Raw genomic sequence first — 44,138 nt, 5'->3', positions numbered from 1 at the left:
CAGGTGACGCTCTGGCAGCAGGGCGAGGTGCGGATCGTCGTCAATACCGAGGAGCAGGGCTTCGCCCATGCTGCCTTCCTGACCCATGGCACCGGCGTCTGCGATATCGGCCTGAAGGTCGATGATGCGAGGAAGGCGCAGAAGCGCGCCGTCGGCCTCGGCGCGGTGAAGTTCTCGCAGCCGGTCGGCGAGGGCGAGCTCGACATCCCGGCGATCCGCGGCGCGGGCGGCTCGGTGATGCATTTCCTCGACGAAAGCGACGATCTTTCAAAGGTCTGGAGCAAGGAGTTCAACCGCTGCGGCGCCGGCGAGTCGCGCGATGCCGGGCTGACCCGGGTCGACCACATCGCCCAGACCACCGATTACGACGAGATGCTCAGCTGGTCGCTGTTCTACAGCTCGATCTTCCGCATGGGCCGCGCCCCGATGGTGGACGTGGTCGATCCCGACGGGCTGGTGCGCTCCCAGGCGCTGCAATCCGCCGACGGGCAGTTCCGCGTCACGCTGAACGGCGCCGAGACCCACCGCACGCTGGCGGGGCATTTCCTCGCCGACAGCTTCGGCTCCTCGGTGCAGCATGTCGCCTTCGCCAGCGCCGACATCTTCGCCACCGCCGAGACGCTGGCGGGGCTCGGCTTCGAGCCGCTGCCGATCTCGCCCAACTACTACGAGGATCTCGCCGCCCGCTTCGGTCTCGACGAGGCGGAGGCCGCGCGGATGAAGCAGTTCAACATCCTCTATGACGAGGACGAGAACGGCGCCTTCTACCAGTTCTACAGCCGCCCCTGGGGCGACGGGCTGTTCTTCGAGATCGTCGAGCGACGCGGCGGCTATGACGGCTACGGCGCGCCGAACGCGCCGTTCCGGATCGCCGCGCAGAAGCGTTTCCTCGGGGCGGAGCCCTCGCTCGAGCCCTGAGCGGGGGATTTGCCTTGGCCCGGGGGAGGGCGTATGACGGGTCAACTGTCCTGACCCTTGCCCCGGAGCCGCCCATGTCCATCGCCGCCGCCCGCGACCGCTTCCTTGCCGATCTGCGCGACCGTCCGCTGGTGATGGGCATCCTGAACGTCACCCCGGACAGCTTCTCCGACGGCGGCCGCCACGATGCGCCGGAGACCGCGATGGCGCATGCCCGGGCGATGATTGCCGACGGGGCCGACGTGATCGACCTGGGCGGCGAGTCGACCCGGCCCGGCTCCGAGCCGGTTGGCACCGAAGACGAGATCGCCCGGGTCGTGCCGGTGCTGGAGCGGCTCTGCGCCGAAACGGAGGTGCCGGTCTCGATCGACACCTACAAGGCGGCGACCGCGCGCGCCGCCGTCGCCGCGGGCGCCTGCATCGTCAACGATGTCTGGGGGCTGCAGCATGATCCCGCGATGGCCGATGCCGTGGCCGGGACCGGCGCCGCCGTCATCATCATGCACAACCGCGCCGCCACCGATCCGGAAATCGACATCCTTGCCGATCTGGAGCGGTTCTTCGGGCACTCGCTCGACCTCGCCCGCAAGGCCGGCATCCCGAAGGAGCACATCCTGCTCGATCCCGGCATCGGCTTCGGCAAGACGCTGGAGCAGAACATCGCCTGCCTGAACGGTCTCGACTGGCTGGGCAGCTACGGCCATCCGGTGCTCCTGGGCCTGTCGCGCAAGCGCATGTTCGGCGACCTGCTGGGCCGCCCGGTGGACCGGCGGCTGGCGGGCACGCTGGCGGCGAACCTCGCGGGGCTGGCCCGCGGCGTGCGGGTGATCCGGGTGCATGACGTCGCCGAACATGCCGATGCGGTGAAGGTCTGGCGCGCGCTCGGCGCCTGAGCCGCGGTTGACAGCCGCGCCGGTCCAGCCAAGTCTGGGGAAAGGCAGGAACGGGAGCAGGCGGATGTGGGCGGAAATCGTCGTTCTATCGGTGATCGCGGTCCATGCTGCGGCGGTTGCCTGCGCCTGGCGGGCGCTGCGGAAATCGCGCACGCCCGAGGGCTCGGTCGGCTGGGCGGTGTTCCTCCTGGCCGCGCCGTTCTGGGGCGTGCCGCTCTACCTGATCTTCGGGCACCACAAATACGGCCGCTATTTCGTCACCCGCCGCCAGAGCGCCGAGGTGATCGCGGCGCTGCATGACTATGCGCAGGCGCACCGGCCCGAGGAGCGCCCGCTGCCCGATCCGGCCCCGTTCGAGCGGCTGGCCGGGCTTCCGGCGGTGCGCGGCAACGACCTGCGCCTGCTGATCGACGGGGCGGCCGGGTTCGAGGCGATCTTCGCCGCCATCGACGCCGCGCAGTCCTATCTGCTGGTGCAGTTCTTCATCGTCCATGACGACGAGCTGGGCCGGGCGTTCCGCGACCGGCTGGTCGCCGCGGCGGCGCGCGGGGTCAAGGTCCGCTTCCTCGCCGATCCGGTCGGCAGCCATGCCCTGCCGAATGCCTATCTTTCCGAGCTGCGCCGGGCAGGGGCCGAGGTCGCCGAACGCCAGGAGGGCTGGCGCCCGCGCACCCGCTTCCGGATCAACTACCGCAACCACCGCAAGACCGTGATCGCCGACGGCACCGTCGCCTTCATCGGCGGGCTGAACGTGGGCGACGAGTACATGGGCCGCTCGGAGCGCTTCGGTCCATGGCGCGACACCCATCTGGAGCTGCACGGCCCGGTCGTCGCCCAGGCGCAGCTGATGTTCGCCGAGGACTGGCTCTGGGCGCGGGGCGAGCTGATCCTCGAACGCCTCGCCTGGGACATTGCCGAGGCGCCGCGCGACATGACGGCGATGCTGCTGCCCGCGGGGCCGGCCGACGATCTGGAAACCGGGGCGCTGTTCTTCTTCTCCGCCATTGCCGCCGCGCAGGAGCGGATCTATTCGAGCGGCCCGGTGAAGCCCAGGAGAACGCCGAGCTTGANCCTCGGCCTGCGCGGCCCCGGCGCAGAGCGCGAGAACGGCGCTGGCGGACAGAAGCGATTTCATGACTGACTCCCTGTTTTCAGCATGGTTGGAGGGAGGCTAGNACGCAAGCCTGNCGCGAAGAAAAGCNGTTTCGNCGTGCCTGCGGTTGCTGNCCGGGGATGCGGCAGAATGGGCAGGCTCATTCGGGCAGGCTGTCGAGGTCGCCGGGGCCCCAGTCCTCGGCGTCGTCGGGGGCCTCGGCGGCGCGGCTGGCGCCATGGGCACCGCGTTCGCGGTAGGGGGTGGCGCCGTATTGCGCGCGGTAGCATTTCGAGAAATGCGACGGCGAGGCGAAGCCCGAGGCCAGCGCCACGTTGATCACGCTCATGTCGGTCTGCAGGAGCAGGTTGCGCGCCTTCTGCAGCCTGAGCTCCATGTAGTAGCGCTTGGGCGAGCGGGCGAGGTAGCGGCGGAACAGCCGCTCGAGCTGCCGGGTCGAGAGCCCGGCATCGCGCGCCAGGATGGTCGGGCTGACCGGCTCCTCGATATTGGCCTCCATCCGCTGGATGACCTCCGACAGCTTCGCGTGGCGCACGCCGATCCGCGACGGCACCGACAGGCGCTGCACGTCCTGGTCGGTCCGGATCGCCGAATAGATCATCTGGTCGGCGACCGCGGCGGCGGTCTCGGGGCCGTGGTCGCGGGCGATCAGGCTCAGCATCATGTCGATCACGGCGGTGCCGCCCGCGCAGGTCAGCCGGTTGCCGTCATGGGCGAAGACCGCCTTCGACAGCAGCACGCCGTCGAATTCCTCGGAGAAGCTCTCGTGGTTCTCCCAGTGGATCGTGGCCCGGCGGTTCTCCAGCAGGCCAGCGCGCGCGAGCACATAGGCGCCGGTGCAGATGCCCGCGATCGAGCCGCCGCGGCGCGCCTCGCGGCGCAGCCAGNTTGAGCAGCGCGGCGCCGGTATGTTCGCGGATGTCGAGCCCGCCGCAGATGACGATCATGTCGCCGTGGCGGGTCTCGGGCAGGGGGCCGTCGACGNCGGAACACCGCGCCCGCCGAGCAGGCCGTGTCCTGGCCGTCGCAGGACACCATGGTCCAGTCATAGAGCGTGGCCCCGGCGACGCGGTTGGCGATGCGCAGGCAGTCGAGCGCCCCGGCATGGCTGATCAGCGTGAATTCCGGCATCAGCACGAAGACGATGCGCTGCGGGGACTCCCTCGACGGGGACGGGCTTGGAGGGGGTATGCGCGCCATGGGATCGGATGCCGGTCGGAAAAAGTTGGAAAACCGAAGCAGGTTTGCCGCCCGAGCGCAAGATGTCCGATCGTTCGGTTGCGGCTGCGCAGGAAACTTGCCTGGCGCGGCGGGCAGCTTTTGGTTGACACTTTCCCCGCAAGCCNGGCAGAGCTTCCGGACCTTGCGTGACCCGCGCAGGGGATGGATGAAGGGAGAACACCATGACCAAGGGTTGGAACAAGTCGGACTGGAGAGCATTGCCGCGGGTGCAGATGCCGGACTATCCCGACGCGGCCGCGCTGGAGGCCGTGGAGGCCCGGCTGGCCAAGTATCCGCCCCTGGTCTTCGCCGGGGAGGCGCGCACGCTGCGCCAGAAGCTGGGCCAGGCGGCCCGCGGCGAGGCCTTCCTGCTGCAGGGCGGCGATTGCGCCGAGAGCTTCCAGGAATTCGGCGCGGACAGCATCCGCGACACCTTCAAGGTGATGCTGCAGATGGCGATGGTGCTGACCTTCGGCGCCAAGGTGCCGGTGATCAAGGTCGGCCGCGTCGCCGGCCAGTTCGCCAAGCCGCGCTCGGCTCCGATGGAGACCGTGGACGGCGTCGAGCTGCCGAGCTACCGCGGCGACATCATCAACGACATCGACTTCACCCCCGAAGCGCGCATCCCCGATCCGCAGCGCATGCTGCAGGCCTATACCCAGGCGGCGGCGTCGCTGAACCTGCTGCGCGCCTTCTCCCAGGGCGGCTATGCCGACATGCACCAGGTCCATACCTGGACGCTGGGCTTCACCGAGGGCGAGAAGGCCGAGAAATACCGTGCCATGGCGGAGCGCATCTCCGAGGCGCTGGCCTTCATGGATGCGGCCGGGGTGACGCGCGAAGCCACCCAGGCGGTCGGCACGGTCGATTTCTTCACCAGCCACGAGGCGCTGCTGCTTGAGTACGAAGAGGCGCTGTGCCGGATCGACTCGACTTCAGGCAAGCCGGTGGCGGGCTCGGGCCACATGATCTGGATCGGCGACCGCACGCGGCAGCCGGACGGCGCGCATGTCAAGTTCTGCCAGGGCGTGATCAACCCGATCGGCCTGAAATGCGGGCCGACCACCACGGCCGAGGACCTGAAGGTCCTGATGGAGAAGCTGAACCCGCTGAACGATGCGGGCCGCCTGACGCTGATCGCGCGCTTCGGCGCGGGCAAGACCGACGACCACCTGCCGCGCCTGATCGAAACGGTGCAGGCCGAGGGCGCCAATGTGGTCTGGTCCTGCGACCCGATGCACGGCAACACGGTCAAGTCGGCCTCCGGCTACAAGACCCGTCCCTTCGAGGCGGTGCTGCAGGAGGTCCAGGACTTCTTCCGGGTCCATCGCTCCATGGGCACGATCCCGGGCGGCGTGCATTTCGAGATGACCGGCAAGGACGTGACCGAATGCACCGGCGGCGTCCGCGCGGTGACCGACGCGGATCTGTCGAGCCGCTACCACACCGCCTGCGATCCGCGGCTGAATGCGAGCCAGTCGCTGGAACTAGCCTTCCTCGTCGCCGAGGAGCTCAACACGCTGCACCAGGAGCGCCAGCGGACGGCCGCCGCATCCTGATCCGCAAGCCGGACGTGACAACGAAGCGCCGCCCTCCGGGGCGGCGCTTTGCGTTTGCGGGACCGCAGAACGCCGCCTGCGGCTTCGCGGCCGTGCCTGTTGGCGGAGTGTCGGGTCTGTGGGCCCGGTTCCGGCGGCAGGCACGGCGCGGCTTTCTCCATGGGGACGCAACGCAGGAACCGGACGCGGCCGGATGGGATAAGGCGGAGATCGTGGCTGGTGCGGCGGCGCACGCGGCTCTGACCGGCATGGGCTGCGGGCCTGCCGAGCAGCTCGCGCATCCCGCTCGGAAGATGGCGTGGAGACCGTCCCGCCGAGGGTGCCGGCCGCGGAGGTCGCGCGCGCGCCGGACCGTGCCGCGGGTGCGAGCGGATGACCGCACGCCAAGAACGGCCGGATCAGCGTCTCGACGCTGTCGGAGCCGACCGTGACCCGGCTGTCCGCCGGGAAGGTCTGCCGTCCGTTCCAGTGGCAACGGATGGGGGCAAGCTGCTCGCCGGGACGAGATTTGGCCGGGACAATGGCCGCGGTGCCGTGGAAGCTGCCTGTCTCCGGGCGCCGGAGATCGGCGGCCCGTCCTGCAGGTCGGCCAATGGGATCTTGAAGACCAGCCTGCATCGCCGGCGGCCCGGCAAGCCCGCGGACAGGCCCGCGATCAGCCACTCGAACATCCGCTGCTCTGCTCTGGATATTGCCGCCGAGAACGGAAGGACCTGCGCGACCATCCCACTCACAGCCAGCTGCACCTCCGGCGCAACGGCATGGCGGACGCCTTCGCCGGGCTGCAGGCGCCCTCGAAACCGGCCGGGGCCGCAGCCGCACGGCGTGCCCCTCCCGGACAGGCGTCAGCCACGTCCCCTTGGTCATTGCGCGGCGCAAGCTCCGGGAGGGCTTCGATCACACGGTTCCGTCACCGCTGTCGGGGGGCTGCGCAGAACCGAAGCTGGGTCCTGCGGCATGGGTTTCGGACCATGGCGGTCGCATGCCGGACCTGCCTGCCTCCTGTGCCTGTGCCGCTTGTCTCCCGGTCCGGCACCTGACTGCAGGGCAGCATCGGCGCGGTCCGGCGCAGTCCCGGCCCGGCGGGACGCGTGCCCATATTCATGACCTCCGGGACGGGCTGAAGGCATTCCAGGCGGATCGCCGGGGCGGGATCGGTTCCGGCACGGCGGAGATCAACACCAAGGCGATTGCCCTGAACCGCAGGATGGCGCTCGTCGCGGGCCATGGCGAGCGCGCCTGCACCGGGGGGCGCATCGCCGCGCGGACCGGACCGATGCCATCGCGCCCTCCGCCGCTCCTGCAGCGTTTGTCGGGGCCAGCGCCGAGCCGCCGCCGCGCCGCGCGCAGATCCGGGCCCTCGACCTCCAGAACGGTCGCGCCGAGCGCGTCCATCAGGTCCTGCGGCGTGCCGTCGGCGCGCTTGCGGCCCCGGTCGAGGATCGCCAGCCGGTGGCAGCGTTCGGCCTCGTCCATGAAATGCGTCGACACCACGATGCTGGCGCCCTCCGCCACCAGATCGAAGAGCTTTTCCCAGAAGCCGCGGCGCGATTCCGGGTCGACGGCGGAGGTCGGCTCGTCGAGGAAGAGGAGCTGCGGCCGGTGCATGACCGCGAGCGCCAGCGCGAGCCGCTGCTTCTGCCCGCCCGAGAGGCTGCCGGCCATCTGGCCGCGCAAGTCCGCGAGGCCGTATTCCTCGCTGAGCGCGCCGATCCGGTCGCGCGCCTTGCGCCCGCGCAGCCCGTAGACCGCCGCCGTGAAGCCCATGTTCTCGGCCACGGTCAAGTCGCGGTAATGGCTGAAGCTCTGGGTCATGTAGCCGATCTTGCGCTTGAGCGGCTCGGCCTTGCCCGGGAGCTCGGTGCCGAGCACCCGCGCCGTGCCTGCCGAGGGCGTCAGCAGCCCGGTCAGCAACCGCATCGCCGTGGTCTTGCCGCAGCCATTCGGGCCGAGGAAGCCGTAGATCACCCCCGGCTCGATCGACAGGTCCAGCGCGTCGACGGCGGTCTTGGCGCCGAAGCGGCGGGTCAGGCCGCGCGCCTCCACTACCGGGCCGGTCATTCCAGCACCAGCTGCGCGGGCACGCCGACCGCGATGCCGCCCGCTTCGGGCGGCAGCTCCACCTCGGCCAGGTACATCAGCCGTGACCGCTCGCTCTGGTTCAGCGCGTAATAGGGGGTGAAGGCCGCGTCGGAACTGATCCAGCGCAGGCGGCCCTCGAACGGACCGCCCGCGCCGTCGATCCGAACCGTGACCGCATCCCCGGCAGACAGCCGGGCGCGGTAGGGCTCCGGTACATAGGCGCGCACCAAGAGCGGGCCGTCAGCCAGCAGCACGGCGACCGGGCTGCCCTCGCTCACCCGCTCGCCCAGGTTCCAAGGCAGGCTGTCGAGCGTGCCGCCGCGCGAGGCGCGGATGGTCAGCTCGTCGAGCCTGCGCTCACGGGCTTCCGGAGGGACGCTATGACACGGCCGGTCTGAAGGCCATGGCGGCCGCCGCGCGCAGCGAGGCAGACCGGGCGGAGCTGGAGATCGCCTATTCCAGGGCTTTCCTCGCCTATGTGCATGACGTGCAGTCGGGCATCCTGACGCCGCGCCGGGTTGCGGGCGGCATCGAGCGGGACGCGCCGCGCCGCGATCCCGCGCTGACGCTGGCGGCCTTCGCCAAAAGCTCGCCTTCGGCCTTCATCGACGCGCTGCCGCCGCAGACCGCGGAATATGCGGCGCTCTTGGCCGAGAAGGCGCGGCTGGAAAAGCTGGTTGGCGGCAGCGGCTGGGGACCGAAGGTGCAACGCTACCGCCATCAGGACATCTGGCGCGCCCGCTTCGTGCTGCCGCGGACCGGGGGCAGCTACCGCTGGCAGGGGCGGGACTTCGCCGTCGCGGGCTTCGCCGAGGGCGATCTGCGGCTGGCCTATGTCTCCTGCAACGGCGAGGAGACCGGCGACATGGAGCGCGAGGGCTCCGAGCGCAATGCGATGTGGGCGCGGCTGCGCGCCGCCCATGCCGAGGCGCCCTTCGCCGCGCTGATCCATGGCGGCGACCAAGTCTATGCCGACGAGGTCACCGAGGGCCATCCCGCCTGCAACGACTGGCCCGAGCAGTATCCCGAGGCGCTCTCCCCGGCCGAGACGGACGCGCTGCGCGGCCATCTGCGCGAGCGCTTCCTCGCCCGCTATGCCGCGATCTATGCGGCGCCGGATTTCGCCGCGCTGGCCGCCTGCATCCCGTCGCTGATGCAATGGGACGACCACGACATCTGCGACGGCTGGGGATCGCTGCCGCGCGCGGCCACGGCCTCGCAGGTCGGCCAGACGCTGTTTGCCGCCGCGCGCGAGGCCTTCCTCTTGTTCCAGGCGGCCGCGGGTAGGCCTCGCCCGAGCGCGCGCCCTCATAGGCGGCCAGCGTCTCGCGCACCGCCGCGGGATCGATATCCATCTGTTCCGCGAGATGGCGGAAGAACGCCCCCCGCCCGGCCTCGTCGAGGAACTCGTAGCGGTCGAGCATCTGGCGGGCGAGGGCGAGGCCTTCGGTCTCGGCCGAGGCGCCCATCAGCGCCTCCGCCAATGCCGGCATGTCGCGCCCGTCGGGCTTGGCGGCGGGACCGCGCCCGCGCCGCTCGAAGACCGTGGACAGGAGATCGGCAAGGATGGTCATGGCTCGACTCCCATCACCAGATCCGGCAGCCAGGTGGCGATGCCCGGGAAGAGGCAGAGCAGCACGATCCCCGCCACCATGCAGCCGACATAGGGCAGCGACCCGTAGAGGATGGTCTTCAGCTTGATGTCGGGCGCGATGCCGTTGATCACGTAGAGGTTCAGCCCGACCGGCGGCGAGATCAGGCCGATCTCCATGTTGATGGTCAGCACCACCGCGAACCAGACCGCGTCGAAGCCCGCCGTCTCGATGATCGGCATCAGGATCGGCGCCGCCATCAGGATCACGGCGACCGGCGGCAGGAAGAAGCCCGCGACCAGGAGGAAGACGTTGATCGTCCCCATCAGCACCCAGCGGTTGACGTCGAGCTGACTGATCCATTCGGCGATCGACTGGGTGATGTAGAGCGACGACAGCATGTAGGAGAAGACGCCGGCGGCGCCGATGATGAAGAGGATCATCACCGATTCCTTGGTGCTGTCGCGCAGCACGGTCCAGATCGCCCGCGGCGACCAGAGCGAATAGATCACCATGGCGATGACGAGGCAGAGGATCGCGCCGACCGCGGCCGTTTCCGACGGCGTCGCGATGCCGCCATACATGGCGTAGAGCACGCCGACGATGATGATCAGGAAGGGCACGACGCGGGGCAGGATCTCGAGCCGCTCGCGCCAGGAATAGCTGCCCGCCGACAGCGCCACGGAATCGCCGGTCTTCCAGGTCGACCAGATCGACCAGGCCATGAAGAGCCCGACCAGCATCAGCCCCGGCAGCAGACCGGCGAGGAAGAGCCGGCCGATCGAGGTCTCGGTGGCGATGCCGTAGACGATCATGGTGACCGAGGGCGGGATCAGGATGCCCAGCGTGCCGCCCGCGGCGATCGAGCCCGCGGCGACGCCGTCGGGATAGCCGCGCTTGCGCATCTCGGGGATGCCCATCTTGCCGATCGCCGCACAGGTTGCCGGGGACGAGCCCGACATGGCCGCGAAAAGCGCGCAGGCGCCCAAGTTCGAGATCACCAGACCGCCCGGCACGCGCGTGAGCCAGCGCTCCAGCGCTTCGTACAGGTCGGCCCCGGCCCGTGTCGAGGCGATGGCCGCGCCCATGATGATGAACATCGGGATCGACAGAAGCGCGAAATTGTCGAGCTTGCCGAAGAAGATCTCGGGCAGGAGCTCCAGCGAGCGCGGCCCGTCGAAGATGATCAGGAAGCCGCCCGAGACGATCAGGAGGCCAAGCGCCACCGACACGCCGGAAAACAGCACCAGGATCGTGGCTGCGGCCACGATGGCGGCAAGAAGAAGCGGATCCATCAGTCGCTCTCCAGGTTGAAGGGCCGGTCGATGCCGGTCGCGAGCGCCACCATGTCGGCGACGAGCTGCAGGAGGAGCAGGCCGAAGCCCACCGGAATGGCGAGATAGGGGATCCAGAGCTTCACGCCCCAGACCGTTTCCGAGCGCCAGCCGCGGTCCCAGGCGAAATGCCAGAACTCGAGCCGTGCCAGAACATCACGGCGACGATCACGATCGACAGGCCGAGCGTCAGGTAGCACAGCCAGCGCCGCGCCCGCCCGTGCAGCGCCAGCGGGATCAGGTCCACGTTCACATGGCCCCTGAGCCGCTGGACATAGGGCAGGCCGACCAGCGTGGCGGCGATGACCAGATAGACCACCGCCTCGGTCTGCCAGACGGTCGAGCCGTTCAGCACGAAGCGGATGAAGATCATCTGGCAGGTGATGACCACCGCGGCCACGATCATCGCCGCCGAGCACCAGCCCGCGACGGTCGAAAGCGCGGCGACGAAGCGCAAGAAGCCGTTATCGCCCGTGCGCGCAGTCACGGCGAAGCTATGGGTCGCCATTTTCAAGCTCCGTTACTGGGAAAGGTCCGGGGCGGCCCGTGCCGCCCCGCGGAGATCACTCGACGGCAAGCGCCATGTCGAGAAGGGTCTGGCCGTCATCGTCCATGTCCTCGACGAAGGCCTTGTAGGAGGTCTCCTGCGCGATGGCGCGCCAGGCGTCGAACTCCTCGGCGGTCATGTCCTTGATCTCGACGCCGTTCTCCTGGAACACCGTGCGGGACTCGGCATCTTCCTTCTTGGCCTCTTCGAGATAGAAGGCCTGCGCCTTGGCCGAGGCGTCGAGCAGCGCCTTCTGCTGGGCCTCGTCGAGCTTGTCGAAGGTGGTCTTGTTGACCAGCAGCGGCTGGTACATGAACCACAGCGCATATTCGCCCGGCGGCGTGTAGCAGGCGACCTGCTCGTAGATGCGGTAGCTGACGAAGGACGAGGACGAGGTGTTGGCCGCGTCGAGAACGCCGGTCTGCATGGCGTTGTAGATCTCCGAGGAGGCCATGGAAGCGATCGAGGCCCCTGCCCCCGCCAGCATCTGCTCGAAGGCCTTGCCGGCCGCACGGGTCTGAAGCCCCTGCACGTCGTCCGGCCCGGTGATGCAGCCCTCCTTGCCCGCGAAGCCGCCCGCCAGATAGCCATGGACCAGCGGCATCACGTCATCCTCGGCCATGATCTTCTCCAGCTCGTCCATGAAGGGACTGGAGGTCAGGCGCGCGGCATGGTCGTGGTTCTTCACCAGCCCCGGCATCAGCGTCAGGTTGTAGGCAGGCTGCTGGCCGCCGGCATAGCTCAGCGGCAGGACCGTCATGTCGAGCTGGCCGCGGCTCAGCGGCTTGTACTGCTCGCGCGCCTTGAACAGCGACTGGCTGGGGAAGATCTTGATCTCCAGATCGACATCTGCCGCAGCCACCTCGTCGGCGACGATCTTGGCGACCTGATGGCGGACATCCTTGTCGGACCATTGATGCGACAGGCGAAGTTCGGTGGCCCCTGCGGCGGCAACGCCCGCAAGAACAGCCACCCCGGCCAGGGCCGTGGTCAGCTTGAAATTCATGGTTTCCTCCCTTGGAACGGCGGATGTGCCTCCGCTCGCAGATCAAGCTAACCGAGTCTTGTTTTTCACGTCAACCTCCTTGTATACAAAAAATGTCCGCTTGTTTCTTCGGAGAGGGATCATGGAAAGACGCCGCGCCGACATCATCGCCGAGACCCTCGAGGAACGGATCTGCGACGGCACCTATCCCGACGGCGAGCGGCTCGACGAGGTGCGGCTGGCGGAAAGCTTCGGCGTGTCGCGCACGCCGCTGCGCGAGGCGCTGCAGAAGCTGGCGCTGTCCGGGCTGGTCGAGCAGCTTCCGCGCCGCGGCGTCTTCGTGCGCCAGCCCGGCCCGGTCGAGCTGATGGAGATGTTCGAGGTCATGGCCGAGATGGAGGCCGTCTGCGGACGGCTCGCCGCGGCGCGGATCACCGACGAGGCGCTGGCCGAGCTCGATGCCGCCAATGCCGAATGCCGCAAGGCGGTGACGGCGCAGGATGCCGATGCCTACTACCTTGAAAACGAACGCTTCCACCACATCATCTACCGCGAATCCGGCAACGCCTTCCTCGCCCAGGAGACCGGCAGCCTGCACCGGCGGCTGAAGCCGTTCCGGCGGATGCAGCTGCGGCTGCGCGGTCGGCTGCCGCAATCCATGTCGGAGCACGAGGAGATCGTCGCGGCGCTGCGCGCGGGCGACGGGGCGGCGGCGGCGGATGCCCTGCGCGCCCATGTGGCCGTGCAGGGAGAAAAGTTCCGCTTCCTGATGGCGCGGCTGAAATCAGCCGCCGAGTGAGGCCTGCGCCGCCACGGCATCGGCGTTCAGCGCGGTCTCGGGAATGCCGCCGCGGAGCACCGTGATCACGGTCTCGGCCGAAGCGACCGCGACCCGGATCAGCGCCTCTTCGGTGGTCGCGCCCAGATGCGGGGTGAAGATCGCCTGCGGCGCCCGGCCGAGCCTGGACGCAGCTGCTGACCGAGCGGATGCTCGGCCTGCTTGCCATGGCCGATGTCGCGCCGCGCAGCACGCCGCGCACGGCCCTGCGCCACGCCCGCCGCGCCATGGATTACATCGAGACGCATTTCCGCGACATCTCCACGGTCGCGGAGATTGCCGCGGCCTGCGGCACCGGCATCCGGTCGCTGGAACTGGCCTTCCGCGATGTCTGGGGCCTGTCCCCGAACCAGGCACTGACCGAGATCAGGCTGCTCGCGGCGCGGCAGCGGCTGGCCTTGCCGGGCCCGCCCGCGACGGTGGCGGAGATCGCCATGGACTGCGGCTTCGGCCATCTCGGCCGTTTTCCGGCGCAGTACCGCGCGCGGTTCGGCGAACTGCCCTCGGCGACCCTGAAGCGCAGCCGGGGCTAGCAGGCCGGGCTGCGGCACGGCGTCCGCAGTTTCGCAAATCGGATAGACCCACATTTCGAACACGGTATGTTGAATGCGCGGGAAATTTTCCCGCGATTGTAAAGTTTTGCGAATTGACCCAGGAAAGGTCGCGATAATGATCAAACGTCACATCCTGCCCGGCGTCCTGGCCGCCGGCCTCGGCCTCGCGGCCATGAGCGGCGAAGCCGGAGCGGTTGTCGTGAATGTCGGCGGCTCCGACTATGACGTGACCACGCTCGAAGGCACGTTCGAGGACAACAGCACCCTGCTGACCAGCCAGATCTGGTGGGGCAACGAGGGCCTCGCCGAGCAGTTCGCCGATGTGGTCGGGCAGAGCCTCGGCACCTTTTACACTCCGCTTCCGGGCGGCAACGGTCCGATCTTCGCCTACATGACGACGTTTATCGACGACTGGACCGGCACCCGCACGGAAGTCGGCGGCTGCATCTCCAGATGGTTCGACGCCGACGAGGATTGCGATCAGTACATGGTCAACAGCACGTCCTCCAGTACCTATGCCGTCGTCGCGGCGGCGCCGGACGCCGCCGTGCCGCTGCCGGCTGCGGCCTGGTTCCTCGGCTCCGCCCTGCTCGCGGCTTTCGGCGTTTCGCGCCGCAAGCAGGCCTGAGACAGACAGCGCTGCAACCGCTTTCCCTTGGCATCTGCAGTCCCATCGCACGCAGATGCGGAGGAAACCCCGGCTTCGGCCGGGGTTTTTGCGTTGGGGTCCACCCGCAGGCTGCCATCCGGGCTGCGGCTGCTCCGGCGGGCCGGATCCGGACCGGAAAACGGCACCCGATCGGCAGGGTTTCGCAAATCGGATAGACCGGTTGCGCCGCCGCCAATACCGAAGTCCTGCAGTGTCGCGCTGCGGGACGGACATGGCTTGAATTCTTGTTGCTCTCTCCAGTTGCAAGACGACCTCGTAGGGAATTCGCCAACCACGGCCATGCCGGTTCCCGGAGCTTGCGGCACTGCAACCGGAAAGGCCGCCCTTTGGATTGCGGCGCGTTCAAGTGATCGGAAGGAAACGAAATGTCTGGCACGAAATTCATCTCCGCAGCGCTTGTGCTGGCGGCGGCCACGCTTGCAGGATGCGTCGAGGAAACCGGCAGCAGCGCCGGGACCCCGGCCGTCGGCTCGTCCAGCGACCTGTCGTCCTTCGAGGGGGCCCGCGCGGGCCAGGCCGAGATGGGCATCCAGAATCTCGGCTACGAGCCGATCCGCAGCCAGGGCCTGACGACCTGGTGGTTCAACCGCTCGACCGGCGCCTGCGCCCGCATCACCACCGCGGACGGGCGGTATTCCGACGTGACGATGCTGCCTGCAGAGGACTGCTGAGCGGCGCGCACCGCCGCAAGCCATCCGCCCGGCCGCAAGCCCGGCCGGGCGCAACCCTGACTGGAAGATCGGACAGATGGGAAAACTCCTTTTCGCAATCGGAGGCCTGATCGTCGGCCTTCTCGCCGGGGCGGCCGTGGTCGGACCCATGGTCATCGGCACCGCCGCCGGGGTCGGCATCGCGACCGGGCTGAGCGCCGGGGTCTGCTCCACCGTCATCGCGGCGCAGGACGAAGGCCTTCTGGATGCGGCACAGGTCGACCAGGTGCTTTCGCGGGCCGTCGCCAACATGGCCGGCGGCGCGGCTCCGGTCGAAACCGGCGAACTGGTCGGCAGCGCGGCGCAATGCGACGAGGTCATGCGCAAGCTGGCCGAAGCCGCGGGCTCCTGAACCGGCATTCCGGCCCGCGCGTCCGGACGCAGATCCGGGCGCGCTCCGAGACAGGCAATTTCAAGCAGGCAATCAAATGACGTCATTCCGGCCAACGCGCCGACTGTTCCTGGCCTCCGCAGGCAGCACCTTGATCTTCGCCGCCGGGGCCGCGGGCGAGCAGGTCCTGAAGGAGATCGCCGATCTCGAGCCCGGCGAATTCACCTGGCATCCCGAGCGCTCGCCCGAGGGGCCGGTGGCGGTGATCGCCTCGCTCGACGAACAGCGCGTCCATGTCTACCGCAACGGCATCCGCATCGCGGTCTCGACCTGTTCCACCGGCAAGCCCGGGCACGAGACCCCGACCGGCGTCTTCGTCGTGCTGCAGAAGGACAAGGACCACCATTCCTCGACCTACAACAACGCCTCCATGCCGAACATGAACCGGCTGACCTGGGACGGCATCGCGCTGCATGCCGGCAAGCTGCCGGGCTACCCGGCCTCGCATGGCTGCGTGCGGCTGCCGATGGAGTTCTCCGCCAAGCTCTTCGGCATCACCCATCTCGGCACGCCCGTGATCATCGCCGACAGCCATCACGCCCCGGCAAGCGTCGTGCATCCGGGGCTCCTGCTCTCGGGGATGCCGGAGGCGGAGCTGGAGGCCGCGGTCGATGCGCTCGAAGCGCAGAAGCACCCCGCGGACTGGCCGCAGGACGGATCGCGTCCGGTCGTGTCGATGGTGGTGTCCTCGCTGGACGGGCGCATCGTGCTGATCGAGAACGACCGGGAGATCGGCAGCGGCCGGCTGGTCTGGGACGGCGCGCCGCTGGGCAGCCATGTCTATGTCCTGCAGGGGGCGGGAACGGCTGCGGCCCCGCTGCACTGGACGGCTCTGGGCTACGGCGCGTCGGCCCCCGAGGACTGGAGGGCGCCGCTGGCGCGGATCGGCTGCGATCCGGAGTTCCGCGACCTGGCGCGGCGCCACAGCCATCCGGGCACGATGATGGTCGTCACCGACCTGCCGCTGCATCCCGACAGCCGCTCGGGGCGGGATTTCGTCATCATGAATTCCTGACCCGTCCGCCACGATGACGGCCGGCCGACCGCCAACGACACGTCTCCGCCCTGCCTTCCCCTTCGGCCGCCCGGGCTTCCGGCCGCGCGGCCATGACACGAAAGGATTTTCCCGGATGACCATGCCAAAGCTTGCAGCCCGCAGCGCGCTTGTCCTCCTGGCGCTCCAGGCAGCCCAGCCTGCGGCCGCCGCCGACGAGGCGCAGATGATGAGCCTGTGCAACACCTACGCGGCCCATCATCTCGGCCTGTCCACCAGCGACATCGCGACCGTGACCTATCAAGGCCAGCGCACCGACGGCACCCATGCGGTGAACGGCGGGACCACCTCCGGCCAGACGTTCCAGTGTTCCTTCAACGCCGCGGGATCGCATGTCGTGGGCTGGTACCAGTCCGCGCCGACCCACTGCCCGGTCGATGTGAGCGAAGCCGACAGGTACCGGTATCCGGCCTGCAACTGAGGATACGGGTCCGCCCGCATTTCGGCGGGCGGCGCAATTGCAGACAGACAGAGCCTTGACCGGAGGGCGCCGGCGGCGCGCCCTCCGGATGCTGCGGGATAGCGCCTGGTCCGTTTAACTGGCCGATTTGGCCTGCGAAGGTTTGCCGGCAGGGACGGCAGAACGCGCTTTTCGACCGCCGCTCTCCGGCGTGCCGCCGTCGCACGCCGTCCACGGTCAGCCGGATGTCGATCTGACGTTCGGATGGCAGGGAAACATGAGGTCGGACCTGTCACAGCAGCGCCCCCATCACGCCGCCCGCGCCGGATGGACCCATTTTCGCCGGGGATGGGCACAGGCAGCCAGGTCACGATACCTGAGGTCTGCGCGCGCCCTGCCCCTGCTCTGCATCCGCTGCCGCCAAGGGTGCCCGTGACCCTTCCCTTTGCACCTCGGTGTCCGAATTGAGGTCCTGGCCCGCCCGACAGTCCGACTGCCCCCGTCTGCCCCTTGCCGCGAACCCCAGTCCCTTTGTCAGCTGCGCGGCCCGGACGCCGCGGTTCTGCTCGGCAGGCCCAACGGAAAGTCGGCCATTCGGCCCAGTCACCTCACTCCGCGATCATGGGGTCTAGGAATGCTGAGCGCTGCGGAGCTCCGTGGCCAGCATCCCGACCAGTTCGGCCGCGGGGCGCGCCCGGGCGCGTCCCGCCCCTGCGCCCGCCCATTGGGCGCCGAAACCAGTCTCTCCCGCGGATTTCGCAGCGGCGTTCAGCTCCTTTCCCAGATCATAGCAGCACGGATAATCCGGCACGTCCGCCGGATCGCAACCACGGACCCATTCCGTGAAGGCATTGCCCAGGCAGCGGGCCGGCCGCCCCGAGATCGCAGGCGTCATGACGGTCTCCCCGCCCTGCGCCAGCCTGTCCCGGTAGGCCGCGTCCGCCGCGCTCTCCGGACAGGGGAGGAAGGCCGTGCCCATCTGCGCCGCCGCCGCGCCATGGGCCATCGCCCGGGCGATGTCCTGCCCATCCATCAGGCCGCCAGCGGCGATCACCGGCAGGCCGACATTTCCGGCGAGAGCCTCCAGAAGATCGAACAGCGGCAGTTTCGCGTCGCGGCTGCGCGGGTCGAAGATGCCGCGATGCCCGCCGGCTTCCCAGCCCTGCGCGATGATCGCGTGGAAACCGGCCCGCTCGATCGCGCGGGCTTCTTCGAGCGAGGTCGCGCTTGCCAGCAGAACGATGCCGGCCTCGCGCATGGCGGCGATCTGACCGGGCCGCGGCAGCCCGAAATGGAAGCTCGCGACGCGGGGCCGCACGTCGAGCAGGAGGTCGAGGAAGGCATCCGTGTCGCGGAAGCTGGCATAGATTTCCTGCAGGCCCGCCGGCGGCGCGGCCCCGAACCGGGCAAAGAGCGGCGCGCTGCGCGCGATCCAGGCGGCCTCGGTCCGCGCATCGCGCTGCGGGGCGGCGTGGCAGAAGAAATTGACATTGAAGGGCGCCGAGGTCAGCCGCTGCGTCTCGAGGANGCAGCAGCCATCCGCGGCGTGGAGACCCCGGCCATCGGCGCCTGCAGAAGCGGCAAGCCGATGCCGAGCAGTCCAAGCAGATCTTCGGTCCCGGTCATGCGCATGGTCCTTTCGATGCGGCAGCGGAGGATCAGGCCGGCGGACGGCCCGGCCGGAGGCAACCGGCCGCCGCATGCCCGTGCCGGCCGACGCGGACACCGCCGACGTGGCGCGCGCCCATGGCATCGCGCTGCAGCAGCTTGCCGAAGAGATCGCCCGGCGGCTGGCGGGCTGACCCTCAGCGGTCGCGGGCGGTGCGCCGGGTGCTTTGGAATAGGGAATACGTCACGCCCAGATAGGCCGCGCCGTCCCAGTCGGATTTCATCAGCGGGCTGTCATGATTGGCGGCTCCGCCGAGCCAGGTCGCGGTCATGCCGCCGAACACGGTCAGCCGGCCTGTCAGCGGATAGCGGATCGCGGCGCGCAGCTCGGTCCCCAGATAGCCGCCCGTAGCGTCATAGCCCGGCTCTGCGCCCTCAGCGGCCAGCTCGTAATATTCGTCCTGCACGCCCTCGGTGACGAAGAGCGGGCCGAGGCCCAACTGGATGCGGCTGCCGGGGCGCAGCACGGCGAACTGCCGGTAGCGGATCGCCGGACGGATCAGCGCGCCCTCGTAGCCGATATCGGTCCAGCCGCTGACCGAGAACACGCCGCGGGTCTGCAGCAGCAGCTCCAGCTGCCCCGGCAGGCGGCCGCCCGCCAGCCCGCCGGGCTCCACCGCGCGGAAGATGAATTCCGGGCCGAACTCGGCCAGCGCATCGACATCCGGCACGACATTGCCGAGCGCGGTGACCCGGTTCGCCACCCGCGCCGAGCTGTCGAGGCTGAAGCCCAGCTCGAAGCGTTCGGTGCGGATCGGGATCAGGCGCAGCGCCTCGTCGCCGCCAAGCTCGACGAAGCGGCCGCGGTACTTGATGTAGGGGACCGGATTGAAGCGCAGGTTGTAGCTGTCGGCGCCGGGATAGTCGGTCGAGACCCGCCCCACCCCGCCGAGCCCCAGCTCCCAGAGCGGCAGGGTCGGCTCCCTCGGGTCGGAAACCTGGGCGGAGGCGGCGCCGGAGCCGAGCCCCAGCACCGCGGCGAAAGCGAAGATGGCAAGTTTCATGCCCCCGGGAAACCTCAAGGATGACGCAAAGTCAAGGCGGCAGCGCTCAGGCCGCTTTCGGCGATTGCGCCTGCGCCTGCTTGGCCAGCCCGGAAATCTGCCCCGAGGCGGCAACCTTTCCGCCCTCGGCAAAGGCCTGGTGGTTCCGCGCGACCTTCGCCAGATCGTAGAGGTAATTCACCATCGCCCCGCCCGACTGTTCCATCCCGTTGGCCGAAATATCCGCCCCGGAATGGACCTCGTGCAGGATCGCGCCGTTGCCCAGGTGGAACCGCGCCACCGGGTCCATCGGCTGGCCGTCCGGGCGCTTGGCCTCGGCAAGGTAGAGCGCCGCCAGCCGCCGCAGCCCCTCGGGGGTGGCAGCTTCGGCCTCCCGGCCCTGCGCGCGGATCCATTTCATCAGCGTCGGGATCGGCGAGAGCGTGACGAAGGTCTTCAGCCCCGGCAGCTCGCGGCCCAGATCCTCGGCCACCTGCTTGATCAGCGAATTGCCGAAGCTGATCCCCGCCAATCCCTTCTGGCAGTTGGAAATCGAGTAGAACACCGCAGTGTCGGCTTCGCCCGCCTCGATCTGGCCGCGCTCCTCGCTGAGCACGCCCTGGATCGAGCCGGGAATGCCCTTGGTCAGCGCCACCTCGACGAAGATCAGCGGCTCGTCCGGCATCGCGGGATGGAAGAAGGCAAAGCAGCGCCGGTCGGCGGGCTGCAGCCGGCGGCGCAGGTCCTGCCAGCTGTGAATCGCATGGACGGCTTCGTAGGCGATGATCTTCTCGAGGATATGCGCCGGGCTTTCCCAGTTGATCGGCCGCAGCACCAGGAAGCCGCGGTTGAACCAGGACTTGAAGAGATGGCGGAAATCCATGTCGAGCCGCGCCAGCTCCGGCGCCCCGCGCAGTTCGTCGATCAGGTCGCAGCGCATCTGCACCAGCTGCCGGGTCGCGCCGGGCACCTGGTTCATCCGCCGCGCCAGCTCCTGCCGCCGCGGTTCCGCCAGCCCCATCAAGCGGCGGTAGGCGCCGGGATCGCGGCTGCCGGCATAGGCGGCCACTGCTTCGGCCAGCGCGGTCGAATCAAGGTCGAGTTCGGCCGAGAGATAGCGGAAGAAGGCCAGCCGCCCCGCGCGGTCGAGCGCGGCATAGGCATCGAGCACGGTGGAGGCCAGCGCGACGCCGGACACCTCGCCGCGCGAGGTCAGCAGGTCGTTGCACAGGTCCTCGATCGAGCGGCCGTTGCGCTTTTCCCTGCGGACCCTGAGATAGCGGCGGTCGAACAGCGTGGAGGTCAGGTCGGCAAGCAGGGACATGGGCAGCACTCCGTCACGGGACACGCGCGGCGCAGGCTCGGATCCGCCGCAATTGCAGCGAAGGTATCAGGAAAACCTGTTGATTCCCATGAAGGCTGGTTTATCGTGTCTTGGACGTCGGAGCCTCTTGGCTCCCGATCCCGCCACCTCCCGGAGGGGAAGTGGTGGGCGACCCTGGAATCGAACCAGGCGTGGGTCTCCCCGGCGGAGTTACAGTCCGCTGCCGCACCTTGCAGCTCGTCGCCCTGACGTGGGGCGTGATCTACATATAGCGGCCGGGGGGGTCAAGCAGGAATTTTCAGGAAAATTGCTTGCCCTTGCTTCCCCTCTCCAGCACTAGACCCGAAAGCCGCCGAGCCGGGAGTTCCGCGATGAAAAAACCCCAATGGGTAATCGAAAAAGAGCGGTCGCGCCGCGCCGCAGCCGCCGAGACATTCTGGATGTTCGGCATCCACGCGGTGCGCGACGCGCTGGCCAACCCGATGCGCGAGAAACTGCGCCTCGTGCTGACCAAGAATGCCGCCGACCGGCTGGCAGACGCGCTTCCCGGTGCCGGAATCGAACCCGAGATCGCCGATGCGCGGAAATTCCCGGTGCCGCTCGATCCCGGCTCCGTCCACCAGGGCGCGGCCGTCGAAGTGAAGCCGCTGGACTGGGGCGCGCTCGAGGATGTCTGCCGCCCCGGCGGCCAGGCGCCGCTGCTGGTCGCGCTCGACCGGGTGACCGACCCGCATAACGTCGGCGCCATCCTGCGCTCGGCCGAAGTGTTCGGTGCCCGCGCGGTGATCGCGCCGTCGCGCCATTCCGCCCCCGAGACCGGCGCGCTGGCCAAGACCGCCTGCGGCGCGCTCGAACGCCAGCCCTATCTGCGGGTTAAGAACCTGTCGGACACGCTGGAGCAACTGATCGGAATGGGCTACCGCGTCGTCGGGCTCGACGGCGAGGCCTCGCACACCCTGGCCGAAGCCGCCGCGGAATGCGCGGGCGATCCGGTGGTTCTGGTGCTGGGCGCCGAGGGCCCCGGCCTGCGCGACCGCACCAAGGAGACCTGCCAGATCATGGCAAGGGTGCCCTTCGCGGGCGAATTCGGCTCGCTCAACGTGTCGAACGCGGCTGCTGTCGGGCTCTACGCGATGGCCGCCCGCGGGTGAGCGCAGCGGCGCGGATCGCCACCTGCTGCTATTGCGGCCGCAGCCAATCGCTGGTCCTGTCCGGCGGGCTGCGGCACGAACTTGCCTGCAGCGGCTGCGGCGCTCCGCTGGCCGACCTCAAGGCGTTGCGCCGCGATGCAGGCGGGGCGGCGCCGAAACGCCCCAAGCCCCCGCCCCACCGCCTGCCAGCCCCCGGCCCCGACAAGGCATCGGAAAAGGCCGCCAGGAAACGGCGCAGGAAGGCCCGCAAGCTGCAGAAGAAACTGATCCGCAAGGCGGCCGGCACGCTTTTCGACATCTTCGACTGAGGCCGCGCCATCCGGGCGCGTTCACATTCCGGCGATCACCCCTGTGCACCGGCGCCCGAGCCCCTATCTCTGTAGCAGCAACGGCGGATCGGAACTCTGCCGCAGCTTCACTGTCCCTCGTTCCGCACTCATCGCCCGGGGCTCGTCCCCGGGCTTTTTTCTGGCCAAGACTGATTGCCGCAACCCGTCCGAGCCCCCTCGCCTCCGGCTCCGTTAGCGCATAAGCCTGCGCCATGATCGAAGATGATGACCAGATTGCCGAGATCCTCCGCCGCACCGAAGTCATCGCCTGCGTCGGCTTCTCCGCAAATCCGGACCGCCCCAGCCATTACGTGTCGCAATTCCTCGTCAGCCAGGGAAAGCGCGTCGTGCCGGTGAACCCCGCGCTGGCCGGACAGGATTTCCTAGGACAGCCGATCTATGCGGCGCTCTCGGACATTCCGCCGGACATCCCGGTGGACATGGTGGACGTGTTCCGCCGGATCGAACATGTGCCGGACGTGGTGGACGAAGCGCTGTTCGCGCTTCCCCATCTCAGGACGATCTGGCTGCAGCTCGGCCTGCGCGACGAGGCGACCGCCCAGATGGCGACCGCACGCGGCATCGATGTGGTGCAGGACCGCTGCCCCAAGCTCGAAATCCCGCGCTTGGGGCTGATGGTCTAGCCCCGCGACGCCTTTTCGGCGATCCCGGACATGCCTTGGCGGCGCGCGAGCTCGTCCAGCACCTCCGCCAGCGTCACGTCCCGCGCCTCGAGCATCACCAGAAGGTGGTAGAGAACATCCGCCGCCTCGTAGACCAGATTTTCCCGGTCGTTCTTCGCGGCGGCGATGATCGCCTCCACGGCTTCCTCGCCGAATTTCTCGGCGCATTTCTCCGGGCCCTTGGCAAAGAGCTTCGCCGTCCAGGAACTGTCCGGATCCGCGCCCTTGCGCGCGGCCACGGTGGCGGCCAGGTCTTCGAGAACGCTCATGACAGCCTCACGGGAATGCCGGCGCCGGCCATGTGCGCCTTGGCCTCGCCGATGGTGAATTCGCCGAAATGGAAGATCGAGGCGGCCAGAACCGCGCTCGCCCCGCCCTTGGTGACGCCCTCGACCAGATGGTCGAGCGTGCCGACGCCGCCCGAGGCGATCACCGGCACCGGCACCGCGTCGGAAATCGCGCGGGTGAGTTCCAGGTTGAAGCCCGAGCGCGTGCCGTCGCGGTCCATCGAGGTCAGCAGGATCTCGCCCGCGCCCTTCTCCACCACGGTGTTCGCGAACTCGACCGCATCGATGCCGGTGGAGCGGCGCCCGCCATGGGTGAAGATTTCCCAGCGGCCGGGCGCGACAGTCTTGGCGTCGATCGCCACCACGATGCACTGGCTGCCGAAGCGCATGGCCGCCTCGGCCACGACATCCGGATTGGCCACGGCCGCCGAATTGAAGCTGACCTTGTCGGCGCCCGCCAGAAGCAGGGCACGGACATCTTCATGGGTGCGCACGCCGCCGCCGATGGTCAGCGGCATGAAGCATTGTTCCGCGGTGCGGGTCGCGAGATCGTACATCGTCCCGCGATTCTCGTGGGTCGCATTGATATCGAGGAAGCACAGCTCGTCGGCGCCCGCGGCGTCATAGGCGCGCGCGGCCTCCACCGGATCGCCGGCATCGATCAGGTCGACGAAATTGACGCCCTTGACGACGCGGCCGTCCTTCACGTCCAGGCAGGGAATGACACGGGTCTTAAGCATGGCCCCGCTCTAGCGCCCCGCCCGCCCGAAGGGAAGCCCGGAACGCCGCAGCGCGCCGGGCCCGCGTGTCACACCGGCAGGTTGTCGTAGAAATCCTCGAGGATCTCCGCCTCCAGATCCGCCTGCATTTCGCGCAGGTCGGCGGGCACCGGGTCGAGGCGCGACTCCAGCCCGGAGATCAGCTCCTGGACCTCGTCGAAAAGGTGGCGCGGATCGGCCGTCCCGCCGCGCGCAGATTCGCGCAGCTGGTCGAGCCTGCGGTGCAGATCGGTCGGTGCAATCGTCATGGCGGTCCCCCTATCGTGTTGTCTCCGAAGCAGGATCCTGCCACGGCTGCTCTGGCCCGCGGCAGCCCCGGTTTCTTCCGATCCGGTTCCCCGCCGACAGCTTGGCACATCCCTAGCGGTTTCCAAACACTCCCGCCTTGCGCCGGATCAACTCAAACCGCATTGAACATACATTACGATTCACTTATATGATGCCGGACCACAGAAAACGGGAACGAGTGATGTATCTTGATTGGGCATACGGGCTGATCGGCGGCCTGTTGATCGGCGGAGCGGCTGCGCTGTTCCTGCTGGCCAACGGGCGGATCATGGGCGCGAGCGGCCTTCTGGGCGGCGTCGTCGACGGATCGGGGCGCAGCAACCTCGGCGAGCGGCTGGCCTTCCTCGGCGGGCTTGTCGGGGTGCCGCTGATCGTCGTGCTTCTGCGCGGCGGCGCGCCGGAGACGGAAATGACCGGAAACATGGCGGCGCTGGCCGCAGCGGGCGTGCTGGTGGGGATCGGCACGCGGCTAGCGAATGGCTGCACCTCCGGCCACGGCGTCTGCGGCATCTCGCGGCTGTCGGTCCGCGGCATCGCGGCAACGGCGGCCTATCTGGCGGCGGGCGCCGCCAGCCTCTTCGTGTTCCGGCATGTCCTGGGAGTGGTGTGATGAAGCGTCTGGTGTTTTCGGCGGCCTCGGGCGGCCTCTTCGGGCTGGGCCTGATGATCTCGGGCATGACCAACCCGGCCAAGGTGCAGGGCTGGCTGGATTTCCTCGGCGACTGGGACCCCACCCTGGCCTTCGTGCTGGGCGGGGCCATCGTGCCGATGTTCTTTGCCTGGCGCCATGCCGAAGGCCGCAAGCCGCTTCTCGGCGGCAGCTTCCCGGCGAAGCCCTCCCAAGTGATCGACCGCAACCTGATTCTCGGCTCCTGCCTCTTCGGCGCAGGCTGGGGGCTCGCCGGGCTCTGCCCGGGCCCGGCCATGGCGTCGATCGGCTACGGCAATCCCGGCATCTGGGTCTTCGTCATCGCGATGATTGCCGGCATGGCTGTGACACCATGGGCGCGGCGCAGGCTGGACGCGACTCCGGCGAAGGGATAAACCCGGCAGCATGCAGATCGCTTATCTCACGCCCGATTACGCCGTGTCGCCGCAGATCACCATCGAGGACGTGGCCGCCCTGAAAGCGGCCGGGTTCACGACCGTCATCTGCAACCGCCCGGATCATGAAATCCCGCCGATCTACCAGGCGCAGTCTATTCGCCCGGTGGTGGAAGCAGCCGGAATGACCTTCATCGACAATCCGATCGAAGGCGGCACGCTCGGCGAAACCGCCGTTCCCGTGCAGCGCGGGGCCATCGAGGCCGCCGACGGCCCGGTCTTCGCCTATTGCCGATCCGGCAACCGGTCCTCGGTTGCCTGGGCGCTGTCCATGGCGCCGGACATGCCGGTGGCCGAGATCCTCGCAGCCGCGCAGAAGGCTGGCTACGACCTGAACGGCCTGCGCCCCTATCTCGAAGCCGCCGCCGAACGCGGCTGACGTCCTCCGGGCGCCCTGGCGCCCGGACCCTTCCCGGGATCAGTCGATGCTCTCCGGAAGATCGTCGAGATCGTCCATGTTGAGATCCCCCAGATCCATGGCCGGGAACCCCTCGCCGCCGAAATCGGGGACCTCTCCGCCTTCCTCCAGAGCATCCAGATCGAGCGGCGGCAATTCCGGATCGGGCTCGTCGTCAAAGGAAGGCAGCGACAGGTCTCCGGGCGACGCCTCGCTCATCGCGTCAATCATTTCGGCCGCCGACATTTGCGGTTCCTCCGGTTGCGGCCGCCCCGGCTCTTCCGCTCTGCCGTCCTGCAGGACGGCATCGATCCGCATGGCCCTGAACCCGTTGAAATCGCCCAACCGGCCACGGAACAGCCCATAGCCGTCCTGCGCCTCCAGAACGGCCGCGTCCATCGATACACCGGGAAGCTCGACGAGGCTGCCGGGCTCGAGCGCGCGGAGGCTTTCCACGCTGATCCGCGCCCTGCCCAGGACGGCGGTCAGGTCGACGCTTGCGCGCAGGAGCGACCGTTCCAGATTGGCGCGCCATTGCCCGGCACAGGCCTCGGCAGACGGCTGTTCCTCCGGCGGGAGCGGCGGCGGCTCGGGACCGTCCCAGGGCACGATGATGCAGATCTGGCCCAAGCGCGCCCCCAGGGCGAAATCGATCTCCATCCGCAGCATCCGGTAGGGCACGTCCTCCATCGTCACCGGCAGGCGCCGCAGATCCGTCACCAGCTCGTCCGGGACAAAGCCCGTCGCCCAGGCCTCTGCCGGATGCCCCACCAGCTTGGCGGCGAAGACCGTCAGCACCATGACGAGGAATTTCCGGCACAGCATCGCATCGGTCCGGCTCACCGGACGCGGCGACAGCTCTCCGCTCGACAGGCGGCCGGTGGTCAGCGATTCCGTGATGGCAAAGACCAGCCCCTTGTCGAGCGCCAGCAGGCCCTTGCATCCGCGCGGTCCTTCGAGCTCGATCACCAGCGCGCCCTCCGGCAGGTGTTCGGGGATGCGCGGGATGGAGAGCTTCATCTCCTCGACCCCCGATCCGGTCACGACCTGGGACAGCACCTCCTGGCCCGCCTTGGCAAGCGCAAGGCGCAGGGCCCGCGCCGGGCTGACCTCGCCGAATTCAGGCGGCGGCCGTCCGGAACTGGTCATGCGGTGGAGTAGATCGGCGTGGGTTTCGTTCGACATCTGCTGCGACTGGGTTCTGACCAATGCAACCTGCCCCGAACGCAGTTACCAAAGGTTAAAGCCGACCAATCGAATCATGCGGCTTTTTCGGCGCTTTCCACCGGCAGCGTCACCCGGAAGGCCGCGCCGCCCTGCCCGGGCAGGTAGGTGATCGCGCCGCCGAGCTTCTGCATGATCTCGCGGCAGATCGCGAGGCCGAGTCCGGCGCTGCCTGCCGCCGACTGATCGGAGAGGCGGCAGAATTTCTCGAAGATGACGCTCTGGCTCTGCACCGGAATGCCGCTGCCGTTGTCGATGAAGTCGACCGAGACCTTGCCGCCGCGGCGCTGCACCGCGATCCGCAGCTGCGGCTCCGCTGCATCGCAGTATTTCCGGGCATTTGCGATGATGTTGATGAAGACCTGCGCCAGCCTGTCGGTATCGGTGCAGATCAGGATGTCCTCGTCCAGCGTGTCGCGCCGCACCGCGAGGCCGCGGTCGGGATTGATCGAGCCGGTCGCCGCCAGCGCCCGGGCGATGACATCGCGCAGCCGCACGCTCTCGCGGTTGAGCGAGGCCTGGCCGTGCTCCAGCACGCTCAGGTCGAGCAGCGCATCGAGAAGCCGGGTCAGCCGCTGCGCCTCGTCGTGGATGATCGCGGCGAATCGCTGGCGCTCCTGCGCCTCCATGCCCTCGCTGTCCATCAGGATCTCGGAAAAGGCGCGGATCGAAGTCATCGGCGTCCGCAGCTCGTGGCTGATCTGGCCGAGAAACGAATCCTTCTGCACCGACAGCTCGGTCAGTTTCTGGTTCGCCTCCCGGAGCTGCCGCGCGGTGCGCGACAGTTCCTCGGACTTGGCCTGCAGCTGGATCGAATGCTCCATGATCTGCGCCGCCTCGTCGGCCACCGCCATCAGGTCCTCGACCGAAACGGTGGTGCCGATGGCGATCTGGCCGATCATCGCATGGGCCGTCGCCGCCCCCACCGAGCCCGCCAGCTCCCGCTCCAGCCGGTCGAGGAAATCGGGCGTGGTGTCGGGCAGGAACCCGGCCTTGCCCTGGATGCGCGCCTCGGCGGCGAAGAGATCCTGCGCCTCGCGCGGGCCGAGGATGCGCTGCGCCATGATCAGCAGGTCCTCGGCCTCGGCCTTGGACTGGCTCCAGCCGCGCGGCCCCCGCGAATAGTCGAAGACATTGACGAACTGCGCGCCCTGCAGCCGCTCCACCGGGGTCGGGAAGCTGGCGATCGAGCCGAGCAGGAACCCCGCGCAGTTGACCGCCATCGACCAGATCACCGAATGCACGACGGGATCGAGCCCCTCGATCCCGAAAAGCGCATGCGGCCGGAGCCAGCCGATGCCGAAAGGGCCATCCGCGAAGGTGGCTGCCGAAAACACCACGCCCTCGCCGAAGCTCGGCAGGAACAGCGTATAGGCCCAGACCGCCGCGCCGAGGCTGACCCCGGCCGCGGCGCCGATCCGGGTCGCGCCGCGCCAGAAGATGCCGCCGACCGCGGCGGGCATGACCTGGACGACGCCGGTGAAGCTGACGAAGCCGATCGCCGCCAGCTCGCGCCCGCCGCCCGACCAGACGTAATAGACATAGCCCAGAGCCAGCACGCCGGCGATGGAGAGGCGCCGCGAGGTCAGGAGCACGGCCCGCAGGTTGCCCGGCGCCTCGGCGCGCAGGCTCAGCCAGAGCGGCAGCACGATATGGTTCGAGATCATCGTCGCCAGCGCGATCGCCGCGACAATCACCATCGAGGTGGCCGAGGAGAAGCCGCCGAGGAAGGCCAGCAGCGCCAGCATGTCATGGCCATGCGCCAGCGGCAGGGTCAGCACGAAGAGGTCCGGATTCGCCCAGGAAGGCAGCTCGGACATGCCGACCGCCGCGATCGGGATGACGAAGACGCTCATCGCCGCCAGATAGAGCGGGAAGGCCCAGGAGGCGGTGGCGAGGTGGCGCTCGTCCTCGTTCTCGACGACCAGCACCTGGAACATCCGCGGCAGCACCAGGATTGCCGCCCCCGACACGAAGATCAGCGCCAGCCAGCGGCTGCGGTCGAGCGGGATTTCGGCCAGCGGCGAGGCGTTGATCCGCGCCGCCACTTCGCCGATGCCGCCCGCCACGCCCCAGACGATGAAGCTGCCCACGGCAAGCAGCGCGAAGAGCTTGACCAAGGCCTCCAGCGCGATGGCGGTGACCACGCCGTGATGGCGCTCGTTCGCATCGACGTTGCGCGTGCCGAAGAGGATGGCGAAGACCGCCATGCCGCCCGCGACCCAGATGGCAGTGGCGCGCTGGTCCGGCACCGGGAAGCTGCCGGGCGTGCCTTCGGCGAAGACGCCGAAGCTCAGCGTCACCGATTGCAGCTGCAGCGCCAGATAGGGCGTGGTGCCGACCACCGCGATCACCGTGACCATGCCGCCCAAGAGCGCCGACTTGCCGTAGCGCGACGAGATCAGGTCGGCGATCGAGGTGATCCGCTGCGACCGGCCGATCCGCACCAGCTTCCTCAGGCACCACCACCAGCCGATCAGGACCAGCGTCGGGCCGATATAGATCGTCAGGAATTCGAGCCCCGAGCGGCTCGCATAGCCAACCGCGCCGTAGAAGGTCCAGGCGGTGCAGTAGATCGACAGCGACAGCGTGTAGACCAAGGGCGAGCGCAGCCAGCGCACGCCGCCGCGCAGGGCCCGCCGCTCCGCCCAGTAGGCGATGACGAACAGGAGCCCGACATAGACCAGCGAGACCGAGACCAGGAGGTCAAAGGACATCCTTGCCCTCCGCCCGCTCCTCCGGCGCGCCCTCCTGCAGCCGCGACTGCAGCCGGACCGAGATCACGCCCGTGACCGCGACGAGCAGCCCCCAGGCCAGGAACAGGTAGATGCCGCGTTCCGCAAGCCCGGTGGCCTCGCCGGGCTCGGGCTGCGGCCACAGCAGCGGCACGAAGAACAGGATGATGCCGAAGACCGGCACCGCCCGCGAGGCGTCCACCAGCCGCCGCCGCCGGTAGGACTGGCGTTCCAGGAACAGGGGCACACGCGGCCCGTTCATGTCCCCAGGAGGCTGTTGAGCGTGTCCAGAACCTCGCGGTTCGAAAACGGCTTCGTCATGAAATGGCTCACCCCGAAGCTCTCCGCCCGCTCCCGGTCGCGCACCTGTCCGCGCGCCGTCAGCATCATCACCGGCAGCGCCTTGGTGTCCGGATTGGCGCGCAGGTCGCGCAGGATGTCGTAGCCGCTCCTCCCGGGCAGCATGACATCGAGCACCACCACGTCCGGCTTGGCGCGCGACACGGCATTCACCGCCGTCGCGCCATCGGCATGGCTCGAGACCGTCCAGCCGTCGCGGGCCAGGATGAACCTCATCGCCTCGGTAATGTTCGGCTCGTCTTCGATCAGCAATACGTGTCGTCCCATCCTCGCTCCTCCGCGGGCAGGTCCGTTTTTCTTGTGTCCAACCTATCCCCCCTTTGCCGGCCCCTGTCAAAGATCCGTGTCAAACTCCGGCGACCATGACCGAAGGTTCCTGCCGCGCCCGGCAATCGGCCAGCACGCAGACCCGGCAGGCGCTGCCCACCGGCAGGCCCGCGGCCTGCGGCTCCTCGGGCTGCGGCAGCAGCACCATCCAGGCCTCGCTCAGGCAGGGCCCGCCTCGGCGACGCGCGCGGGCGCCCAGCCGCCGGCGCCGACGCGTTCCAGCGTGCCGACGAAGCTGCGCACCTGGTTGTGCAGGAAGGAACGGGCGCGCACGTCGAAGCGGAACTCGGTGCCGTTCGGCACCTCGTGCGCGGTGACGTCGAGCCGGTCGAGCGTCTTCACCGGGCTTTCCGCCTGGCAGATCGAGCTGCGGAAGGTGGTGAAGTCGTGGCGGCCGACGAGATGCCGCGCGGCCTCCTGCATCGGCTCCAGCTCCAGCTTCTGGCGGACATGCCAGACGAGGCCGGCCTCGTGCGTCGGCTGGGCGCGGCGCGACAGCAGCCGGAAGATGTAGCGCCGTTCGCGGGCGGAGAAGCGGGCATGCCAGTCATCGGGGGCGCGGGCGGCCTCGAGGATGGCGACCGGGGCGGGCTTCAGGTGGTAGTTCAGCGCCTCGGCCAGGCGGAACGGGTCCCAGTCGCGCGCCATGTCGCAATGCGCGACCTGGCCGGTGGCATGGACCCCGGCATCGGTGCGGCCGAGGGCCTCCTCGACGGCCTGCTGGACCGACGGGTGCTCGTTCTGGCGCTGCCAGCCCGAGAAGGGCGCGCCGTGATATTCGATCTTCAGGGCATAGCGGGGCATGCGCTGCGGCTACTGCCTCGGCGGGGTTTGCGCAAGGGGGTGCCCGCCGCCCGGACCCCGAGGGGCCCGGACGCCGCGCCGGTCTCCGGGCGGCATCACCCCGATCAGCGGCGCGACGAAGCCCGGCCGCATCGGCGGCGGCTCGCGGCCGTCGAACACGTGCCGCGACAGGAACAGCCCGGCGACCGCGCAGATCACCAGCACGTTCAGTGCCAGCGACAGGCCGACGGCGATGCGCCAGGCCAGCTGGCATGGTCATCCCTCCGGCAAGAGCCCGGCCAGTGCCGGGAATTCATAGATCATCTGCAGCCCGAAGGCGCTGTCATAGACGGAGGCGCCGCTGAACCCGGCGCCGGTCCCGGCCGAGAGGCCGATCCAGAGCCCGGTCAGCCCGGCCGCGACCAGCCCGCCGGGCAGCGCGAACCCAGGCCCCGGACCGGAGCCGCGAGGTCGCCCGCTTCGACGGCTGGACCGCCGATTTCGGCGCTTGCACGCTGACCGATCCCGAGGGCGGCACCGTCTCGCTCTCGGCCGCCGAGGCCTCGCTGCTGCGGGCCTTCGCCAATGCCGCCGGGCGGGTGCTGAGCCGCCGCTTCCTCCTCGACATCGAGGGGCCCTCGGATCTCGAGACCTTCGACCGCGCCATGGATGTCCGCATCTCGCGGTTGCGCCGCAAGCTCGGCGACGACCCCAAGAAACCGCGTGCGATCAAAACGGTCTACGGCGCGGGCTACGTGTTCACGCCGCGCGTGGATTGGGCGCAGGGGGCCCAGACCGAGGCACCCTGACGCGGGTCGCAGGTATTTGATCGAAACAGTCGGGTTTAGTCTGTACTCTCCGGAACATTCTTCCTAGAGAAGCACCGAGAAGGAGCCAGCCACCGCCACGCTCTGCGATTGATCCAGTTTCCAGGAGCCTGCCGATGGAATCCCGCCCCTTCCTTGCCGCGTTCGGCCTTGCCGCGCTTGTCGCAACGTCCGCCGCCGCCCAGTCCGTCGAGATCGAGACCGCCCGCGGTCCCGCAACGGTCGAGGCCAATCCCGGCACCATCGCGGTCTATGACGCCGCGGCGATCGACACGCTGCAGGCGCTCGGCGTCGAAATGGCCGGCGTGCCCTCGCCGCTGATGGTGCCCTATCTCGCGGATGTCTCCGCCGCGGCCCAGCCGGTCGGCACGCTCTTCGAGCCCGATCTGGAGAAGCTGGCGCAGCTCGCCCCCGACCTGATCATCGTCGGCGGCCGGTCCGTGTCGCAGCTCGACTCGGTCGCCCGCGTCGGCACCGCCATCGACATGACCATCCCGACGGAGAACATCGTCGAGACCGCGCTGGCGCGGATCGAGGCCTATGGCACGCTGACCGGCCGCGACGCCGAGGCCGACGCGCTGGAAGAGAGCATCCGCACCAAGCTCGAAGCCGCCGAAGCCGCGGTCGAGGGCAAGGGCAACGGGCTGGTGATCCTGACCAACGGCCCGAAGGTCTCGGCCTATGGCGCGGGCTCGCGCTTCGGCTGGATCCACAATGCCGTCGGCCTGCCCGAGGCGCGCGAGGGCCTGTCGACCCAGACCCATGGCGAGGCGGTCTCCTTCGAATTCATCGCCGAGGTGAACCCGGACTGGCTGCTGGTCGTCGACCGCGGCGCGGCGATCGATGCCGAGGGCGAGAGCGCGGCGCAGACGCTCGACAACGCGCTGGTGCGCGAGACCAACGCCTGGAAGAACGGCCATGTCGTCTATCTCGACCCGGCGCGCATGTACATTTCGGGCGGCGGCGCCCAGGCGCTGGAAGGCGTGCTGGACCAGATCACCGAAGCCTTCGCCGCCGCCGACAGCTGATCTCCGGTTCCAGCCGCCGCCATGAGCCGTCCCCTCCTCCTGACCTGCCTGGCCCTTCTGGGCCTGGTCGCCGCCTCGATCCTGGTCGGGGCGGCCTCGATGTCCCCCGTCCAGCTGCTGAGCGATCCGGAGGGGCTGAAGCTCCTGCTGCTGAGCCGCCTGCCGCGCACCGCCGCGGCGATGCTCTCGGGCGCGTCGATGGCGGTGGCGGGGGTGATCATGCAGCTGCTGGTGCGCAACCGCTTCGTCGAGCCGGGCACCACCGGCACGGTCGAGGCGGCGATGCTGGGCCTTCTGGCCGTCACCATGCTGGCGCCCGGCGTGCCGATCCTCGGCAAGATGGGCATTTCCGCCGGGGCCGCGCTGATCGGCATGGCGGGCTTCCTCGCGCTGATCCGCCGCCTGCCCCCCGAAGAGCCGCTGATGGTCCCGCTGGTCGGCATCATCTACAGCGGCATCATCGGCGCGGGCACGACCTTCATCGCCTACCAGGCCGACCTGCTGCAATACCTGGGCACCTGGATGAACGGCGAGTTCTCCGGCGTTCTGGCCGGGCGCTACGAGCTCTTGTGGCTCGCCGGGCTGGTCGCGGGCCTCGCCTATCTCTTCGCCGACCGCTTCACCATCGCGGGCCTCGGCGAGACCGCCAGCATCGGGCTGGGGCTGAACTACGTGCAGACGCTCTGGATCGGCATGATCACCGTGTCGGTCGTGACCGCCATGGTGGTGGTCACCGTCGGCGCCGTGCCCTTCGTCGGGCTGGTGGTGCCGAACATCGTCGCGCGGATCATGGGCGACAACCTGCGCGCCTCGCTGCCGGTGATGGCAGGGATGGGCGCCGGGCTGGTGCTGGCCTCCGACGTGCTCGGCCGGATCATCCGCTTTCCCTACGAAATCCCGGCCGGGACGATCTTCGGCGCCGTCGGCGCCGCCGTCTTCCTCTGGCTTCTGCTCGGACCGAAGCCCCGTGCCCGATAAGCGCCTCCTCGCCCTCGGCGCGGCCCTGCTGGCCGCCTGCGCCTTCTTCCTGTTCTGGGGGCTGAAGGGCCCGACCGGCTTCATCCTCGAGCTGCGCGCCACCAAGCTCGCCGCGCTGCTGCTGGTCGGCGCCGCGGTCGGCATCTCTACCGTGGTGTTCCAGACCGTCACCGGCAACCGCATCCTGACGCCCTCGATCATGGGCTTCGACTCGCTCTTCCTCCTGGTGCAGAGCCTGATGGTGCTGACCATGGGCAGCCTCGGCTACGCGATGGCCGACGGTCCGGCGAAGTTCCTGCTCGACACCGCGCTGATGATGGCGGCCTCGCTGGCGCTGTTCTCGCTGCTGATGGGGCGGGGACGCGGCGACCTGCACCGGATGATCCTCGTCGGGGTGATCTTCGGCCTGTTTTTCCGTTCGATGACCGCCTTCGTGCTGCGGCTGATCGATCCCAGCGAATTCGCCGTGGTCCAGCAGGTGATGTTCGCCAGCTTCGGCGCGGTCGACACCACCCAGCTGGCCATGGCGGCCGCGCTGTTCGTGCCGGTCTTCGCCGCGATCTGGAAGCTCGCCCCGGCGCTCGACATCGTGGCCCTGGGCCGCGACAGCGCGATCGGGCTGGGGCTGCGCCATGACCGGCTGTCGACGGTGCTTCTGCTGCTCGTGGCCGCATTGGTCGCGGTCTCGACGGCACTGGTCGGCCCGGTCAGCTTCCTCGGCCTCCTGGTCGCCGCGCTGGCGCACCAGCTGATGCAGACGCCGCGCCATGTGCTGCTGCTGCCCGCCGCCGCGCTGATCTCGGGGCTCGTCCTGGTGATCGGCCAGGGCGTGTTCGAGCGCATTCTCGGGCTCCAATCCACGCTCGCCGTGATCATCGAGTTCTTCGGCGGGCTCCTCTTCCTCTATCTCGTGCTCGGAGGCCGCCGCAGATGATCGCCATCCGCAACCTCAGCCACCGCATCGGCGGAGCGCCGATCCTGACCGACGTGACGCTGGACCTGCCCAAGGACGGGATCACCGCCATCATCGGACCGAACGGCGCGGGGAAATCGACGCTGATGGGGCTGATGGCGCGGCTGCTGCCGATCCAGGAGGGCAAGGTCGAGGTCGACGGGCTCTGCGTGACCCGGACCAGGACCGACCTCCTGGCCAAGCGGCTGGCGATCGTCACCCAGCGGGTCGGCGTGGCCAGCCGCCTGCGGGTGGGCGATCTCGTCGGCTTCGGCCGCTGGCCGCATCACCATGGCCGTCCGCGCCCCGAGGATCATGAAGCCGTGGAGCGCGCGCTCGAGGCCTTCGACCTCGTCGAGCTGCGCGACCGCTTCCTCGACGAGCTGTCGGGCGGGCAGAACCAGCGCGCCTTCATCGCCATGGGGCTGGCGCAGGAGACCGACTGGCTGTTGCTCGACGAGCCGCTGAACAATCTCGACATGTACCATGCCCGGGCGCTGATGGCGCGGATCCACGCGCTCAGCCGCGCGGGCGGGCGCTCGGTGGTCATGGTGGTGCATGACATCAACTATGCCGCCGCCTGGGCCGACCACGTCGTGGCGCTGAAGGACGGCCGGCTGGCCGACCAGGGCGCGCCGCGCGACGTGCTGACCGCGCCGAAGCTGTCGGAGCTTTTCGGCATGGAGATCGGCGTCGAGGAGATCAACGGCCGCCCGACCGTGCTGCACCACGCCTGAGGCAGGGAGGGGGCACGGCCCCCTCCCCGGCCCCTCCCCCGCGCGCAGAAAGCCGGTCGGCGCATCCCCAGCAGCGCATTGGTCAGCAGCTCGTGGAGCTGGGCCACCGCACCGACCGGCCACCGACAGGATAAGGAGGCGCGCGCAGGTCGCGGCATGCACCGCCTTGGAGCCAAGCTTTGCCAGTGCCGCCTCCGCCTTGGGCTTTTCCGGGGAGATGCAGCTCAACCGAAGCGCAATTCGTCAGGCCGCCAGCGCCGGCGCAGCCACGCAGAGCACGATATGGGCGACCGTCGTAAGGCTATAGGTCGCGATGGCGCAATCCATCAGCTGCGGTTAGGGACGGCCCATGCCGTCGAAGGCAAGGGACTGACCTTGTCCCCGGCTCCCGGACGGGGCCGATATTCAGGATGCGGCCATCTTGGCCACCATGCCGGTCCTGGCCTGCGCAGGGGCTAGGCCGCCGATGCCGGAGCGGCGGCGCTGCCGGTTGCAGGAGATGCGATGCATTCGAACAGCGCGGCTTTCGCCTCCTGGCGTGACCCGACCTCGGGGCGGCGGACCAACGCGTCCTTCGGCGATCCGGAGGCGCTCTCCATGGTCCGTCTCGGCGGACCAGCTTGAACTCGGGGAAATCGCCATTCCTGCTCATTGCAGCGGAGGCCTTCCTGGCATCGAGAAGCCGTCGATAGCCGCCGCATGCCGGCCTCCTCGGACGCCCATCCGTTTGCCAAGCGCGCCCCTCGGCCAGCGCCGCCGCGGCGGGCGGCAGCGGCACCGGCGGCAGCGGATCGCCCTCCAGCCGGAAACTGTCGAGCGCCACCGTGAATTGCAGCGCGTTCAGGCCGTTGGGATCCTCGGTGAAGCCGAAATTCATGAAGGCCTGGGCAAAATCGTCCAGGTCGAGGCTTTCGTTCAGCAGGGCATCGGCGCCGAACAGGCCGGTGGCGGGGGCGCTGATCTGGACATTGAAGCTGGCGACCCCGGCATTCAGCTCGCTGCCGTCCAGCAGGATCGGCTCGACCGCGGGGTTCCAGGGATCGGAGGCGAGGAAGCCGCCGGCATTGGCATCGGCGTCGTTGTCGAGGGCCGTGGCGCCGAACAGGCTGCCGGTCGGCGCGGTGTCGCGGCTGTTGTCGACCTGGAAGATGCCGCCGCCGATGCCGGCCACCTGCGCGGTGCTTTCGGCGGCGGCGAAGGAAAAGGCGTGGCCGCGGGCGATCGCGGTGATCCACATCGGCATGTCGGCAGCGAAATAGCTGTCGGGATCGGCCGGGCGGGCATCGGGATGGGCGATGTCATAGGCGAAGCTGCCGGTGACCCGGTCTTGGAGCTGAAGGCCGATATCGAGATTGTCCCCGCGCTGCGCGGAGACCGAATTGACCCGGCCGGTCCATTCGAAGGTGATCGGCGCCGCGGCGGCCATTCCGGCGGCGGCCAGCGCCGCCGCGGTTGCAACCAGAAGCTTCATGCTCCCCCCTGCTTCCCGCCATGATAGCACGGAGGGGGAGGGCTGTCTTGCTTTGCGGGCCGGGGCGTCAGGCGACGTTCTTCATGCCGAGCACCCGGGCGCGGGCGCGCGGGTCGCTGTCGAAGAGCGAAGCGAGCTGCTCGGTCATCGCGCCGGCCAGCTGCTCGACATCGGTGATCGTCACCGCGCGCTGGTAGTAGCGGGTCACGTCATGGCCGATGCCGATGGCGATCAGCTCGACCGCCTTTTTCTTCTCGACCATGGCGATCACGTCGCGCAGGTGCTTCTCGAGGTAGTTCGCCGGGTTCACGCTGAGCGTGGAATCGTCGACCGGCGCGCCGTCGGAGATCACCATCAGGATCTTGCGCGCCTCGGGGCGGCCGATGACGCGCTTGTGCGCCCATTCCAGCGCCTCGCCGTCGATGTTCTCCTTCAGCAGGCCTTCCTTCATCATCAGCCCGAGATTGTTGCGGGTCCGGCGCATCGGCGCGTCGGCCTGCTTGTAGATGATGTGGCGCAGGTCGTTGAGGCGGCCGGGCTGCTGCGGACGGCCCGCGTTCAGCCATTCCTCGCGGCTCTGGCCGCCCTTCCAGGCGCGCGTGGTGAAGCCGAGGATCTCGACCTTGACCGAGCAGCGCTCCAGCGTGCGCGCCAGCACGTCGGCGCAGATCGCCGCGATCGAGATCGGGCGGCCGCGCATCGAGCCCGAGTTGTCGAGCAGGAGCGTCACCACGGTATCGCGGAATTCGGTGTCCTTCTCGACCTTGAAGCTGAGCGGCGTCGTCGGGTTGGCGACCACGCGGGCCAGACGGCCGGCATCGAGGATGCCTTCCTCGCGGTCGAATTCCCAAGAGCGGTTCTGCTGCGCCTGGAGCCGCCGCTGCAGCTTGTTGGCCAGGCGGCTCACCGCGCCCTTCAGGGGCTCGAGCTGCTGGTCGAGATAGGCGCGCAGCCGTTCCAGCTCGGCCGGCTCTGCCAGGTCCTCGGCGCGGATTTCCTCGTCATGTTCGGAATTCCAGACGGTGTAGCCGAGATCGGCCTCGCTGACGGGCGGCGGCGGCGGCGGGTCGAGCGGACCGGCGCCGTCGGGCAGGTCGCTTTCCTCGCCCATCTCGGCATCTGCCATCTGGTCCATGACCACCTGCGCCTCGGACTGGTCGCCGGCGTCGTCCTGGGACTGCTCGGGGGCGGCGTCATTGTCCTGCGGCGCGTCTTCCTGCTCGCCGTCCTCGCCTTCCTGGTCCTGCTGGTCCTCCTGGGTCTCGGCCTGGTCCTCGGGCTCCTCCTCGTCGGACATGTCCGGATCTTCGCCGAGCTGGTCGCCATAGCCCAGATCCTCGATGATCCGGCGCGAGAAGCGCGAGAAGGCCGCCTGGTCGGACAGCACGCGGTCCAGATCCTCCAGCGTTCCGCCGGCCTGGCCCTCGATATGCTCGCGCCACAGCTCCATCACGTTGGCGGCGGCGGGCGGCAGGTCGCGCCCGGTGGCGAGATGCCGGATCAGGTAGCCCGCGGCGACGGCAAGCGGCACGTCCTTCGGGTCGGAGACCGTGGCATAGCCCTTGCGCTCGGCCTCCCAGGAAATCTTGGCGTCGATATTGCCGGCGGTGCCGGGCATCACGCGGGCGCCCATCGCCTCGCAGCGCGCGGTTTCCATCGCCTCGTAGATGTCATGCGCCAGCTGTCCGGGCGGGGCATAGCGGGCATGGGTCGCGGCGTCGTGGAACTTGCGGTTCAGCGCATAGGCATCGGCCGTGCCGCGCGCCAGCAGCACCTCGGCGCGGGTCATCCGCCGCGAGATCTGCGGCAGGCGGATCGAGTCCGCGTTCATGCCCGGCGGGTCGACCGAATAGCTCACCGTCATCTCGGGATCGTCGGCCATGACCTTGGTGGCTTCGGCCAGGGCCTTCTTGAACGGATCGGCGGGATTGTCGGTGGGCTTGGACATCTGGTTTACCTGCGCTTGCGTCTGTCCTGCGTGCCACAGGCGGCGGCAGGGGGCAAGGCCGTGGCCCCGGCAGCGCGGGCTGCGGGGCGCGGGCCGGTTTCATTCCGCCCAGAAGGCGGGCAGGGCGGCGAGCCGCTCCCATTTGCGCTGCGCCTTCTTCCAGTCCTGCGCGGCGGCCTTGCCGAGCCGGGCCAGCAGCGCGTCGAGCGCATCTTGCGCGGCGGGCGTTTCCGGTGCCAGCGGCGCGCCGGGCGCAGTCAGCCGCTCCAGCGTGGCGATGTCGTTCAGCCTGCCGAAAAGCTCCTGCAGGCGCTTGAGCCGCTTGAGGAATTTCTCCGTGTCCTCGCTGGGATGCAGGGCCGCGGCGAATTCCGCCTGGTAGCGCAGCTGCTTCAGCGCCTTGCGCAGCGCATGGCGGGCCTCGGTGTCGAGCCCGGCAATGCCGCGGGCGCGCTTTTGCGCCTTCGCCCAGCTCAGATCCAGCGCGGCGGCGGCGCGGGGCGCGACCGGTCTCCATCACCGAGACCGTGCCGCCGATCTCGGAGGTCACGAAGAGCCGGGTGCCGTCATCCGAATAGACCGCGTAGCGCGGCCGCTGGTCGACCAGCACGTTGTGCTTGATCCGGTAATCCGAGGTGTCGATGAAATGCGCCATGTTGGTGGTCTCGGAGGTGTTGACCACGAAGCGCGCGTCGGGGCTGATCCCCATGCCCTCGGGCTCCACCCCCACCGGCACCTCGGCCAGCACCTGGCGGGTGTTGACGTCGGTCACCGTGACGAGGTTGTCGTCCTCGTTGGCGATGAACAGGGGATTGCCCGACGGGTGCAGCACGAACAGCTCGGGACGCTGCCCTCGGCCAGGCGCGAGGCCAGCAGCTTCACCCGTTCGCCTGCCGCCTCGCACCAAGCGCCGGGGAAGGGCGAGAGGCCGCGGATCAGCCGGTCGACCTCTTCCGCCGGGCGGCTCCAGTCGATCCGCGCCTCGGCCTTGTCGATCTTGGCGGCATAGGTGACGCCGTCTTCGGGCTGGGGGGCGGGGACGAGCGTGCCGAGCCGGGACAGGGCGTCGGTGATCAGCCGCGCGCCCATCTCCGACAGGCGGTCATGCAGCCCCGCGGTGGTTTCTTCCGCCCCGATCGGCGTGGCCTCCCGCAGCAGCACCGGCCCGGTATCGAGCCCGGCTTCCATCTGCATGATGCAGACGCCGCTTTCGGCATCGCCCGCCATGATCGCGCGGTGGATCGGCGCCGCGCCGCGCCAGCGCGGCAGCAGCGAAGCATGGATGTTGAGGCAGCCATGCCGCGGCGCATCGAGCACCGGCTGCGGCAGGATCAGCCCGTAGGCGACCACCACCGCGACATCTGCCCCGAGCGCGGCGAACTCTGCCCGGTCCTCGGGGGATTTCAGCCTGGCGGGATGGCGCACCGGCAGGCCGAGCGCTTCGGCGCGGGCATGGACCGGCGTGGGGCGGTCCTTCTTGCCGCGGCCGGCGGGGCGGGGTGGCTGGGTGTAGACGCAGGCGATCTCGTGGCCTGCGGCCACCAGCGCGGATGACGCGCATGATGCTCTCCCGCTGGCATGTCCTGCGGGCGATATAGCGGCGCCGCCGCACGGGGGCCACCGTCTTTGCCCGGAGGGACGGGGCGCTCCCGCCCGTCGTTGCCGCGCTTTCGCGCAGCACCTCCCGTTGGGCCGGGCCGCTGCGCGGCGCGGGAGACATGGGCTGTCGCCAAGGCGGTCGAGCCGCTGCTCTGACCCCTTGCAGGCGGCACGAAGACGCGCGACAAGCCCGGGCATGACCCGTTCGCTCCTCACCCCGCTCGTCGCCGCCCTGCCTGCCACCGTGCCGTTCATCGGCCCCGAGGAGATGGAGCGCCGCCGCGGCCGCCCCTATGCCGCGCGGCTCGGCGCCAACGAGAATGTCTTCGGTCCGTCGCCGCGTGCGGTTGCGGCGATGCAGGCCGAGGCGGGCGAAGCGTGGAAATACGGCGACTCCTCCTCGAAGGAGCTGCGCGCGGCGCTGGCGGCGCATCTGGGCGCGGCCGAGGCGAATGTCCTGATCGGCGAGGGGATCGACGGGCTCCTCGGCCTGCTGGTGCGGCTGACGGTCGGGCCGGGCGACAAGGTGGTGACCTCGGCGGGCGCCTATCCGACCTTCAACTACCATGTCGCGGGCTTCGGCGGCGAGATCGTCACCGTGCCCTATCGCGGCGACCGGGAGGATCCGCAGGCGCTGATCGCAAAGGCGCGCGAGGTTGGCGCCAAGCTGGTCTACCTGGCCAATCCCGACAACCCGATGGGCACCTGGCACGATGCCGCAACCGTGCAGGCGATGATCGAGGCGGTGCCCGAGGGCTGCCTGATGCTGCTCGACGAAGCCTATATCGAGTTCGCCCCGGAAGGCACGGCGCCCGCGCTGGTGCCGGACGATCCGCGGGTGATCCGGATGCGCACCTTCTCCAAGGCCTACGGGCTGGCGGGCGCGCGGGTCGGCTATGCCATCGGCGAGGCATCGCTGATCGCCGCCTTCGACCGGATCCGCAACCATTTCGGCATGTGCCGGATGAGCCAGGCCGGGGCGCTGGCGGCGCTGCAGGACCAGGTGCATTTGGCCCGTGTGCAAGCCGATGTCGCGGCCGCGCGCGACCGCATTGCCGCGATCGGGGCGGAGAACGGCCTGCAGGCGCTGCCCTCGGCCACGAATTTCGTGGCGCTCGATTGCGGCGCGGACGGGGCCTTTGCCAAGCGCGTTATGGAAGAACTCGACGCGCGCGACATCTTCATCCGCAAGCCCTTCGTTGCGCCCGAGGACCGCTGCATCCGGATCTCTGCCGGGCGGCCGCAGGATCTGGATCTGCTGGCCGCGGCGCTGCCGCAGGCGCTTGCCGCCGCGCGCGCCGCGGACTGAAAGCGCGCCCGGCTTTGCCGCGCTGCTGGCGGCCGCGCTCCCTGCGCTGCGCCTTGCCCGGGTCAGCCCGGCGCGCCTTCTGAGGGTCTTTGCCGATGCCCGCTAGGATCACCCGCCGCCATGCGCTGGCCCTTCTCGCCACGGCTGCCGGTCCCGCCATGGGGCAGGGCTTTGCCGGGCTCGGACAGGATGCCGACGGCTTCGCCCTGCCGCAGCCGGACCCGGTCTTCCGCTTTCCGCGGGATCACGGGCCGCATCCGCGCTTCCGCATCGAATGGTGGTACGTCACGGCGAACTTGAAAACCGCCTCCGGCGAGGACCGCGGCATCCAGTGGACGCTGTTCCGCTCGGCGCTGGCCCCGCAGGAGCGGCCCGGCTGGGCCTCTCCGCAGATCTGGTTCGCCCATGCCGCCATGACCCGGCCCGGCGCACATCTGGTGGCCGAACGCCGGGCCCGCGGCGGCATCGGCGAGGCGGCGGACGAAACCGGCGCGACCAAGCAGGAAGCCCCGGCCGGGAAGGCCGCCGTGCCCGAGACCGGACCGGCGGCCGCGAAGCCCGAGCTTTTCGACGCGGCGCCCGGGGATGCCGACGACCTGCGGCAGATCACCGGCGTCGGGCCGAAGCTCGAGGACGCGCTGCATGCGCTCGGGGTATACACTTTCGCGCAGATTGCCTCCTGGGGGCCGGCCGAGATCGCCTGGATCGACGAGAATTTCGACGGGCCGAAGGGCCGGATCACCCGCGACGACTGGGTCGGCCAGGCCAAGGCCCTGCTGGAGAAGGACTGACCCATGACCCGGCACCAGCCCAGCGACGAAGAGATCCGGCTCGCCCGCAAGGGACGCAGGGCGGCGCTCGTCGTGGCGGGGACCATGGTGCTGTGGGTCCTGGTGCAGCTTGCCGGCGCGAATTTCGGCCTGCCGGTGCGGCTCGCGTTCCTCTTCGACTTTGCGGCGATCGCGGCCTTTGTCTGGGCCCTGGTCGTCACCTACCAACTCTGGCAGGCGCGCGGTTCCTCGCGGCCCCCCAATGGAGGATAGCCCATGCTGAAGGACGAAGATCGCATCTTCCTCAACATCTACGGCATGCATGACCGCTCCCTTGCCGGGGCGAAGAAGCTCGGCCGCTGGGACGGCACCGCGGAGATCATCGCCAAGGGGCGCGACTGGATCGTCGAGGAGATGAAGAAATCCGGCCTGCGCGGCCGCGGCGGCGTCCTTTCCTCGCCGTCCGGCGCGGGAAAATCGACGCTGGCGCGCAGGCTGCGGGCCTGGGATGCCAATATCGGCTTCTCGGTCTCGGCAACCACCCGGGAACCGCGCCCGGGCGAGGAAGACGGCGTCGACTACCATTTCCGCTCGCGCGAAGNAGTTCCTCGCCATGGTCGAGAACGGCGAGATGCTGGAACATGCCGAGGTCTTCGGCAATCTCTATGGCTCGCCCGCGGGGCCGGTCTTCGACGCGATGAACGAAGGCCATGACGTGCTGTTCGACATCGACTGGCAGGGCGGGCAGCAGGTCCGCAACTCGGCGCGCGCCGAGGATGTCGTGTCGATCTTCGTGCTGCCGCCGTCGATCGCCGAGCTGCACCGCCGCCTGGAATCCCGCGCCCAGGACAGCGCCGAGACCATCGCCAAGCGGATGGCGCGGTCCCGCGACGAAATCAGCCATTGGGNCGGAATACGATTACGTGCTCATCAATAACGACATCGACAAGGCGGAGGCGGAGCTGCGCGCCATCGTCACCGCCGAGAGGCTGCGCCGCTCGCGCNCAGCCTGACCTGATCCACCGCGTGCGCGCGCTCAACGAGGAATTCGAGGCCGGCNCTATGACGCTTTACGCCCTTGGGAACGACGCTCCGCAGCTTCCGGAAAACGGCGATTGCTGGGTGGCGCCCGACGCCAACCTGATCGGCAAGGTGGTGCTTGAAGAGGGCGCCTCCGTCTGGTTCGGCGCGACGCTCAGGGGCGACAACGAGACGATCACGCTCGGCCGCGGCAG

The 44,138-nt window shown here is 69.1% G+C and carries 45 protein-coding genes, 1 tRNA gene and 8 pseudogenes; 29 read left to right on the top strand and 25 right to left on the bottom strand.

Translation table 11 applies throughout. The features are described 5' to 3' along the window. From C7T91_RS30905 to C7T91_RS30895, 3 genes and pseudogenes are all read left to right on the top strand, one after another. A pseudogene (locus C7T91_RS30905) lies at nucleotides 1-918 on the top strand (VOC family protein); the annotation flags it as partial. Between the two features lie 74 nt (nucleotides 919-992). Beyond that, nucleotides 993-1,811, top strand: a complete 819-nt coding sequence (gene folP / locus C7T91_RS30900; protein ID WP_108263630.1) for a dihydropteroate synthase — start codon at nucleotides 993-995, stop codon at nucleotides 1,809-1,811. A 64-nt stretch (nucleotides 1,812-1,875) separates the two neighbouring features. Next, a complete protein-coding gene (locus C7T91_RS30895; protein ID WP_108263629.1) occupies nucleotides 1,876-2,952 on the top strand; it encodes a phospholipase D-like domain-containing protein in 1,077 nt (358 codons plus the stop codon). A 112-nt stretch (nucleotides 2,953-3,064) separates the two neighbouring features. On the opposite strand, the pseudogene C7T91_RS30890 reads toward C7T91_RS30895, so the two are convergent. Beyond that, nucleotides 3,065-4,125, bottom strand: a pseudogene (locus tag C7T91_RS30890) (GlxA family transcriptional regulator). Nucleotides 4,126-4,328: 203 nt separating this feature from the next. Here C7T91_RS30890 and C7T91_RS30885 point away from each other — a divergent pair. Beyond that, nucleotides 4,329-5,705, top strand: coding sequence for a class II 3-deoxy-7-phosphoheptulonate synthase (locus tag C7T91_RS30885; RefSeq protein WP_108263628.1), 1,377 nt, complete (start codon nucleotides 4,329-4,331; stop codon nucleotides 5,703-5,705). Between the two features lie 1,101 nt (nucleotides 5,706-6,806). Here the strand turns inward: C7T91_RS30885 and C7T91_RS30880 are convergent. Continuing rightward, nucleotides 6,807-7,766: an ABC transporter ATP-binding protein gene (locus tag C7T91_RS30880; RefSeq protein ID WP_108263627.1), complete on the bottom strand. Its 960-nt coding sequence runs from the start codon at nucleotides 7,764-7,766 to the stop codon at nucleotides 6,807-6,809. Then, complete coding sequence (locus C7T91_RS30875) at nucleotides 7,763-8,122, bottom strand: HlyD family secretion protein (RefSeq protein WP_269102770.1); 360 nt, start codon at nucleotides 8,120-8,122, stop codon at nucleotides 7,763-7,765. Before C7T91_RS30875 ends, C7T91_RS30880 begins: the two co-directional genes overlap by 4 nt. Nucleotides 8,123-8,190: 68 nt before the next feature. Here C7T91_RS30875 and C7T91_RS30870 point away from each other — a divergent pair. Beyond that, nucleotides 8,191-9,003 (top strand): annotated as a pseudogene (locus C7T91_RS30870) (L,D-transpeptidase scaffold domain-containing protein); the annotation flags it as partial. A gap of 354 nt (nucleotides 9,004-9,357) precedes the next feature. Here the strand turns inward: C7T91_RS30870 and C7T91_RS30865 are convergent. The 3 genes and pseudogenes from C7T91_RS30865 to dctP form a co-directional block, all read right to left on the bottom strand. Continuing rightward, nucleotides 9,358-10,674, bottom strand: coding sequence for a TRAP transporter large permease (locus C7T91_RS30865; protein WP_108263625.1), 1,317 nt, complete (start codon nucleotides 10,672-10,674; stop codon nucleotides 9,358-9,360). Then, nucleotides 10,674-11,221 (bottom strand): annotated as a pseudogene (locus C7T91_RS30860) (TRAP transporter small permease). The gene C7T91_RS30865 and the pseudogene C7T91_RS30860 overlap by 1 nt, the downstream one beginning before the upstream one ends. Before the next feature lie 55 nt (nucleotides 11,222-11,276). Further along, nucleotides 11,277-12,266, bottom strand: a complete 990-nt coding sequence (gene dctP, locus C7T91_RS30855) for a TRAP transporter substrate-binding protein DctP (RefSeq protein WP_108263624.1) — start codon at nucleotides 12,264-12,266, stop codon at nucleotides 11,277-11,279. 121 nt (nucleotides 12,267-12,387) lie between these two features. Between dctP and C7T91_RS30850 the strand changes: the two genes are divergently transcribed. From C7T91_RS30850 to C7T91_RS30820, 7 genes are all read left to right on the top strand, one after another. Further along, nucleotides 12,388-13,044, top strand: a complete 657-nt coding sequence (locus C7T91_RS30850; protein ID WP_108263623.1) for a GntR family transcriptional regulator — start codon at nucleotides 12,388-12,390, stop codon at nucleotides 13,042-13,044. A gap of 188 nt (nucleotides 13,045-13,232) precedes the next feature. Further along, entirely contained in the window at nucleotides 13,233-13,616 is a 384-nt protein-coding gene (locus C7T91_RS30845; RefSeq protein WP_108263622.1) for a helix-turn-helix domain-containing protein, read from the top strand. A 136-nt stretch (nucleotides 13,617-13,752) separates the two neighbouring features. Continuing rightward, entirely contained in the window at nucleotides 13,753-14,265 is a 513-nt protein-coding gene (locus C7T91_RS30840; RefSeq protein ID WP_108263621.1) for a hypothetical protein, read from the top strand. A gap of 407 nt (nucleotides 14,266-14,672) precedes the next feature. Then, complete coding sequence (locus C7T91_RS30835) at nucleotides 14,673-14,978, top strand: hypothetical protein (RefSeq protein ID WP_108263620.1); 306 nt, start codon at nucleotides 14,673-14,675, stop codon at nucleotides 14,976-14,978. A gap of 76 nt (nucleotides 14,979-15,054) precedes the next feature. Further along, entirely contained in the window at nucleotides 15,055-15,369 is a 315-nt protein-coding gene (locus C7T91_RS30830; protein ID WP_108263619.1) for a hypothetical protein, read from the top strand. A 76-nt stretch (nucleotides 15,370-15,445) separates the two neighbouring features. Next, a complete protein-coding gene (locus C7T91_RS30825; protein ID WP_108263618.1) occupies nucleotides 15,446-16,423 on the top strand; it encodes a L,D-transpeptidase in 978 nt (325 codons plus the stop codon). 115 nt (nucleotides 16,424-16,538) lie between these two features. Continuing rightward, nucleotides 16,539-16,883, top strand: coding sequence for a hypothetical protein (locus C7T91_RS30820; protein WP_108263617.1), 345 nt, complete (start codon nucleotides 16,539-16,541; stop codon nucleotides 16,881-16,883). 607 nt (nucleotides 16,884-17,490) lie between these two features. Here the strand turns inward: C7T91_RS30820 and C7T91_RS30815 are convergent. The 4 genes from C7T91_RS30815 to C7T91_RS31995 form a co-directional block, all read right to left on the bottom strand. Next, entirely contained in the window at nucleotides 17,491-18,564 is a 1,074-nt protein-coding gene (locus C7T91_RS30815) for an NAD(P)H-dependent flavin oxidoreductase (RefSeq protein ID WP_330848916.1), read from the bottom strand. Nucleotides 18,565-18,667: 103 nt separating this feature from the next. Beyond that, nucleotides 18,668-19,534: a MipA/OmpV family protein gene (locus C7T91_RS30810; RefSeq protein ID WP_108263616.1), complete on the bottom strand. Its 867-nt coding sequence runs from the start codon at nucleotides 19,532-19,534 to the stop codon at nucleotides 18,668-18,670. A 46-nt stretch (nucleotides 19,535-19,580) separates the two neighbouring features. Further along, nucleotides 19,581-20,837: a malonyl-CoA decarboxylase gene (locus C7T91_RS30805; RefSeq protein ID WP_108263615.1), complete on the bottom strand. Its 1,257-nt coding sequence runs from the start codon at nucleotides 20,835-20,837 to the stop codon at nucleotides 19,581-19,583. 162 nt (nucleotides 20,838-20,999) lie between these two features. Next, nucleotides 21,000-21,083 (bottom strand) — tRNA-Tyr (locus tag C7T91_RS31995). 125 nt (nucleotides 21,084-21,208) lie between these two features. Here C7T91_RS31995 and rlmB point away from each other — a divergent pair. The 3 genes from rlmB (at nucleotide 21,209) to C7T91_RS30790 (ending at nucleotide 22,961) form a co-directional block, all read left to right on the top strand. Next, the gene (rlmB, locus tag C7T91_RS30800) at nucleotides 21,209-21,988 is read left to right on the top strand and encodes a 23S rRNA (guanosine(2251)-2'-O)-methyltransferase RlmB (RefSeq protein WP_108263614.1); all 780 of its coding nucleotides are present in this window, start codon (nucleotides 21,209-21,211) and stop codon (nucleotides 21,986-21,988) included. Then, nucleotides 21,985-22,296, top strand: coding sequence for a hypothetical protein (locus tag C7T91_RS30795; RefSeq protein WP_108263613.1), 312 nt, complete (start codon nucleotides 21,985-21,987; stop codon nucleotides 22,294-22,296). Before rlmB ends, C7T91_RS30795 begins: the two co-directional genes overlap by 4 nt. A gap of 233 nt (nucleotides 22,297-22,529) precedes the next feature. After that, a complete protein-coding gene (locus C7T91_RS30790; protein ID WP_108263612.1) occupies nucleotides 22,530-22,961 on the top strand; it encodes a CoA-binding protein in 432 nt (143 codons plus the stop codon). Here C7T91_RS30790 and C7T91_RS30785 read toward each other — a convergent pair. The 3 genes from C7T91_RS30785 to C7T91_RS30775 form a co-directional block, all read right to left on the bottom strand. Next, the gene (locus C7T91_RS30785; protein WP_108263611.1) at nucleotides 22,958-23,269 is read right to left on the bottom strand and encodes a phosphoribosyl-ATP diphosphatase; all 312 of its coding nucleotides are present in this window, start codon (nucleotides 23,267-23,269) and stop codon (nucleotides 22,958-22,960) included. The two genes, C7T91_RS30790 and C7T91_RS30785, sit on opposite strands and share 4 nt — an antisense overlap. Continuing rightward, nucleotides 23,266-24,027 carry an imidazole glycerol phosphate synthase subunit HisF gene (hisF, locus tag C7T91_RS30780; protein WP_108263610.1) on the bottom strand — a complete coding sequence of 254 codons (762 nt, stop codon included), beginning with the start codon at nucleotides 24,025-24,027 and terminating at the stop codon, nucleotides 23,266-23,268. Before hisF ends, C7T91_RS30785 begins: the two co-directional genes overlap by 4 nt. 68 nt (nucleotides 24,028-24,095) lie before the next feature. Next, on the bottom strand, nucleotides 24,096-24,314 hold the full coding sequence (locus tag C7T91_RS30775; RefSeq protein ID WP_108263609.1) for a hypothetical protein: 219 nt from the start codon (nucleotides 24,312-24,314) through the stop codon (nucleotides 24,096-24,098). Nucleotides 24,315-24,535: 221 nt separating this feature from the next. Here C7T91_RS30775 and C7T91_RS30770 point away from each other — a divergent pair, with 221 nt between their 5' ends. From C7T91_RS30770 to C7T91_RS30760, 3 genes are read left to right on the top strand one after another with little or no spacing between them, the layout of a single operon-like run. Beyond that, complete coding sequence (locus C7T91_RS30770; protein ID WP_108263608.1) at nucleotides 24,536-24,964, top strand: YeeE/YedE family protein; 429 nt, start codon at nucleotides 24,536-24,538, stop codon at nucleotides 24,962-24,964. After that, on the top strand, nucleotides 24,964-25,398 hold the full coding sequence (locus C7T91_RS30765) for a YeeE/YedE family protein (RefSeq protein ID WP_108263607.1): 435 nt from the start codon (nucleotides 24,964-24,966) through the stop codon (nucleotides 25,396-25,398). The genes C7T91_RS30770 and C7T91_RS30765 overlap by 1 nt, the downstream gene beginning before the upstream one ends. A gap of 10 nt (nucleotides 25,399-25,408) precedes the next feature. Continuing rightward, the gene (locus C7T91_RS30760; protein WP_108263606.1) at nucleotides 25,409-25,837 is read left to right on the top strand and encodes a TIGR01244 family sulfur transferase; all 429 of its coding nucleotides are present in this window, start codon (nucleotides 25,409-25,411) and stop codon (nucleotides 25,835-25,837) included. Between the two features lie 39 nt (nucleotides 25,838-25,876). Here the strand turns inward: C7T91_RS30760 and C7T91_RS30755 are convergent, their stop codons facing one another. From C7T91_RS30755 to C7T91_RS30730, 7 genes are all read right to left on the bottom strand, one after another. After that, nucleotides 25,877-27,064, bottom strand: coding sequence for a FliM/FliN family flagellar motor switch protein (locus C7T91_RS30755; RefSeq protein WP_145963090.1), 1,188 nt, complete (start codon nucleotides 27,062-27,064; stop codon nucleotides 25,877-25,879). A gap of 50 nt (nucleotides 27,065-27,114) precedes the next feature. After that, nucleotides 27,115-29,796, bottom strand: a complete 2,682-nt coding sequence (locus tag C7T91_RS30750) for an ATP-binding protein (RefSeq protein WP_108263604.1) — start codon at nucleotides 29,794-29,796, stop codon at nucleotides 27,115-27,117. Next, on the bottom strand, nucleotides 29,786-30,076 hold the full coding sequence (locus C7T91_RS30745) for a hypothetical protein (protein WP_108263603.1): 291 nt from the start codon (nucleotides 30,074-30,076) through the stop codon (nucleotides 29,786-29,788). The genes C7T91_RS30750 and C7T91_RS30745 overlap by 11 nt, the downstream gene beginning before the upstream one ends. Next, entirely contained in the window at nucleotides 30,073-30,441 is a 369-nt protein-coding gene (locus tag C7T91_RS30740; protein ID WP_108263602.1) for a response regulator transcription factor, read from the bottom strand. Before C7T91_RS30740 ends, C7T91_RS30745 begins: the two co-directional genes overlap by 4 nt. A gap of 79 nt (nucleotides 30,442-30,520) precedes the next feature. Further along, on the bottom strand, nucleotides 30,521-30,649 hold the full coding sequence (locus tag C7T91_RS38250; RefSeq protein WP_269102759.1) for a hypothetical protein: 129 nt from the start codon (nucleotides 30,647-30,649) through the stop codon (nucleotides 30,521-30,523). An 11-nt stretch (nucleotides 30,650-30,660) separates the two neighbouring features. After that, a complete protein-coding gene (locus C7T91_RS30735) occupies nucleotides 30,661-31,305 on the bottom strand; it encodes a tRNA pseudouridine synthase A (protein WP_108263601.1) in 645 nt (214 codons plus the stop codon). Between the two features lie 9 nt (nucleotides 31,306-31,314). Beyond that, complete coding sequence (locus C7T91_RS30730; protein ID WP_108263600.1) at nucleotides 31,315-31,509, bottom strand: hypothetical protein; 195 nt, start codon at nucleotides 31,507-31,509, stop codon at nucleotides 31,315-31,317. Between the two features lie 290 nt (nucleotides 31,510-31,799). Between C7T91_RS30730 and C7T91_RS30725 the strand changes: the two genes are divergently transcribed. The 5 genes from C7T91_RS30725 to C7T91_RS30705 all read left to right on the top strand — a co-directional run bounded on the left by C7T91_RS30725 (nucleotide 31,800) and on the right by C7T91_RS30705 (nucleotide 35,806). After that, entirely contained in the window at nucleotides 31,800-32,093 is a 294-nt protein-coding gene (locus C7T91_RS30725; RefSeq protein ID WP_108263599.1) for a winged helix-turn-helix domain-containing protein, read from the top strand. Nucleotides 32,094-32,227: 134 nt separating this feature from the next. Continuing rightward, nucleotides 32,228-33,139, top strand: coding sequence for a siderophore ABC transporter substrate-binding protein (locus tag C7T91_RS30720; RefSeq protein WP_108263598.1), 912 nt, complete (start codon nucleotides 32,228-32,230; stop codon nucleotides 33,137-33,139). A gap of 21 nt (nucleotides 33,140-33,160) precedes the next feature. After that, a complete protein-coding gene (locus tag C7T91_RS30715; protein WP_108263597.1) occupies nucleotides 33,161-34,117 on the top strand; it encodes an ABC transporter permease in 957 nt (318 codons plus the stop codon). After that, on the top strand, nucleotides 34,107-35,051 hold the full coding sequence (locus C7T91_RS30710) for an iron chelate uptake ABC transporter family permease subunit (RefSeq protein WP_108263596.1): 945 nt from the start codon (nucleotides 34,107-34,109) through the stop codon (nucleotides 35,049-35,051). Before C7T91_RS30715 ends, C7T91_RS30710 begins: the two co-directional genes overlap by 11 nt. Then, a complete protein-coding gene (locus C7T91_RS30705) occupies nucleotides 35,048-35,806 on the top strand; it encodes an iron ABC transporter ATP-binding protein (RefSeq protein ID WP_108263595.1) in 759 nt (252 codons plus the stop codon). Before C7T91_RS30710 ends, C7T91_RS30705 begins: the two co-directional genes overlap by 4 nt. Before the next feature lie 301 nt (nucleotides 35,807-36,107). Here the strand turns inward: C7T91_RS30705 and C7T91_RS30700 are convergent, their stop codons facing one another. The 5 genes and pseudogenes from C7T91_RS30700 to fmt form a co-directional block, all read right to left on the bottom strand. Continuing rightward, nucleotides 36,108-37,277, bottom strand: a complete 1,170-nt coding sequence (locus C7T91_RS30700; protein WP_108263594.1) for a hypothetical protein — start codon at nucleotides 37,275-37,277, stop codon at nucleotides 36,108-36,110. Nucleotides 37,278-37,344: 67 nt separating this feature from the next. Then, on the bottom strand, nucleotides 37,345-39,225 hold the full coding sequence (cobT, locus tag C7T91_RS30695) for a cobaltochelatase subunit CobT (RefSeq protein WP_108263593.1): 1,881 nt from the start codon (nucleotides 39,223-39,225) through the stop codon (nucleotides 37,345-37,347). Nucleotides 39,226-39,324: 99 nt separating this feature from the next. Beyond that, entirely contained in the window at nucleotides 39,325-39,702 is a 378-nt protein-coding gene (locus C7T91_RS40270; RefSeq protein WP_407943361.1) for a CHAD domain-containing protein, read from the bottom strand. 34 nt (nucleotides 39,703-39,736) lie between these two features. Further along, nucleotides 39,737-40,078: pseudogene (locus C7T91_RS30685) on the bottom strand (hypothetical protein); the annotation flags it as partial. Further along, nucleotides 39,994-40,821, bottom strand: a complete 828-nt coding sequence (gene fmt, locus C7T91_RS30680; protein ID WP_108263631.1) for a methionyl-tRNA formyltransferase — start codon at nucleotides 40,819-40,821, stop codon at nucleotides 39,994-39,996. The gene fmt and the pseudogene C7T91_RS30685, both read right to left, overlap by 85 nt. Nucleotides 40,822-41,020: 199 nt before the next feature. Here fmt and C7T91_RS30675 point away from each other — a divergent pair, with 199 nt between their 5' ends. From C7T91_RS30675 to C7T91_RS30655, 6 genes and pseudogenes are all read left to right on the top strand, one after another. Further along, nucleotides 41,021-42,133, top strand: a complete 1,113-nt coding sequence (locus tag C7T91_RS30675) for a pyridoxal phosphate-dependent aminotransferase (RefSeq protein WP_108263592.1) — start codon at nucleotides 41,021-41,023, stop codon at nucleotides 42,131-42,133. Between the two features lie 95 nt (nucleotides 42,134-42,228). Continuing rightward, nucleotides 42,229-42,924: a lipocalin-like domain-containing protein gene (locus C7T91_RS38245; protein ID WP_108263591.1), complete on the top strand. Its 696-nt coding sequence runs from the start codon at nucleotides 42,229-42,231 to the stop codon at nucleotides 42,922-42,924. Between the two features lie 3 nt (nucleotides 42,925-42,927). Further along, nucleotides 42,928-43,176, top strand: coding sequence for a DUF5337 domain-containing protein (locus tag C7T91_RS30665; protein ID WP_108263590.1), 249 nt, complete (start codon nucleotides 42,928-42,930; stop codon nucleotides 43,174-43,176). 3 nt (nucleotides 43,177-43,179) lie between these two features. After that, nucleotides 43,180-43,350 (top strand): annotated as a pseudogene (locus C7T91_RS34135) (NADH-quinone oxidoreductase subunit F); the annotation flags it as partial. Beyond that, a pseudogene (gene gmk / locus C7T91_RS37590) lies at nucleotides 43,333-43,956 on the top strand (guanylate kinase); the annotation flags it as partial. The pseudogenes C7T91_RS34135 and gmk, both read left to right, overlap by 18 nt. Before the next feature lie 9 nt (nucleotides 43,957-43,965). After that, nucleotides 43,966-44,138: pseudogene (locus tag C7T91_RS30655) on the top strand (gamma carbonic anhydrase family protein); the annotation flags it as partial.

Origin of the sequence: Mangrovicoccus ximenensis (assembly GCF_003056725.1) — a bacterium.
Lineage (GTDB): Bacteria > Pseudomonadota > Alphaproteobacteria > Rhodobacterales > Rhodobacteraceae > Mangrovicoccus > Mangrovicoccus ximenensis.
Note: the sequence above shows the minus strand (reverse complement) of the source record. Positions and strands in the feature narration are given on the sequence as shown.

What these genes read in the sequence shown, in the direction of transcription:
- C7T91_RS30845 (WP_108263622.1), top strand. Translation starts at nt 13,233, where the DNA reads ATGCTCGGCCTGCTTGCCATGGCCGATGTCGCGCCGCGCAGCACGCCG.
- C7T91_RS30850 (WP_108263623.1), top strand. Translation starts at nt 12,388, where the DNA reads ATGGAAAGACGCCGCGCCGACATCATCGCCGAGACCCTCGAGGAACGG.
- C7T91_RS30790 (WP_108263612.1), top strand. Translation starts at nt 22,530, where the DNA reads ATGATCGAAGATGATGACCAGATTGCCGAGATCCTCCGCCGCACCGAA.
- C7T91_RS30760 (WP_108263606.1), top strand. Translation starts at nt 25,409, where the DNA reads ATGCAGATCGCTTATCTCACGCCCGATTACGCCGTGTCGCCGCAGATC.
- dctP (WP_108263624.1), bottom strand. Translation starts at nt 12,266, where the DNA reads ATGAATTTCAAGCTGACCACGGCCCTGGCCGGGGTGGCTGTTCTTGCG.
- C7T91_RS38250 (WP_269102759.1), bottom strand. Translation starts at nt 30,649, where the DNA reads ATGGTGCTGCTGCCGCAGCCCGAGGAGCCGCAGGCCGCGGGCCTGCCG.
- C7T91_RS30825 (WP_108263618.1), top strand. Translation starts at nt 15,446, where the DNA reads ATGACGTCATTCCGGCCAACGCGCCGACTGTTCCTGGCCTCCGCAGGC.
- C7T91_RS30805 (WP_108263615.1), bottom strand. Translation starts at nt 20,837, where the DNA reads ATGTCCCTGCTTGCCGACCTGACCTCCACGCTGTTCGACCGCCGCTAT.
- folP (WP_108263630.1), top strand. Translation starts at nt 993, where the DNA reads ATGTCCATCGCCGCCGCCCGCGACCGCTTCCTTGCCGATCTGCGCGAC.
- C7T91_RS30715 (WP_108263597.1), top strand. Translation starts at nt 33,161, where the DNA reads ATGAGCCGTCCCCTCCTCCTGACCTGCCTGGCCCTTCTGGGCCTGGTC.
- C7T91_RS30835 (WP_108263620.1), top strand. Translation starts at nt 14,673, where the DNA reads ATGTCTGGCACGAAATTCATCTCCGCAGCGCTTGTGCTGGCGGCGGCC.
- C7T91_RS30700 (WP_108263594.1), bottom strand. Translation starts at nt 37,277, where the DNA reads ATGAAGCTTCTGGTTGCAACCGCGGCGGCGCTGGCCGCCGCCGGAATG.
- C7T91_RS30740 (WP_108263602.1), bottom strand. Translation starts at nt 30,441, where the DNA reads ATGGGACGACACGTATTGCTGATCGAAGACGAGCCGAACATTACCGAG.
- C7T91_RS30770 (WP_108263608.1), top strand. Translation starts at nt 24,536, where the DNA reads ATGTATCTTGATTGGGCATACGGGCTGATCGGCGGCCTGTTGATCGGC.
- C7T91_RS30840 (WP_108263621.1), top strand. Translation starts at nt 13,753, where the DNA reads ATGATCAAACGTCACATCCTGCCCGGCGTCCTGGCCGCCGGCCTCGGC.
- C7T91_RS30765 (WP_108263607.1), top strand. Translation starts at nt 24,964, where the DNA reads ATGAAGCGTCTGGTGTTTTCGGCGGCCTCGGGCGGCCTCTTCGGGCTG.
- C7T91_RS30705 (WP_108263595.1), top strand. Translation starts at nt 35,048, where the DNA reads ATGATCGCCATCCGCAACCTCAGCCACCGCATCGGCGGAGCGCCGATC.
- C7T91_RS30735 (WP_108263601.1), bottom strand. Translation starts at nt 31,305, where the DNA reads ATGCCCCGCTATGCCCTGAAGATCGAATATCACGGCGCGCCCTTCTCG.
- C7T91_RS30745 (WP_108263603.1), bottom strand. Translation starts at nt 30,076, where the DNA reads ATGAACGGGCCGCGTGTGCCCCTGTTCCTGGAACGCCAGTCCTACCGG.
- cobT (WP_108263593.1), bottom strand. Translation starts at nt 39,225, where the DNA reads ATGTCCAAGCCCACCGACAATCCCGCCGATCCGTTCAAGAAGGCCCTG.
- C7T91_RS30775 (WP_108263609.1), bottom strand. Translation starts at nt 24,314, where the DNA reads ATGACGATTGCACCGACCGATCTGCACCGCAGGCTCGACCAGCTGCGC.
- C7T91_RS30665 (WP_108263590.1), top strand. Translation starts at nt 42,928, where the DNA reads ATGACCCGGCACCAGCCCAGCGACGAAGAGATCCGGCTCGCCCGCAAG.
- C7T91_RS38245 (WP_108263591.1), top strand. Translation starts at nt 42,229, where the DNA reads ATGCCCGCTAGGATCACCCGCCGCCATGCGCTGGCCCTTCTCGCCACG.
- C7T91_RS30785 (WP_108263611.1), bottom strand. Translation starts at nt 23,269, where the DNA reads ATGAGCGTTCTCGAAGACCTGGCCGCCACCGTGGCCGCGCGCAAGGGC.
- rlmB (WP_108263614.1), top strand. Translation starts at nt 21,209, where the DNA reads ATGAAAAAACCCCAATGGGTAATCGAAAAAGAGCGGTCGCGCCGCGCC.
- C7T91_RS30750 (WP_108263604.1), bottom strand. Translation starts at nt 29,796, where the DNA reads ATGTCCTTTGACCTCCTGGTCTCGGTCTCGCTGGTCTATGTCGGGCTC.
- C7T91_RS30880 (WP_108263627.1), bottom strand. Translation starts at nt 7,766, where the DNA reads ATGACCGGCCCGGTAGTGGAGGCGCGCGGCCTGACCCGCCGCTTCGGC.
- C7T91_RS30865 (WP_108263625.1), bottom strand. Translation starts at nt 10,674, where the DNA reads ATGGATCCGCTTCTTCTTGCCGCCATCGTGGCCGCAGCCACGATCCTG.
- hisF (WP_108263610.1), bottom strand. Translation starts at nt 24,027, where the DNA reads ATGCTTAAGACCCGTGTCATTCCCTGCCTGGACGTGAAGGACGGCCGC.
- C7T91_RS30810 (WP_108263616.1), bottom strand. Translation starts at nt 19,534, where the DNA reads ATGAAACTTGCCATCTTCGCTTTCGCCGCGGTGCTGGGGCTCGGCTCC.
- C7T91_RS30885 (WP_108263628.1), top strand. Translation starts at nt 4,329, where the DNA reads ATGACCAAGGGTTGGAACAAGTCGGACTGGAGAGCATTGCCGCGGGTG.
- C7T91_RS30675 (WP_108263592.1), top strand. Translation starts at nt 41,021, where the DNA reads ATGACCCGTTCGCTCCTCACCCCGCTCGTCGCCGCCCTGCCTGCCACC.
- C7T91_RS30820 (WP_108263617.1), top strand. Translation starts at nt 16,539, where the DNA reads ATGACCATGCCAAAGCTTGCAGCCCGCAGCGCGCTTGTCCTCCTGGCG.
- C7T91_RS30720 (WP_108263598.1), top strand. Translation starts at nt 32,228, where the DNA reads ATGGAATCCCGCCCCTTCCTTGCCGCGTTCGGCCTTGCCGCGCTTGTC.
- C7T91_RS30830 (WP_108263619.1), top strand. Translation starts at nt 15,055, where the DNA reads ATGGGAAAACTCCTTTTCGCAATCGGAGGCCTGATCGTCGGCCTTCTC.